Source organism: Pseudomonas sp. P1.8 (assembly GCF_001269805.1).
Lineage (GTDB): Bacteria > Pseudomonadota > Gammaproteobacteria > Pseudomonadales > Pseudomonadaceae > Aquipseudomonas.
Genome location: NZ_LHVM01000018.1, coordinates 1 through 56,856, shown reverse-complemented (window position 1 = coordinate 56,856; position 56,856 = coordinate 1). Strand labels below are relative to the sequence as shown.

50 protein-coding genes, 4 tRNA genes and 1 pseudogene (1 of these 55 only partly in view) are annotated in these 56,856 nt (G+C 60.0%); 39 read left to right on the top strand and 16 right to left on the bottom strand.

Annotated features, from left to right (window positions below):
• Positions 1 to 43, bottom strand: a pseudogene (gene yegQ, locus AD668_RS20195) (tRNA 5-hydroxyuridine modification protein YegQ) (it extends 1,273 nt beyond the left edge of the window).
• 162 nt (positions 44 to 205) lie between these two features.
• On the opposite strand from yegQ, the gene AD668_RS20190 reads away from it, so the two are divergent.
• Positions 206 to 1,267, top strand: coding sequence for an AI-2E family transporter (locus AD668_RS20190; RefSeq protein ID WP_053161549.1), 1,062 nt, complete (start codon positions 206 to 208; stop codon positions 1,265 to 1,267).
• Here the strand turns inward: AD668_RS20190 and AD668_RS20185 are convergent.
• The 3 genes from AD668_RS20185 to AD668_RS20175 all read right to left on the bottom strand — a co-directional run bounded on the left by AD668_RS20185 (position 1,264) and on the right by AD668_RS20175 (position 2,315).
• Entirely contained in the window at positions 1,264 to 1,455 is a 192-nt protein-coding gene (locus AD668_RS20185; RefSeq protein WP_053161658.1) for a hypothetical protein, read from the bottom strand. The two genes, AD668_RS20190 and AD668_RS20185, sit on opposite strands and share 4 nt — an antisense overlap.
• Positions 1,456 to 1,570: 115 nt before the next feature.
• Positions 1,571 to 1,765 (bottom strand): hypothetical protein, encoded by a 195-nt coding sequence (locus AD668_RS20180; protein ID WP_053161548.1) that lies wholly within the window; start codon positions 1,763 to 1,765, stop codon positions 1,571 to 1,573.
• A gap of 187 nt (positions 1,766 to 1,952) precedes the next feature.
• Complete coding sequence (locus tag AD668_RS20175; RefSeq protein WP_053161547.1) at positions 1,953 to 2,315, bottom strand: hypothetical protein; 363 nt, start codon at positions 2,313 to 2,315, stop codon at positions 1,953 to 1,955.
• A gap of 244 nt (positions 2,316 to 2,559) precedes the next feature.
• On the opposite strand from AD668_RS20175, the gene AD668_RS20170 reads away from it, so the two are divergent.
• Positions 2,560 to 3,378 carry a shikimate 5-dehydrogenase gene (locus AD668_RS20170; RefSeq protein WP_053161546.1) on the top strand — a complete coding sequence of 273 codons (819 nt, stop codon included), beginning with the start codon at positions 2,560 to 2,562 and terminating at the stop codon, positions 3,376 to 3,378.
• A 128-nt stretch (positions 3,379 to 3,506) separates the two neighbouring features.
• On the opposite strand, the gene AD668_RS20165 is transcribed toward AD668_RS20170, so the two are convergent.
• On the bottom strand, positions 3,507 to 4,154 hold the full coding sequence (locus AD668_RS20165) for a YceH family protein (RefSeq protein WP_053161545.1): 648 nt from the start codon (positions 4,152 to 4,154) through the stop codon (positions 3,507 to 3,509).
• A gap of 125 nt (positions 4,155 to 4,279) precedes the next feature.
• On the opposite strand from AD668_RS20165, the gene AD668_RS20160 reads away from it, so the two are divergent.
• Entirely contained in the window at positions 4,280 to 4,789 is a 510-nt protein-coding gene (locus AD668_RS20160; RefSeq protein ID WP_053161544.1) for a DUF1993 family protein, read from the top strand.
• Positions 4,790 to 4,976: 187 nt separating this feature from the next.
• Here the strand turns inward: AD668_RS20160 and sstT are convergent, their stop codons facing one another.
• Positions 4,977 to 6,209, bottom strand: coding sequence for a serine/threonine transporter SstT (gene sstT / locus AD668_RS20155; protein WP_053161543.1), 1,233 nt, complete (start codon positions 6,207 to 6,209; stop codon positions 4,977 to 4,979).
• A 317-nt stretch (positions 6,210 to 6,526) separates the two neighbouring features.
• Here sstT and AD668_RS20150 point away from each other — a divergent pair, with 317 nt between their 5' ends.
• On the top strand, positions 6,527 to 7,687 hold the full coding sequence (locus AD668_RS20150; RefSeq protein WP_053161542.1) for an MFS transporter: 1,161 nt from the start codon (positions 6,527 to 6,529) through the stop codon (positions 7,685 to 7,687).
• Here AD668_RS20150 and nhaR read toward each other — a convergent pair.
• A complete protein-coding gene (nhaR, locus tag AD668_RS20145) occupies positions 7,674 to 8,573 on the bottom strand; it encodes a transcriptional activator NhaR (protein WP_053161541.1) in 900 nt (299 codons plus the stop codon). The genes AD668_RS20150 and nhaR overlap by 14 nt on opposite strands.
• A 233-nt stretch (positions 8,574 to 8,806) precedes the next feature.
• Between nhaR and AD668_RS20140 the strand changes: the two genes are divergently transcribed.
• Positions 8,807 to 9,049, top strand: a complete 243-nt coding sequence (locus AD668_RS20140) for a hypothetical protein (protein WP_053161540.1) — start codon at positions 8,807 to 8,809, stop codon at positions 9,047 to 9,049.
• Positions 9,050 to 9,078: 29 nt separating this feature from the next.
• On the top strand, positions 9,079 to 9,825 hold the full coding sequence (locus AD668_RS20135) for a TerC family protein (RefSeq protein ID WP_053161539.1): 747 nt from the start codon (positions 9,079 to 9,081) through the stop codon (positions 9,823 to 9,825).
• A gap of 77 nt (positions 9,826 to 9,902) precedes the next feature.
• On the opposite strand, the gene AD668_RS29690 is transcribed toward AD668_RS20135, so the two are convergent.
• On the bottom strand, positions 9,903 to 10,070 hold the full coding sequence (locus AD668_RS29690) for a hypothetical protein (RefSeq protein WP_172681846.1): 168 nt from the start codon (positions 10,068 to 10,070) through the stop codon (positions 9,903 to 9,905).
• A gap of 229 nt (positions 10,071 to 10,299) precedes the next feature.
• On the opposite strand from AD668_RS29690, the gene AD668_RS20130 reads away from it, so the two are divergent.
• The 3 genes from AD668_RS20130 (at position 10,300) to AD668_RS20120 (ending at position 11,496) form a co-directional block, all read left to right on the top strand.
• Positions 10,300 to 10,965 (top strand): peptidase C39 family protein, encoded by a 666-nt coding sequence (locus AD668_RS20130; RefSeq protein ID WP_371259826.1) that lies wholly within the window; start codon positions 10,300 to 10,302, stop codon positions 10,963 to 10,965.
• A 91-nt stretch (positions 10,966 to 11,056) separates the two neighbouring features.
• Complete coding sequence (locus tag AD668_RS20125) at positions 11,057 to 11,269, top strand: DUF6021 family protein (RefSeq protein WP_053161537.1); 213 nt, start codon at positions 11,057 to 11,059, stop codon at positions 11,267 to 11,269.
• Positions 11,270 to 11,280: 11 nt separating this feature from the next.
• Positions 11,281 to 11,496, top strand: coding sequence for a hypothetical protein (locus AD668_RS20120; protein WP_053161536.1), 216 nt, complete (start codon positions 11,281 to 11,283; stop codon positions 11,494 to 11,496).
• A 117-nt stretch (positions 11,497 to 11,613) separates the two neighbouring features.
• Here AD668_RS20120 and pbpG read toward each other — a convergent pair whose 3' ends face one another.
• The gene (gene pbpG / locus AD668_RS20115; RefSeq protein WP_053161535.1) at positions 11,614 to 12,552 is read right to left on the bottom strand and encodes a D-alanyl-D-alanine endopeptidase; all 939 of its coding nucleotides are present in this window, start codon (positions 12,550 to 12,552) and stop codon (positions 11,614 to 11,616) included.
• Between the two features lie 226 nt (positions 12,553 to 12,778).
• Positions 12,779 to 13,633: a bifunctional methylenetetrahydrofolate dehydrogenase/methenyltetrahydrofolate cyclohydrolase FolD gene (gene folD, locus AD668_RS20110; protein ID WP_053161534.1), complete on the bottom strand. Its 855-nt coding sequence runs from the start codon at positions 13,631 to 13,633 to the stop codon at positions 12,779 to 12,781.
• A gap of 274 nt (positions 13,634 to 13,907) precedes the next feature.
• Here folD and AD668_RS20105 point away from each other — a divergent pair.
• The 11 genes from AD668_RS20105 (at position 13,908) to AD668_RS20055 (ending at position 24,444) form a co-directional block, all read left to right on the top strand.
• Positions 13,908 to 13,984, top strand: a tRNA-Arg gene (locus AD668_RS20105).
• A gap of 32 nt (positions 13,985 to 14,016) precedes the next feature.
• A tRNA-His gene (locus tag AD668_RS20100) sits at positions 14,017 to 14,092 on the top strand.
• Positions 14,093 to 14,148: 56 nt separating this feature from the next.
• A tRNA-Leu gene (locus AD668_RS20095) sits at positions 14,149 to 14,233 on the top strand.
• A gap of 76 nt (positions 14,234 to 14,309) precedes the next feature.
• Positions 14,310 to 14,385: transfer RNA gene (locus tag AD668_RS20090), tRNA-His, on the top strand.
• Between the two features lie 387 nt (positions 14,386 to 14,772).
• The gene (gene tig / locus AD668_RS20085) at positions 14,773 to 16,083 is read left to right on the top strand and encodes a trigger factor (protein ID WP_053161533.1); all 1,311 of its coding nucleotides are present in this window, start codon (positions 14,773 to 14,775) and stop codon (positions 16,081 to 16,083) included.
• A 93-nt stretch (positions 16,084 to 16,176) separates the two neighbouring features.
• Positions 16,177 to 16,812, top strand: a complete 636-nt coding sequence (gene clpP, locus AD668_RS20080; RefSeq protein ID WP_053161532.1) for an ATP-dependent Clp endopeptidase proteolytic subunit ClpP — start codon at positions 16,177 to 16,179, stop codon at positions 16,810 to 16,812.
• Positions 16,813 to 16,923: 111 nt separating this feature from the next.
• On the top strand, positions 16,924 to 18,207 hold the full coding sequence (gene clpX, locus AD668_RS20075; RefSeq protein ID WP_007982210.1) for an ATP-dependent Clp protease ATP-binding subunit ClpX: 1,284 nt from the start codon (positions 16,924 to 16,926) through the stop codon (positions 18,205 to 18,207).
• A gap of 251 nt (positions 18,208 to 18,458) precedes the next feature.
• Complete coding sequence (gene lon / locus AD668_RS20070) at positions 18,459 to 20,855, top strand: endopeptidase La (RefSeq protein ID WP_053161531.1); 2,397 nt, start codon at positions 18,459 to 18,461, stop codon at positions 20,853 to 20,855.
• Positions 20,856 to 21,003: 148 nt separating this feature from the next.
• Entirely contained in the window at positions 21,004 to 21,276 is a 273-nt protein-coding gene (locus AD668_RS20065; RefSeq protein WP_002552737.1) for an HU family DNA-binding protein, read from the top strand.
• Between the two features lie 233 nt (positions 21,277 to 21,509).
• A complete protein-coding gene (locus AD668_RS20060; RefSeq protein WP_053161530.1) occupies positions 21,510 to 23,381 on the top strand; it encodes a SurA N-terminal domain-containing protein in 1,872 nt (623 codons plus the stop codon).
• 202 nt (positions 23,382 to 23,583) lie between these two features.
• On the top strand, positions 23,584 to 24,444 hold the full coding sequence (locus AD668_RS20055; RefSeq protein ID WP_053161529.1) for a DUF2242 domain-containing protein: 861 nt from the start codon (positions 23,584 to 23,586) through the stop codon (positions 24,442 to 24,444).
• Between the two features lie 341 nt (positions 24,445 to 24,785).
• Here AD668_RS20055 and AD668_RS20050 read toward each other — a convergent pair whose 3' ends face one another.
• From AD668_RS20050 to AD668_RS20030, 5 genes are all read right to left on the bottom strand, one after another.
• Positions 24,786 to 25,826: an AraC family transcriptional regulator gene (locus AD668_RS20050; protein ID WP_053161528.1), complete on the bottom strand. Its 1,041-nt coding sequence runs from the start codon at positions 25,824 to 25,826 to the stop codon at positions 24,786 to 24,788.
• Between the two features lie 3 nt (positions 25,827 to 25,829).
• The gene (locus tag AD668_RS20045) at positions 25,830 to 26,960 is read right to left on the bottom strand and encodes a nitrilase-related carbon-nitrogen hydrolase (protein WP_053161527.1); all 1,131 of its coding nucleotides are present in this window, start codon (positions 26,958 to 26,960) and stop codon (positions 25,830 to 25,832) included.
• A gap of 112 nt (positions 26,961 to 27,072) precedes the next feature.
• The gene (locus tag AD668_RS20040; protein ID WP_053161526.1) at positions 27,073 to 27,708 is read right to left on the bottom strand and encodes a TetR/AcrR family transcriptional regulator; all 636 of its coding nucleotides are present in this window, start codon (positions 27,706 to 27,708) and stop codon (positions 27,073 to 27,075) included.
• Positions 27,709 to 27,711: 3 nt separating this feature from the next.
• Positions 27,712 to 29,019 (bottom strand): MFS transporter, encoded by a 1,308-nt coding sequence (locus tag AD668_RS20035; protein ID WP_053161656.1) that lies wholly within the window; start codon positions 29,017 to 29,019, stop codon positions 27,712 to 27,714.
• 17 nt (positions 29,020 to 29,036) lie between these two features.
• Positions 29,037 to 30,020, bottom strand: coding sequence for a flavin reductase family protein (locus AD668_RS20030; protein ID WP_053161525.1), 984 nt, complete (start codon positions 30,018 to 30,020; stop codon positions 29,037 to 29,039).
• A gap of 196 nt (positions 30,021 to 30,216) precedes the next feature.
• On the opposite strand from AD668_RS20030, the gene AD668_RS20025 reads away from it, so the two are divergent.
• The 6 genes from AD668_RS20025 (at position 30,217) to AD668_RS20000 (ending at position 39,584) form a co-directional block, all read left to right on the top strand.
• Entirely contained in the window at positions 30,217 to 31,641 is a 1,425-nt protein-coding gene (locus AD668_RS20025) for a coniferyl aldehyde dehydrogenase (RefSeq protein WP_053161524.1), read from the top strand.
• A 55-nt stretch (positions 31,642 to 31,696) separates the two neighbouring features.
• Positions 31,697 to 33,349, top strand: coding sequence for a methyl-accepting chemotaxis protein (locus tag AD668_RS20020; RefSeq protein WP_053161523.1), 1,653 nt, complete (start codon positions 31,697 to 31,699; stop codon positions 33,347 to 33,349).
• Positions 33,350 to 33,510: 161 nt separating this feature from the next.
• Positions 33,511 to 35,079 carry an amidase gene (locus tag AD668_RS20015; protein ID WP_053161522.1) on the top strand — a complete coding sequence of 523 codons (1,569 nt, stop codon included), beginning with the start codon at positions 33,511 to 33,513 and terminating at the stop codon, positions 35,077 to 35,079.
• 307 nt (positions 35,080 to 35,386) lie between these two features.
• The gene (locus AD668_RS20010) at positions 35,387 to 37,102 is read left to right on the top strand and encodes an FAD-dependent oxidoreductase (RefSeq protein WP_053161521.1); all 1,716 of its coding nucleotides are present in this window, start codon (positions 35,387 to 35,389) and stop codon (positions 37,100 to 37,102) included.
• A gap of 2 nt (positions 37,103 to 37,104) precedes the next feature.
• Positions 37,105 to 38,805: an FAD-binding protein gene (locus AD668_RS20005; protein WP_053161520.1), complete on the top strand. Its 1,701-nt coding sequence runs from the start codon at positions 37,105 to 37,107 to the stop codon at positions 38,803 to 38,805.
• Complete coding sequence (locus tag AD668_RS20000) at positions 38,802 to 39,584, top strand: SDR family oxidoreductase (protein ID WP_053161519.1); 783 nt, start codon at positions 38,802 to 38,804, stop codon at positions 39,582 to 39,584. Before AD668_RS20005 ends, AD668_RS20000 begins: the two co-directional genes overlap by 4 nt.
• Before the next feature lie 477 nt (positions 39,585 to 40,061).
• On the opposite strand, the gene AD668_RS19995 is transcribed toward AD668_RS20000, so the two are convergent.
• Positions 40,062 to 40,847 carry an enoyl-CoA hydratase gene (locus AD668_RS19995; RefSeq protein ID WP_053161518.1) on the bottom strand — a complete coding sequence of 262 codons (786 nt, stop codon included), beginning with the start codon at positions 40,845 to 40,847 and terminating at the stop codon, positions 40,062 to 40,064.
• Between the two features lie 142 nt (positions 40,848 to 40,989).
• On the opposite strand from AD668_RS19995, the gene AD668_RS19990 reads away from it, so the two are divergent.
• The 13 genes from AD668_RS19990 to AD668_RS19930 all read left to right on the top strand — a co-directional run.
• Positions 40,990 to 41,775: an SDR family oxidoreductase gene (locus AD668_RS19990; protein WP_053161517.1), complete on the top strand. Its 786-nt coding sequence runs from the start codon at positions 40,990 to 40,992 to the stop codon at positions 41,773 to 41,775.
• A gap of 56 nt (positions 41,776 to 41,831) precedes the next feature.
• Complete coding sequence (locus tag AD668_RS19985) at positions 41,832 to 42,800, top strand: OB-fold domain-containing protein (RefSeq protein WP_082344534.1); 969 nt, start codon at positions 41,832 to 41,834, stop codon at positions 42,798 to 42,800.
• A gap of 8 nt (positions 42,801 to 42,808) precedes the next feature.
• Positions 42,809 to 43,942 (top strand): acyl-CoA dehydrogenase family protein, encoded by a 1,134-nt coding sequence (locus tag AD668_RS19980; RefSeq protein ID WP_053161515.1) that lies wholly within the window; start codon positions 42,809 to 42,811, stop codon positions 43,940 to 43,942.
• On the top strand, positions 43,914 to 44,333 hold the full coding sequence (locus AD668_RS19975; protein ID WP_053161514.1) for a MaoC family dehydratase: 420 nt from the start codon (positions 43,914 to 43,916) through the stop codon (positions 44,331 to 44,333). Before AD668_RS19980 ends, AD668_RS19975 begins: the two co-directional genes overlap by 29 nt.
• 17 nt (positions 44,334 to 44,350) lie before the next feature.
• Positions 44,351 to 45,529 (top strand): lipid-transfer protein, encoded by a 1,179-nt coding sequence (locus tag AD668_RS19970; protein WP_053161513.1) that lies wholly within the window; start codon positions 44,351 to 44,353, stop codon positions 45,527 to 45,529.
• Positions 45,530 to 45,539: 10 nt separating this feature from the next.
• Positions 45,540 to 46,709 (top strand): acyl-CoA dehydrogenase family protein, encoded by a 1,170-nt coding sequence (locus tag AD668_RS19965; RefSeq protein WP_053161512.1) that lies wholly within the window; start codon positions 45,540 to 45,542, stop codon positions 46,707 to 46,709.
• Positions 46,710 to 46,774: 65 nt separating this feature from the next.
• Positions 46,775 to 47,980 carry an acyl-CoA dehydrogenase family protein gene (locus tag AD668_RS19960; protein WP_053161511.1) on the top strand — a complete coding sequence of 402 codons (1,206 nt, stop codon included), beginning with the start codon at positions 46,775 to 46,777 and terminating at the stop codon, positions 47,978 to 47,980.
• Positions 47,977 to 49,119 carry an acyl-CoA dehydrogenase family protein gene (locus AD668_RS19955; RefSeq protein WP_053161510.1) on the top strand — a complete coding sequence of 381 codons (1,143 nt, stop codon included), beginning with the start codon at positions 47,977 to 47,979 and terminating at the stop codon, positions 49,117 to 49,119. Before AD668_RS19960 ends, AD668_RS19955 begins: the two co-directional genes overlap by 4 nt.
• A gap of 192 nt (positions 49,120 to 49,311) precedes the next feature.
• Positions 49,312 to 50,994, top strand: a complete 1,683-nt coding sequence (locus AD668_RS19950; protein ID WP_053161509.1) for a class I adenylate-forming enzyme family protein — start codon at positions 49,312 to 49,314, stop codon at positions 50,992 to 50,994.
• Between the two features lie 92 nt (positions 50,995 to 51,086).
• On the top strand, positions 51,087 to 52,469 hold the full coding sequence (locus tag AD668_RS19945) for a DUF1329 domain-containing protein (protein ID WP_172681845.1): 1,383 nt from the start codon (positions 51,087 to 51,089) through the stop codon (positions 52,467 to 52,469).
• A gap of 232 nt (positions 52,470 to 52,701) precedes the next feature.
• A complete protein-coding gene (locus tag AD668_RS19940) occupies positions 52,702 to 54,726 on the top strand; it encodes a type VI secretion system tip protein VgrG (protein ID WP_053161507.1) in 2,025 nt (674 codons plus the stop codon).
• Positions 54,723 to 55,574 carry a DUF4123 domain-containing protein gene (locus AD668_RS19935; protein WP_053161506.1) on the top strand — a complete coding sequence of 284 codons (852 nt, stop codon included), beginning with the start codon at positions 54,723 to 54,725 and terminating at the stop codon, positions 55,572 to 55,574. The genes AD668_RS19940 and AD668_RS19935 overlap by 4 nt, the downstream gene beginning before the upstream one ends.
• Positions 55,571 to 56,856, top strand: a 1,286-nt coding sequence (locus AD668_RS19930) for a toxin VasX (RefSeq protein WP_371259825.1), incomplete at its 3' end; no start/stop codon positions are given. The genes AD668_RS19935 and AD668_RS19930, both read left to right, overlap by 4 nt.

Genomic DNA, 56,856 nt, shown 5'->3' with positions numbered 1-56,856 from the left:
GGGTGCCGGCGGGGGCAAGCAGTTCCGGAGCAATGAGATTCATGGTGAGTCGATCGCAAAAGCCGCGCAGGGTAACCCCCTTGGTCCGAGGACTTATTGATCTGGATCTATGCTTTATTCACCAACGGATGGCACTCGTGCGCGCTGCAGTGGCCTAAGCATCAGGGCGTACCTTCGCGTCCCGGCGCACTGGCATGGATCGGACATGAACAAAGAGACGCTCAAAGACAAATCGTTGGCCATCTTGCTGTTGCTGGTGAGTGTTGCGTTCATCTGGATACTGCTGCCGTTCTACGGTGCGGTGTTCTGGGCGGTGATCCTCGGTATTCTCTTCGCGCCCTTGCAACGTCAGCTGCAGCTGAAATTCGGCTGGCAGCGCAATCTCACCTCGTTGCTCACACTGAGCATCTGTCTGCTGATTGCGATTCTGCCGGTGATTATCCTGAGTATCTTCCTGGTCCAGGAGGGAACGGCGCTCTACAAGAACATCGAAAGCGGCGAGTTGGACATCGCCGGCTATGTAGCGCAGTTCAAGCACAGCCTGCCGCCGTACTTCCAGCATCTGCTCGACCGCTTCGGCATGGGTGAGCTCAATGGGCTGCGCGAGAAAATCATCAAGAGCGCCATGACCGGTAACGAGTTCGTCGCCACCCAGGCCTTCAGTTTTGGTCAGGGAACATTCGAGTTCATCGTCAGTTTTTTCATCATGTTGTACCTGCTGTTTTTCTTCCTGCGCGACGGTGCGGAACTCGCACGCAAGGTGCGCATGGCCGTGCCACTGGAGGAAAGCCAGAAGCGTCGGTTGCAGCTCAAGTTCAATCGGGTGGTGCGGGCGACGGTAAAAGGCAACCTGGTGGTCGCCATTACCCAAGGCGCCCTGGGCGGTTTGATTTTCTGGTTTCTGGACATTCCCAGTGCATTGATCTGGGCGGTGTTGATGGCGTTTCTGTCATTGTTGCCAGCGGTGGGGGCGGGGATTATCTGGGCGCCGGTTGCTGCGTTCTTCCTGTTCACAGGAGCGATCTGGCAAGGGGTGACGCTGGTGTTGTTCGGTGTGTTGGTGATCGGGCTGGTGGATAACGTATTACGTCCGATCCTGGTGGGCAAGGACACCAAGATGCCGGACTACATGATCCTGATCTCGACCCTCGGCGGCCTGGCGATTTTTGGCCTGAACGGCTTCGTCATCGGCCCGTTGATCGCGGCCCTTTTCATGTCGAGCTGGGCCATTTTCATCGAGACCAAACCGCGTGTTCAGCTGCCTTAGGCGCTGAGTTGCCCGGGCCGACCGGTGCCGATTTGTTGCGACATCGCCCTGGCGGCGGGCAGCGAAGTGAGTGGGCCGCTGATTGGCTCGCCGTCCTGCACCAGATACCAGCAGGCAAGCATGCCCAGTTCTCTGAGTGAGGCGGGAACGGCGCTGCCGATAACGGACATGATCTGAATCTGAGACATCATAAGTACCTCCATTAATCTATGGAGCTACCTTACGGTTCTGGAGCGGCAACGAAAAATCAACGCGTTCGATAGTGGACATTGATGCCGCAGTGGGCAATCGACCGGCTGTCGGTCAGTCGACCACCTGATCGAGCATATGAACCACTTCCTGCTCGCTGAGCAGGCCTTTGCGCACCAGGTTCCTGGTCAGCAGCGAAAGAAACTTGGCGCTGCGGTGGCCTTCCAGTTGCTTGAGTTCGGTCAGTACGTTGTACACCTTGGCGCAGGTGCACAAACCGACAATGCGGTGCGGGTTTTGTGTGGGCATGAGGTCGTCCTTGTTCTTATCAACTGTTTGACGGACAGTTTTTCCAATCGGTGTCGATCGGGCTGTTCCCAGAGCGACCTTGACGAGATTTATCCAGACCTGCGACGACGAATGGCGGTGTGTGGGAGACAGATTTTTACGCTCGCAATAAAAAGCCCCGCACAGAAAGCGGGGCTTGATGAACCTGTTACCAGCGGCCGTAACCGTGGGGTGGGCCATAGTAGCCGCGAGGTGGGCCGTAATAACCACGAGGCGGACCGTAATAAACCGGGGCCGGGCGATAGTAGATCGGTTGTTGCACGTAGACCGGCGCCGGCTGGTAGTAAACCGGAGGTGGCGGTGCGTAATAGACCGGCGCGGGCTGGGCGTAGACCGGTTGGGGTGCGACATACACCGGTCGATTGGCGTTGATCAGGGCCGAGCCGACGATGGCAGTACCGACAATCGCTCCGTATACCGCCGCATCATTACCACCACCATGGGCTTGCGCCTGACCTGTGATAGCGAGTGCGCTGATCAGCAAGGCAACTGTGGGGATTTTACGGATCATGATAGTTCCTCGTTTCTTCGACCCGGCGCTTGTGTCTGCGATAGATACAAGGATTGTCGCGGGGATACATCTAAGACAGCTTTTTTCCGAAAAACAGCACAGCCGGTGGGTAAATTTTGTGTAAGGTCTGTACCGGTTTGCTGACGGTCGTGACAGGCCGCGAACAGCTGCACAAATATGATCGATCAGAACCGGTGGGCTGGCTAATCCCGTCCATCCGAAAGTGCGTTTGAAGGAGATTTTCATGCAGATGAACCCCAACAAAGACACCCAGTTGTGCATGTCGCTTTCCGGGCGGCCAGGGAACTTTGGCCTCAGATTTCACAATCATCTGTATGAACAACTGGGCCTGAATTTCTATTACAAGGCCTTCGCCAGTCAGGATCTGCCTGGCGCAGTCGCCGGAATTCGAGCACTACGGATCCGTGGGTGCGGTGTGTCGATGCCGTTCAAGGAAGCCTGTATTGCTTTGGTCGATGAGCTGGATGCATCGGCGGCCGCCATTCAATCGATCAATACAATCGTCAACTCCGATGGCCATCTGAAAGCCTACAACACCGATTACATCGCTATCGCTCAACTGCTGCGAACCCACGAAGTGCCCAAGGATTCGACCTTTGCCCTGCGTGGCAGCGGCGGCATGGCCAAAGCGGTTGCTAGCGCCTTGCGCGATGGCGGCTATAAAAACGGCGTGATTGTGGCCCGCAACGAGCACGCTGGGCAGGCATTGGCGCGATCATTGGGGTACGAATGGCAAGCGGAGCTGGGTGGCCGACGTCCGCAGATGCTGATCAACGTCACGCCGATCGGTATGACCGGTGGTCTGGAGGCCGATCAATTGGCCTTCGAGGCGGATGCCATCGCCCAGGCGGAAACGGTCTTCGACGTGGTGGCAGTTCCCTCGGAAACACCGCTGATTGTGCGCGGCCGGGCTGAAGGCAAGCGGTTGATCACCGGGCTCGAAGTCATCGCGATTCAGGCGCTGGAGCAGTTTGTGCTGTACACCGGGGTGCGACCGACCGAGGAGCAGTTTGGCAAAGCTGTGGAATTCGCCCGCAGCTGACCTGTATTGATTGTACGGACGCCATCGCGAGCAAGCTTGCTCCTACAGGCGCGCACCGCAAGCCTATTGTGGGAGCGTGCTCGCGATGGCGGCGGTGCATCCAGCATCAAAGTGACTGGAAACTCACTCTACTCCAGTCGCTCCAACCGCTCTTCCAGCGCCGCAATCCGCGCTTCAAGCTCTTCGATCCGCTCGATTGAAACACCGCTGCCGGTACTGCGCTCCGACGGATTTTGCCGCGCCGCGAGAATCGCTTCGATATCCGCCGGATCACCCAGTGCATGGGTATAACGATCCTCACGTTGGCCAGCCTGGCGCGGGATCAGCACTGCCAGGCCTCGGGCAATCAACCGCTCCAGTTGATGCACCACCTGTTCGGTGTCTTCGAATTCATGCATGCGACCACTGCGGGTCAGCAGTTCGTTGACCGTCTGCGGGCCGCGCAGGAACATCAGCCCCGTCAGAATCACCTGCGCCGGCACCAGTTCCAGCGCCTTGTCGACCTTATGCTCCCAGCGATCGGCGCGGCTACCCATCACCAATTTGGCAAAGCCGCGCCCTTCAAGTGCACGCAGACTCTGGCCGACCTGGCCAGGGGTGAGGTTCATCACCGGCTCACGGCTGGTCTTCTGGTTGCAGGCAATCACCAGGGCATTGAGGGTCAGCGGATAGGTTTCCGGGCTGGTGGCCTGTTTTTCGATCAACGAGCCCAAAATGCGGATTTCCGTGCCGTTCAGGCGTGGTTCGTCAAAGGTCTGTTCTTGATCAGTGCTCATCGCGCTTTTCCCTGTGCCGTCGAAGCAGCCTAGCCTAATCCTTGCAGGATAAAAGACAAGCCGCAGGACGGTCGGGGGTGGCTATAATCGGCCCACGTTCTTTCCTGTCATCACACGAGACTGCCATGACCATTTCCCTGTACGACGCTTCTGTGCCTGTTTTCCAGCAAATGCTCAACGCCCTGAGCGATGTGCTGAAGAAAGCGGAAGCCCACGCGAGCGCCAAGAACATCGACCCGAACGCCTTCCTGCAGGCTCGCCTGTACCCGGACATGTTCCCGCTGGTGCGTCAGGTGCAGATTGCAGTTGATTTCGCCAAGGGTGTTTCCGCGCGCCTGGCTGAAGTCGAACTACCGAAGTACGACGACACCGAAACCACCTTCGCCGAGCTGCAAGCGTTGATCGCCAAGGTCCTGGCCTTCATTGGCGAGTTCAAGCCGGACCAGATCAATGGCAAGGAAGGGATCGAGATCGTCACCCGTCCGGGCACACCCAAGGAGAAACGCTTCACGGGTCAGTCTTACCTGCTGACCTATGGCCTGCCGCAGTTTTTCTTCCACGTCACCACGACTTATGCGCTGCTGCGTCATAACGGTGTGGAAGTGGGCAAGCGCGATTACATGGGCGCGTTCTAAAACCGTCCAGATACAAAAAAGCCCCCGGAGCCTTAGGCTTCGGGGGCTTTTTCATGGGTATGCATTTATTCGCTGCACCACGAACCCTGTGGGAGCTAGCCTGCTAGCGATGGCGTACTGTCAGCCAACATCAATGTTGAATGTTGCGCCATCATCGCTAGCAGGCTAGCTCCCACAGAGATTTTTGTCAGGCCAGGCGTTCTGCTTTTGCCTCTTCACCCAGGCAAGCCGCTGCGGTGAACAGCACGTCGGTGGAGGAATTCAGCGCCGTCTCCGCCGAGTCCTGCAACACGCCGATGATGAAACCAACCGCCACCACCTGCATGGCGATTTCGCTGGGAATGCCGAACAGGCTGCATGCCAGCGGAATCAGCAACAGCGAACCGCCCGCCACGCCCGAAGCGCCGCAAGCGCAGATTGCCGCAACGACGCTCAGCAGAATCGCGGTCGGGATGTCCACGGCGATACCCAATGTATGCACGGCGGCCAGGGTGAGCACGGTGATGGTGATCGCGGCGCCCGCCATGTTGATGGTCGCGCCCAATGGGATCGACACCGAGTACGTGTCCTCGTGCAGGCCCAGACGCTTGCTCAACTCCAGGTTGACCGGGATGTTCGCCGCCGAACTGCGGGTGAAGAACGCGGTGATGCCGCTCTCGCGCAGGCAGGTCAGTACCAGCGGATAAGGGTTGCGGCGCAGCTTCCAGAACACGATCAGCGGGTTCATTACCAGCGCCACGAACAGCATGCAACCGAGCAGCACGGCCAGCAGGTGTGCGTAACCAATCAGCGCGCCAAAACCGGAAGTGGCCAGGGTCGAGGCCACCAGGCCGAAGATACCCAGCGGTGCGAAGCTGATCACCAGGCGCACGATCACCGTCACCCCGTTCGACAGGTCGCCCAGTACTTCACGAGTGGTGTCGCCTGCGTGGCGAATGGCGATACCCATACCGATGGCCCAGGCGAGAATACCGATGAAGTTGGCGTTCATCAGTGCACTGACCGGGTTGTCCACCACGCTCAGCAGCAGGCTTTGCAGGACTTCGCCGATCCCGCCCGGTGCCGACACCGCAACGTCCTGGGTCGACAGCACCAGGCTCGAGGGGAACATCATGCTGGCCACTACCGCGACCACCGCGGCGGCGAATGTGCCCAGCAGATACAGGAACAGAATCGGCCGGATATGGGTTTCCTGACCGTGCTTGTGGTTGGCGATCGACGCCATGACCAGCACGAACACCAGAATCGGCGCGACCGCTTTCAGTGCGCTGACAAACACTTTGCCGATAAACGCAGTGGACTTCGCCGCTTCAGGTGCAAACAGGGCCAAGGCAATGCCGGCGATAAGGCCGATGACGATTTGCGTGACCAGGCTCAGGCGTTTGAGGCGGTGCAATAAAGGAGGGGATGAAGCAGTCATAAAACGGCGTCTCTGAATTTTTTATAAGTGCATGATTTCGCCGCGCGTTCGGCGGGCAGGAAACCGAAGTGTGTCGCGACATCGACGCAAAAATGGCCGATGAACACTGGGTGTACGTTTTTCAGGGCGCGGACTTTATCACAGCGTAGGCACGATCTTTCAGCCTGTGACGAACTGCCGCCACGGCCTTCAACGCGAAATGCAGGTTCGTGCAACCGCGTCCGGAAACACTCTGTTAAGATTCGCCATCCTCATTTTCATCTTGCCAGTGGGCCTTCGGGTCTTCGCTGGTGTCGTCGTTTTTTCTGGAGTTTTGCATGCTGTTGCCCATTCTTCTGTTGTCCGCCGCCGGTTTCACGGTGCTGACCACGGAATTCATCATCATTGGCCTGTTACCGGCAATTGCCCGGGATCTGGAGGTCAGCATCCCGCAAGCCGGGTTGCTGGTGACCTTGTTCGCGTTCACCGTCGCCGCGTTCGGGCCGTTTCTCACGGCGTACTTCGCCCGTTTCGAGCGGCGCAAGCTGTTTATCTCGGTGTTGATCATGTTTGGCCTGGCCAACACGCTCGCGGCCCTGGCGCCGAATATCTGGGTGATGGCGTTTGCCCGGTTGGTTCCGGCGCTGGGTCTTCCGGTATTCTGGGCTTTGGCCAGCGAGACGGCGGTGGACATCGTCGGGCCGGACTACGCCGGACGTGCCATTGCCAAGATCGGCTTCGGTATTGTCTGCGCCACGGTGTTCGGCATTCCGGTGGGCACGCTGATTTCCGACGCGTTCGGCTGGCGCAGTGCTTTCGCGATTCTGGCGGTCATCGCCTTTGCCAAAGCCTTGCTGCTGTTTATCTATCTGCCGAAAACCAACTTGCATCAACATCAAGTGAGCTTCAGGTCGCAGTTCAAGATCCTGCGCAGCCCGCTGATGCTCGGTCACGTGCTGCTGTCAGTGATTGTGTTCAGCGGCATGTTCACCGCCTACACCTATCTGGCGGACATTCTCGAACGACTTGCCGGTTTCAACGGCACGGTGGTGGGCTGGTGCCTGATGGGCTTCGGTGCGGTCGGACTGATCGGCAACTCGCTGGGCGGTCGCGCCGTGGATCGCCATCCACTGATGGCTTCAATGATGTTCTGTGCCTTCATGATTGCCGGGCTGGTGGCGCTGGTGCCGAATATTCATTCACCTGTGGGGCTGGCGGCGGCGATGGGCGTCTGGGGCGTGACCCAGGCCGCGCTTTTCCTGGTCAGCCATGTGCGCTTGATGAAAGCAGCCCCGCAAGCACCGGCGTTCGCCGCATCGTTGAACATTGCCGGGGCCAATCTCGGCATCGGTCTGGGTGCGATGATCGGCGGACGGGTGATCGACAGCGTTGGCCTGCAAGGCCTTGGTTTCGCCGCGGCCGGTTTTATCCTTGCCTCGATCCTGCTGGCCATTGCACTGATGACCTTCAAGCCGCGGGAAGTCGTCACAGCGCTGTAAACAACTCGCGTCGGGCACCTTCGGTAATGGCGACAATGCCGGGGTGCTTGACCTTGCGTTCCACTGAGATGGCGTAGAACGACTCGCTCACCGCGTCGGTCTGGCCGATCACCTCCACGCCGCATTGGCGTTTCACTTCATCGGCAATTACGCTCGGGCCGATGAAAATCCCGCTGCCCGATTGGCCGAAGGCCTGCATCAATGCACTGTCATCGAACTCGCCGACAATCTGCGGCTGGATCTGCTGCTCGGCGAACCAGCGTTGCAAACGGCTGCGCACCACGGTTTCCGGGCCGGGGATCAACAACGGCGCACCGTGCAGGTTGCGCGGAAAGTCGTTTCCATAACGAGCCGCCAGTTCTGGGGTGGCAAAGAAGCTGATCCCGCACTCACCCAGTTTCTGGCTGTAACCCTTGATGTCCAGGTGCGACGGCATCGGGCTGTCGGAAATCACCAGGTCCAAGCGTTGGATCGCCAGGTCGGCGAGCAGACGCTCAAGTTTGTCTTCGCGGCAGGTGATGCGCAGTGGTTCGTTCAGCTCCATGGTCGGTGCGATCAGGCGGTAGACGATGGATTTGGGCACAACGTCAGCGACGCCGACGCGAAACAGAATCTGCTGTTCGTTGGGCTGGGCGCGTAACATCAACTCCAGTTCGCCACCCAGTTGAAACATTTGTTCGGCGTAGGGCAGGGTCTGCCGACCGGCCTCGGTAAGTTCCAGTTGCCGGCCTACCCGGCGAAATAACTCGATGCCATAGGTCTGTTCAAGCAATGAAATCTGCCCGCTGATGGTTTGCGGCGTGAGGTTCAGCTGTTCACAGGCGCGCACGATGCTGCCGGTTTTGGCCACCACCCAAAAATAATGCAATTGGCGATAGTTGAGCACTACTGATATCCCCGTAGGAGCTGCCGAAGGCCGCGATCTTTAAAAGCAACGTCAAAAGATCGCAGTCTGCGGCAGCACCTACATAAAGCGATTGTGTGATGAATGCTGGATTCGTAAAAACCGAAGTATAGCTGCTAAAAATACGAATTTTCCTGAAGTGTTTGTCTCCCTAGAATGCGTCGCTATTAGCGGGCCATCGTTTCGGTCTCGTTCGTTCTATCGAGGAAAACATCATGAAGGTTAAAGCCACGGCCCTGCTGATCACGTCTTTACTGGTATTGGCCGGTTGCGACCAGGCCGAGAAAAGCGCTCAGCAATTGATGGGCAAGGCAGCCGAAAGCGCCAAACAAGCGATTGACGATACCCACAAAGCCGCCGAGCAAGCGCTCAGCGATGCCACGGGTAGCTTGATCAGCAAAAAAGAATCATCGGAAAAAGAGGCGGAAAAAACCGAATCTTCTTCCCAGGAAATCTAAACGTCTTATAACGAGTCAGGACTGACCCAATGGAATACCTTTTACAGCTTGCCGCCAGCCCCGCAGCCTGGGTCGCCTTGTCGACGCTGATCGTGATGGAAATCGTGCTGGGCATCGATAACCTGATCTTCATCTCGATCCTGACCAACAAACTGCCCTTGCAGAATCGGCAGAAGGCACGCCGAATCGGTATCGGCATGGCATTGATACTGCGTCTGGGCTTGCTCAGCACCATCGCGTTCATCGTCCAGTTGACTGCGCCGGTGTTCGAGGTACTTGGCCATGCGCTTTCCTGGAAAGACATGATCCTGATCGCTGGCGGTCTGTTCCTGTTGTGGAAGGCAACCTCCGAGATCCATCACAGCATGGATCCGGCACCGGAAGATCCGAAGTCGGCGACATCGACCGTGACCTTGGGTTTTGCCGCGGCGATCGGTCAGATCCTGATGCTGGACATGGTGTTCTCCATCGACAGCATCATTACCGCTGTTGGCATGACCGAGCATTTGCCGATCATGGTCATCGCAGTAGTGGTCTCGGTGCTGGTGATGTTGTTCGCGGCTGATCCGCTGGCCAAGTTCATCAACGACAACCCGACAGTAGTGATGCTCGCCCTGGGCTTCTTGATCATGATTGGCATGACGCTGATCGCCGAAGGCTTCGGTGCCCACGTACCGAAAGGCTATGTGTATGCGGCGATGGCATTCTCGGCGGCAGTCGAGGTGCTGAACATCCTGCGTCGCAACCGGCATAAGCGCCTGGCTGCTGAAGCCTGATAGTCGCCAAATGAAACGGCCGCCTGAAACTTCTGGAAGAAGTCAGGCGGCCGTTTTTGTTTGTGCCCCGTTGTAAATCAGTGGGCGCTGGCGTGAGAGGCGGGTGATTCTTCTTTTGCCAGTGGTGCCGGCTGAACCGGATGGTGATGGTGGCGTCGGGTAATCCGCAGCACGCCCCACAACATGGCCGCGGCGACGGCCAGCCAGCCGAAAATCAACATCACGATGGTCATTGTCAGGCTCATCTGTGCCTCCTCTTTGCCCTGCTGCGGGCGCACTCACTGTGCTTGTGCTCTTTAGAACACAGTCTAGCCGTTGCCGTATTTCAGGCTATTGACCAAAGGTCGGCTATCACCAACCAGTTCGCTCTATCCAACCCATTCAACTACGGTTTAAGGCTATACCGGCGCTGCGCGGCGACCTATCATCGACGGCCTAGCCGACGCGATTGCCTGGCAACTGAACAAGAGAGTGATGATAGTGCGAGTGATTCCTCGAGCGCTTTGCATGGCGTTGATTATTGCCAGCCTGACGGGCTGTGCGGGGAGTGTCGACCCGCAGGTCAAGCGTCTGCCTGAGCGGGTGGAGCTTAGTGGTCGGTTCTACAAAGGCGTCGCGTACCAGAGCGGGCCGCAAGTGTTGGCGAGCATGTTGTCGCAGCAGGGCGTCGTGATCACGCCGGGCCTGCTCGATGAACCCTTGCACCTGCCGGGTGCGGAAGGGCAATTGCAACAAAACATGCAAAGCCTTGCCCGTGAGTACGGCATGGTCGTCTATCCCCTCGACAGTAATTTGCCCGCGTTGCTGAGCCAGGTAGCCGCCGGCTTTCCAGTGATGGTGCGCTTCACTGAGGGTTCTGCGATGTGGGCCGAGCCTCGTTACGCGATTCTTTCCGGATATAACCGCCAGAAGCAAACAGTCTTGCTGCGGGCCGGCATGAATCGCAATACGCTGATGAGCTTCAGCTCGTTTGAATCGGCCTTCAAGGACGCTGGCGGTTGGGCAGTGTTGATCCAGAGTCCGACGCAAATCCCGGCCCAGGTCGATCATCCGCGCTGGCTCAAGGCGGCGAGTGACTTGGCCCACGCCGGTCAGGAGCAGGCGGCCGCCAAAGCCAGGAAAGCCTTGGCCGCACAGTAGTCCCGTTCGTCACCTGCCGGGCACCTGCGCCCGCCGCCAGCCTCTGATCTGTAAGGGCCCGAACGTTTCGGGCCCTGATCAGGAGGCGACCATGGTTCATTCCTCTACGCCCGACGGCCCACATTCATCTGAGCACTCCTCCGGTGATGAGCTCGACTTTGACCCCGATTCCCCCGATCTCGCTGATCCCCAGGTCGACCCCACAGGGCCGGCCAAGGCTCCTCGGGACGTAAAACCGGGTGATAACCCCAAGGCTCCGGCGAAGCCCTACGATCCCCTTGGCGATCTGAAACCGCAGACTTGATGGAGGTGCGTATGTCTACTGATTCGAGTTTGGATGACAAGCGTCCGGAGACTGTTCCTACGACGCCGGAGAAAGACACGGACCCGGTGATGGACCCTGACAGCCCGCTGCGTGATCCGCTGGCCCGTCCAGCGGTTGCACCCGGGGAACATCCGAAAGGTTGGCGGGATCCGAGCGCTGGAGACGGTATTCCGGATGATGACCAGATGCCGCTGCCTAATGATTAATGGCTAAAAAAACTGTGGCGAGGGAGCTTGCTCCCGCTGGACAGCGTAGCTGTCCCATGGGGCCGCTTCCCAGCCCAGCGGGAGCAAGCTCCCTCGCCACAGGTTCGTGTCGCGTTGCTACTTCGAGGCTTCAACCACGCCGCTCTGGCGTTGCTTGAGGTTTTTGTCCGATTTGTATTGCAACGCTACGGACGGCACCGTCGCGCTGTTGCCGGTTTCGACCCATTTGCGAATGCGCGTGGCATCGGCGAAGTGGGTGTACTTGCCGTACGCGTCAAGAATGACCAGCGCAACCGGGCGATTAGCCATATGGGTCACCAGCACCAGGCAGTGACCAGCAGCGTTGGTAAAACCGGTCTTGGTCAGTTCGATGTTCCAGTTCGGTTTGTTGACCAGATGGTCGGTGTTGCGGAAACCCAGGCTGTAATTGGGTTTGCGGAACGACACGGTTTTTTGCTTGGTCGTGCTCAGCTCAGTCAGCAAAGGGTACTTGTGCGCGGCGACCAATAGCTTGCTCAGGTCGCGCGCGGTGGACACGTTGCGCGGTGACAGGCCGGTCGGTTCGACAAAGTGCGTACTGTTCATGCCCAGTGCCCTTGCCTTGGCGTTCATTGCGGCAATAAATGCCGCATAACCGCCAGGGTAGTGATGGGCGAGGCTCGCGGCGGCGCGGTTCTCCGAGGACATCAGCGCGATCAGAAGCATTTCCCGGCGTGGCATCTCGCTGTTGAGTTTGACCCGGGAAAACACGCCCTTCATTTCCGGGGTGTCACTGATGTTGATGTTGATGTACTCGTCCATGTTCTGACGGGCTTCGACCACGACCAGGCCGGTCATCAACTTGCTGACGGAAGCGATGGGTACCACCACGTCCGGGTTATTGGCATAGATGACTTTGTTGGTCTGCAAATCAACCAGCAAAGTGCTGCCGGACGCGAGCTTGAGTCGTGTGTTGTCCCGCGGCGCCGCGGTCGTTTCGCCAGCGCTGGCGATTGGCGTGATGAGAATCCCTGTAACGGCAAACAATAGGCTCAGGATAGAAAGACGGATTTTCACGCTGGCAGACTCATAAGGTGTTGATAAGCCGTTTTGTAACGGGCTATTTCTCAAAAAGCGCGACATTTTGGAGTATGGCTGAATAACTGTCGATGGTTGTTCAAGTAACAGGTGAAAGTCCTTGGAAACATGAAAAAAACGTCATTTTCCGGCGGATGGTCGATCTTTTTTTACAGACAAAAAAAACCCCGCGATGGGCGGGGTTCTTCTTATGCCAATCTGCAACTTAGCTGTGCAGTGTTTCAGCTGCATACAGCGTGTTTTCCAGCAGGCAGGCACGAGTCATCGGGCCTACACCGCCGGGCACTGGTGTGATCCAGCCTGCACGGGGCAGGGCGGTTTCGTAGATCACATCACCGACCAGCTTGCCGTCTGCCTGGCGGTTGATTCCGACGTCAATCACGATGGCGCCTTCCTTGATCCACTCGCCCTTGACCAGGCCCGGCTTGCCGGCGGCGACCACGACCAGATCGGCGCGGCCGACGTGGCCAGCCAGGTCCTTGGTGAAGCGGTGGGTGACGGTCACGGTGCAACCGGCCAGCAACAACTCCATCGCCATCGGGCGACCAACAATGTTGGAGGCACCGACAATGACGGCATTCATCCCGTACAGATCGGCGCCGGTGCTTTCCAGCAAGGTCATAATGCCTTTGGGGGTGCAGGGGCGCAGCAGGGGAATGCGCTGGGCCAGGCGACCGACGTTATAAGGATGGAAGCCGTCGACGTCTTTGTCCGGACGAATGCGCTCCAGCAGTTTGGAGGCATCCAGGTGCTCTGGAAGTGGAAGCTGCAGGAGAACGCCATCAATCGCCGGGTCGTCGTTCAGGCGATCGATCAGATCGGTCAGCGTTTCTTGAGTGGTTTCGGAAGGCAGGTCATAGGCCTGGGAAAGGAAGCCGACTTCTTCACAGTCTTTACGCTTGTGCGAGACATAAACCTGAGAGGCAGGATCGCTGCCGACCAGGATCACCGCGAGGCCCGGCGTGCGCAGACCTTGCTGGCGACGCTCGGTGACGCGTTGGGCGATCTGCTGGCGCAGGCTGGCGGCGATCGATTTGCCGTCGATAAGTTGTGCAGTCATTGCGCGTGATTAACCATCGAGAGGGGAAAAAAAGAGAACGCATTCTCGCATGTCATGCGGTGAGGGCAAAGGCGCTTGGTCTGCAAATTCCTCTAAGCCCTTTAATTAAATGAATTTTTTTTAAAAAAGATTTGACGGCCTTCAGGTCGCTCTATACTATTCGTCGCACTTGTCGGGCACAGCCTAGCACTGGTTGAGAAGGTCGAGCGGAACCACGGTTCTGCAAAACTGGAAAGCACTTAGTTTGTAGTCCTTCAAGGTTACAGCTAACAAGGCGCCCGTAGCTCAGCTGGATAGAGCATCCGCCTTCTAAGCGGATGGTCGCAGGTTCGAGTCCTGCCGGGTGCGCCATTAGGCAACTTTGGCACAAGTAACGCGATATGGTGGGCGTAGCTCAGTTGGTAGAGCACGGGATTGTGACTCCCGTTGTCGTGGGTTCGATCCCCATCGTCCACCCCATATTTCGAAAGGCGCCAGATTAACAATCTGGCGCCTTTGCTTTAAAAGCTTCAACCGCGGATGTGGTGGAATTGGTAGACACACTGGATTTAGGTTCCAGCGCCGCGAGGCGTAAGAGTTCGAGTCTCTTCATCCGCACCAAATAAAGCTTTGCTCATGTCGCTTGGCGTGGTCGAGGTTCAACAGAGAAGTTGTTCATTCTTTGTACTGCAATATGGTGGGCGTAGCTCAGTTGGTAGAGCACGGGATTGTGACTCCCGTTGTCGTGGGTTCGATCCCCATCGTCCACCCCATATTTCGAAAAGGCGCCAGATTTAACAGTCTGGCGCCTTTTTTGCTTTAGCGGCTGCAAGTTCTGAGCTGCAGGGGCGGGGCGTTTCGTCGTATTTATGTTTCTCGATGATGCCGCGCTGCCCGCCGGTCTTGCTTGCAAGATCGGCTGTCAGGGAGATGATTGGCAGTCTCTTCTATATATAGAAGGGTTGGCGCAGAGCCCTGGCGTGACTGGCTGTATTTGCCTTCGGGGCGAGGTGCATTCGTGCATTCGCACCTATAAATTGCCTGCTGCGTTTTTACCCGTTTTCAGTAGGGTGACTTCTTGAGTTTGACCCACTAGAATGCATGCCCTTGATTCTGGGGTCGGAAACGGCCGGCTAACGTCTGTGCAACGAGGAATATCCATGCAAGTTTCTGTTGAAAATACTACTGCTCTTGAGCGCCGCATGAGCGTCACCGTGCCGGCTGAGCGCATCGAGACTCAGGTCAACAAGCGTCTGCAGCAGACTGCCCAAAAGGCCAAGATTGCTGGCTTCCGTCCAGGCAAAGTGCCAATGAGCGAAATCAAGCGCCGTTTCGGTGCTGATGCTCGCCAGGAAGCTGTAGGCGACGTGATCCAGTCCTCCTTCTACGAAGCGGTGGTTGAGCAGAAGCTGAACCCGGCTGGTTCGCCGTCGATCGAGCCAAAATCCCTGGAAGCTGGCAAGGACCTGGAATACGTAGCCGTATTCGAAGTGTTCCCTGAGTTCACCGTTGCCGGTTTCGACGGTATCACCGTAGAGCGCCTGAGCGCCGACGTGACTGATGCCGATCTGGACAAGATGCTGGACATCCTGCGCAAGCAGAACACCCGTTTCGAAGTGGCCGATCGCGCTGCCCAGAACGAAGACCAGCTGAACATCGATTTCGTTGGCAAGGTCGACGGTGAAGTGTTCGCTGGCGGTTCCGCCAAGGGCACTCAGCTGGTGCTGGGTTCCGGCCGTATGATTCCTGGTTTTGAAGAAGGCCTGGTGGGTGCCAAAGCCGGTGAAGAACGCGTTCTGAACCTGACTTTCCCAGAGGACTACCAGAACCTCGACCTGGCTGGCAAAACTGCCGAGTTCACCGTGACCGTGAACACCGTTTCCGAGCCAAAGCTGCCTGAGCTGACCGAAGAATTCTTCGCTCAATTCGGCATCAAGGAAACCGGTCTGGAAGGCTTCCGCACCGAAGTTCGCAAGAACATGGAGCGTGAACTGCGTCAGGCGATCAAATCCAAGGTCAAGAATCAGGTAATGGATGGTCTGCTGGCCACCAACCCGATCGAAGTGCCTAAGGCGCTGCTGTCCAACGAAGTTGACCGTCTGCGCGTGCAGGCCGTTCAGCAGTTCGGCGGCAACATCAAGCCTGACCAGCTGCCGGCCGAGCTGTTCGAAGAACAAGCCAAGCGCCGTGTAGTGCTGGGTCTGATCGTGGCTGAAGTGGTCAAGCAATTCGACCTCAAGCCTGACGAAGCCCGCGTTCGCGAAATGATTCAGGAAATGGCTTCGGCCTACCAGGAGCCTGAGCAAGTTGTGTCCTGGTACTACAAGAACGACCAGCAGCTGAACGAAGTTCGTTCGGTTGTGCTGGAAGAGCAAGTTGTGGATACTGTTCTGCAGAAAGCTAGCGTGACCGACAAGTCGGTCTCTTACGAAGAAGCGGTCAAGCCGGTAGAAGCACCAAAAGCCGACTGATCACTTTTGCGGTAAGAAGCAATCACCATAAGCCAGCCTTCGTGCTGGCTTATGCGTATTCAAGACATAACTATTTGGGAGTGACTGCAGAGCATGTTCCGAAATTCGTATATTCAGCAGAACTCTGATATCCAGGCCGCAGGCGGCCTGGTCCCGATGGTTGTCGAGCAGTCCGCTCGTGGCGAGCGTGCCTACGACATCTACTCGCGCCTCCTCAAGGAGCGGGTGATCTTTCTGGTTGGTCCGGTAGAGGACTACATGGCCAACCTGATCTGTGCGCAACTGCTGTTCCTTGAAGCGGAAAACCCGGACAAGGACATCCATCTCTATATCAACTCCCCGGGCGGTTCGGTGACGGCGGGCATGTCGATCTACGACACCATGCAGTTCATCAAGCCTAACGTGTCGACCACCTGTATCGGTCAGGCGTGCAGCATGGGCGCGTTCCTGCTGACGGCCGGTGCTCCTGGCAAGCGTTACTGCCTGCCGAACTCGCGTGTGATGATTCACCAGCCACTGGGCGGTTTCCAGGGCCAGGCGTCGGATATCGAAATCCATGCCAAGGAAATCCTCTTTATTCGTGAGCGTCTCAACACGCTGATGGCCAAGCATAGCGGCCGTACGCTTGAGGAAATCGAGCGCGATACCAACCGCGACAACTTCATGAGTGCAGAAGCTGCGAAGGAATACGGCTTGATCGATGAAGTGATCAACCAGCGCCCTGCTTAACTAAGCAGCTCAAAATAGGGTTGGTCGGCGGGTCCGATCACCAGCGGGCTTGAAAAAGCCCGCAATAGCCTTCATCTTGTGTTGCAAGCCTATCGGATTTGGATCGAACGAATGACTGACACCCGCAACGGCGAGGACAACGGCAAGCTGCTCTATTGCTCCTTCTGTGGCAAAAGCCAGCATGAAGTGCGCAAATTGATTGCCGGCCCCTCGGTCTTTATCTGCGACGAGTGCGTCGACCTGTGCAATGACATCATCCGTGAGGAGGTGCAGGAAGCCCAGGCCGAAAGCAGCGCGCATAAATTGCCTTCGCCCAAAGAAATCAGCGGCATCCTTGATCAATACGTGATTGGTCAGGAGCGTGCGAAAAAGGTTCTGGCCGTAGCGGTGTACAACCACTACAAGCGTCTGAACCAGCGTGACAAAAAGAATGACGACGTCGAACTCGGCAAAAGCAACATCTTGCTGATCGGCCCGACAGGCTCGGGTAAGACCCTGCTTGCCGAAACCCTGGCACGCTTGCTGAACGTTCCGTTCACCATTGCCGACGCAACCACCCTCACCGAGGCGGGTTACGTGGGTGAAGATGTCGAGAACATCATTCAGAAACTGCTGCAGAAGTGCGATTACGACGTAGAGAAAGCCCAGATGGGTATTGTCTACATCGACGAAATCGACAAGATTTCCCGCAAGTCCGACAACCCGTCGATCACCCGGGACGTTTCCGGTGAAGGCGTGCAGCAGGCCTTGCTCAAGTTGATCGAAGGCACGGTCGCTTCCGTTCCGCCTCAAGGTGGTCGCAAGCATCCGCAGCAGGAATTCCTGCAGGTCGACACCCGTAACATCCTGTTCATCTGCGGTGGTGCGTTCTCCGGTCTGGAAAAGGTTATTCAAAACCGTTCCACCAAGGGCGGCATCGGTTTCAACGCAGAAGTGCGCAGCAAGGAAGAAGGCAAGAAAGTCGGTGAATCCCTGCGTGAAGTCGAGCCTGACGATCTGGTCAAGTTCGGTCTGATCCCGGAATTCGTTGGTCGTCTGCCAGTTCTTGCAACGCTGGACGAGCTTGACGAGGCTGCGCTGATGCAGATTCTCACCGAGCCGAAGAATGCCCTGACCAAGCAGTATGCCAAGCTGTTCGAGATGGAAGGCGTTGATCTGGAATTCCGTTCCGACGCCCTCAAATCGGTCGCCAAGCGTGCCCTGGAACGTAAAACCGGTGCCCGTGGCCTGCGTTCGATCCTCGAAGGCGTATTGCTCGACACTATGTACGAGATCCCCTCGCAGTCCGAGGTGAGTAAAGTAGTGATCGATGAAAGCGTGATTGAAGGCAAATCCAAGCCACTGTATATCTACGAAAACAGTGAGCCGACTGCCAAGGCCGCGCCAGACGCTTAAGCGTCACGCAGCTGAAATAAAGAAGGGGCCTTCGGGCCCCTTTGCTATTGTGGGTGCTGCACCGGTGCTGCTCGCAAGCGTCACCTTGGCGATGAAGGCCACCCCATTTTTGGCCGTGTCCCGGCCATCGCAAGCAGCAATCTTTTAACTGGTATTTTTATCAGCTTGTTTTTTTCCAAAGCAGCCCCCATCTTGGTTTCAAGCTTACTTCCATCTGTTTACGGCCTTATGGCCGCCGTAGAGGCGAAATCATGAAGACAACCATCGAATTGCCTCTCCTGCCATTGCGTGATGTCGTGGTTTATCCGCACATGGTTATCCCGCTGTTCGTGGGGCGCGAGAAATCCATCGAAGCCCTCGAGGCTGCGATGACGGGCGACAAGCAGATTCTTCTGCTGGCCCAGAGAAACCCGGCTGATGATGATCCCGGTGAAGACGCCCTTTATCGCGTCGGTACAATTGCCACCGTTCTGCAGCTGCTGAAGCTGCCTGACGGTACGGTCAAGGTTCTGGTCGAGGGTGAGCAGCGTGGCGCGGTAGAGCGTTTCATCGAAGTGGATGGCCACTGCCGTGCCGAAGTCTCCCTGATCGACGAAGTAGACGCGCCTGAACGCGAGTCGGAAGTGTTCGTTCGCAGCCTGCTGTCTCAATTCGAACAATATGTGCAACTGGGCAAGAAAGTCCCGGCTGAAGTCCTGTCGTCGCTCAACAGCATCGACGAACCAGGCCGCCTGGTGGACACGATGGCCGCTCACATGGCCCTGAAAATCGAGCAGAAGCAGGAAATCCTCGAAATTATCGACCTGTCGGCCCGTGTCGAGCACGTTCTGGCGTTGCTGGATGCCGAGATCGACCTGCTACAAGTCGAAAAACGCATTCGCGGTCGCGTCAAAAAGCAAATGGAGCGCAGTCAGCGCGAGTACTACCTGAACGAGCAGATGAAGGCTATTCAGAAAGAACTCGGCGACAGCGAGGAAGGCCACAACGAAGTCGAAGAGCTGAAAAAGCGTATCGATGCCGCCGGCCTGCCCAAAGACGCACTGGCCAAGGCAACGGCCGAGCTGAACAAGCTCAAGCAAATGTCGCCAATGTCTGCAGAAGCCACTGTGGTGCGCTCGTACATCGACTGGCTGGTTCAGGTGCCGTGGAAGGCTCAGAGCAAAGTACGTCTGGATCTGGCGCGCGCAGAGGACATCCTCGACGCCGACCACTATGGTCTGGAAGAGGTCAAAGAACGCATCCTCGAATACCTCGCCGTGCAAAAACGTGTGAAGAAGATTCGTGGTCCGGTGTTGTGCCTGGTCGGTCCTCCGGGGGTGGGTAAAACCTCTCTGGCGGAATCGATTGCCCACGCCACCAACCGCAAATTCGTGCGCATGGCCCTCGGCGGTGTGCGTGATGAAGCTGAAATCCGTGGTCATCGCCGTACTTACATCGGTTCGATGCCAGGAAGATTGATTCAAAAGATGACAAAGGTGGGCGTCCGCAACCCGCTGTTCCTGCTCGATGAAATCGACAAGATGGGCAGCGACATGCGTGGCGATCCGGCGTCGGCGTTGCTGGAAGTGCTTGATCCGGAGCAGAACCACAACTTCAACGATCACTATCTGGAAGTCGATTACGACCTGTCCGATGTGATGTTCCTTTGCACCTCGAACTCCATGAATATTCCGCCGGCGCTGCTGGACCGGATGGAAGTGATTCGTCTGCCCGGTTACACCGAAGACGAGAAGATCAACATCGCCGTCAAATACCTTTCGCCCAAGCAGATCACTGCCAACGGCTTGAAGAAAGGCGAGTTGGAATTCGACGCCGACGCGATCCGCGACATCATCCGCTACTACACCCGTGAAGCCGGTGTACGGGGGCTGGAGCGTCAGATTGCCAAGGTTTGCCGCAAAACCGTCAAAGAGCACGCGCTGGAAAAACGCTTCTCGGTGAAGGTCACGGCCGACATGCTGGAACACTTCCTGGGCGTGCGTAAATTCCGCTACGGGCTGGCTGAGCAACAGGATCAGATCGGTCAAGTGACCGGCCTGGCATGGACGCAAGTGGGTGGCGAACTGCTGACCATCGAAGCCGCAGTCGTTCCCGGCAAGGGCCAGTTGATCAAGACCGGTTCCCTGGGTGACGTGATGGTCGAGTCGATCACTGCCGCCTTGACCGTTGTGCGCAGCCGGGCGAAGAGCCTGGGGATCCCCCTGGACTTCCACGAGAAGCGCGACACCCATATCCACATGCCGGAAGGGGCGACCCCGAAGGACGGCCCTAGTGCCGGTGTGGGCATGTGCACGGCCCTGGTGTCGGCATTGACCGGCATTCCGGTTCGCGCCGATGTCGCCATGACAGGTGAAATCACCCTGCGTGGTCAGGTACTGGCGATTGGCGGTTTGAAGGAAAAACTGCTGGCCGCTCACCGTGGCGGAATCAAGACTGTGATCATTCCTGAAGAGAACGTGCGTGATCTCAAAGAGATTCCGGACAATATCAAGCAGGATCTACAGATTAAACCGGTTAAATGGATTGACGAGGTCCTGCAAATTGCGTTGCAATACGCGCCGGAGCCCTTGCCGGACGTGGCTCCGGAGATAGTCGCAAAGGATGAGAAACGCGACGCAGATTCTAAGGAAAGAATTAGCACGCATTAGTACGTATTTGCCTGGGGGGCTTCCTTGACAGTTTTTTAGAGCCCTTGTTATAAAGCGGCTCATAAGTGTCTGTAGGCCATTCAGCACTCGTTTATGCTTTCACCAAAAAACTTAGAATCATACTCAAATAGATATAAGGGGACTTAGAGTGAACAAGTCGGAACTGATTGATGCTATCGCTGCATCCGCTGATATCCCGAAAGCTGCTGCCGGCCGTGCGCTGGATGCGGTAATCGAATCCGTCACTGGCGCTCTCAAGGCTGGCGACTCTGTTGTTCTGGTTGGTTTCGGTACTTTCTCCGTGACTGATCGTCCAGCTCGCATCGGTCGTAACCCACAGACCGGTAAGACACTGGAAATTGCAGCCGCCAAAAAACCAGGTTTCAAAGCCGGTAAAGCACTGAAAGAAGCTGTCAACTAAGTTCGATTCAGGTTTTTACCCATCCGGGTCGGGGTCATGCCTGACTTGGCAGCGGAGCGGCAGTCCACACGGCAAGTCGCCGGTTATAGATGCCGAGGGTCATGAGTTCAAGCCCTCGATCCGCTCCGCCAGTTACGAGAAGGCGCATCCTCGGATGCGCCTTTCTTCTATCCGGATTCTACCCACGCTCCACGGTTGCCTAATTTTGAAGTTCAACCGTTTCTGGGGGACGCATGCTGCAGAATATCAGGGACAATTCACAAGGCTGGATTGCCAAGACCATTATCGGGGTCATCGTTGCTTTGATGGCTTTGACCGGTTTCGATGCCATTTTTCAGGCCACGACGAGCAAGAATGACGCGGCGAAGGTCAATGGTGAAGAAATCAGCCAGAACGAGCTGAGCCAGGCGGTCGATATGCAACGCCGTCAGCTCATGCAACAGCTGGGCAAGGATTTCGACGCTTCCTTGCTGGATGAAAAAATGCTGCGCGAATCGGCCCTCAAGGGCCTGATCGATCGCAAACTGCTGCTGCAAGGCGCAGAAAACTCGAAATTCGCTTTTTCCGAAGCGGCTCTGGATCAGGTCATCCTGCAAACCCCTGAGTTTCAGGTGGATGGCAAGTTCAGCCCCGAGCGTTTCGACCAGGTGATTCGTCAACTTGGCTACAGTCGCATGCAATTCCGCCAGATGCTGGCTCAGGAAATGCTGATCGGCCAGCTGCGTGCAGGCCTGGCCGGCAGCGGTTTCGTGACCGATGCACAGGTGCTGGCTTTCGCCCGTCTGGAAAAACAGACTCGCGACTTCGCCTCCCTGAACATCAAGGCTGACCCGGCGGCTGTGAAGCTGACCGACGATGAGGTCAAGGCGTACTACGACGAGCACGCCAAGGAATTCATGACGCAGGACCAGGTTGTCATCGATTACCTCGAATTGAAGAAGGCATCCTTCTTTGATCAGGTCAGCGTCAGCGACGAAGACCTTCAAGCGGCTTATCAGAAAGAAATCGCAAACCTGTCCGAACAACGTCAGGCTGCGCACATCCTGATCGAAGTGAACGACAAGACGACCGAGGCACAAGCCAAGGCCAAGATCGAAGATATCCAGGCGCGACTGGCCAAGGGTGAGAAGTTCGAGGCGCTGGCCAAGGAATTCTCCCAGGATCCCGGTTCTGCCAACAATGGCGGTGACCTGGGTTATGCCGGTCCTGGCGTCTACGATCCGGCCTTTGAAAAAGCCTTGTACTCGCTGACCAAGGATCAGGTGTCCGGGCCGGTTCGCACCGACTATGGTTTCCACCTGATCAAGCTGTTGGGCGTAGAAGCGCCTGAAGTGCCTACGTTTGCCAGCCTGAAAGACAAGCTGACACGAGCGCTGAAAACCCAGCAGGTCGAGCAGCGTTTCGTTGAGGCGAGCAAGCAGCTGGAAGACGCCTCCTTTGAAGCGTCAGACCTGGCTCAGCCTGCACAGGACCTGAAGCTGACCGTGCACACTTCCGCGCCGTTCGGTCGTGAAGGCGGCGAAGGCATTGCGGCCAACCGTGCTGTGATCACCGCAGCTTTCAGCCAGGAAGTACTGGATGAGGGCGCCAACAGCACCGCTATCGAGCTCGATCCGGAAACCGTGATCGTGCTGCGTGCCAAGGAGCACTTGAAGCCTTCGCAACTGCCGCTGGAAAACGTTGCTGGCGCCATCCGGACCCAGTTGACCAAGGAGCACGCGAGTGCTGCTGCCAAGACCAAGGCTGATGAGCTGATTGCCAGCCTGCGTGATGGCAAGACGCCGCTGAACCAGGCGATCGACGGCCAGAACTGGAAAGTCACGGAAGCGGCGACCCGCGCTCAGGAAGGGGTTGACCCTGCTGTGTTGCAAGCGCTGTTCCGTATGCCGAAGCCTGCCGCCAAGGACAAGCCGACCTTCACCAGCGTAACGCTGGCCGACGGTAGTTTGATGATCGTTCGCCTCAACGGCGTGAACGAAGCGGCAACGCCGACCGAGGAAGAGAAGGCGCAGTATCGTCGCTACCTCGCTTCTCGCATCGGCCAGCAAGACTTCGCGGCCTATCGCAAGCAACTCGAGAGCGAGGCGGACATCAAGCGGTTCTGATGCCTGACTGAGTTTTACGTTGCACAAAAGACCCCGGCCCAATGGCCGGGGTCTTTTGTTTGGTCGTGTGTCATTTACCCGGGGGACTTTTCCTTGAAAATGCGGTCAACCCACCTGTAACTTCTTTAAGACACAATCGATGCTCCGCTAAGCATCGATCTGTTGCACAATACGCCCCGAACCGTTTTCCTCAGGATGTTCAATGTTTAAATCATTTCCGATGCGTGTTGCCGGGCTGGTGGCGATGCTGGCCGCAGTGGCCGGTTGTTCCTCGGACAAGGCCGCCATCTATGAGCATGAGAACTTTGACGATTCCGGAACGTTTTCCCGCAACTATCCGGTGACCGATGTGCAGAGCTGCGAAGCCGCCCGTCGCGCTTTGCTCAGTCAGGGTTACATCATCACCAGCAACGATCCGAAGGTGATCAGTGGGCACAAGAGTTTCCAGCAGACCGGCGAGAATCACATGGAGATCAGCTTCAGTGTGGTCTGCACGGATGACGGCAGCAAAGGGCATCACGCCACCATGTTCGCCAACGCCTTGCAGGATCGTTATGCGCTGAAGAAGACCAACAACTCCGCGAGCCTGGGCGTGGGTGTGCTGGGTTCGGTGTCGATGCCAATCGGTTCGTCGGACGACTCGATGGTCAAGGTCGCCAGCGAAACCGTATCCTCTGCCAAGTTCTACGAGCGTTTCTTCGCGTTGGTCGAGTTGTTCCTGCCGCCGGAAGCGAAGAAGGCCGCGCACATCACCGAAAAACCGAAAACCGATCCCTTGGGCATGCCTGAGGCCAAGGCAACCCCGGCACCGCTGGCACCCGCACCGGCCCCCACACCGGCAACGGAACCTGTTGCAGAGCCGGCTCCGGTCGCACCCGCGCCCCTCGAAGCGACGCCTGCGGCTTCCGAACCATTTGCCCCGCCTGTGGAAGCGGCGCCGATAACGCCGATCGAAAGCGTCGAACCTGCACCCTCCACCGAAACCATCACGCCACCTTCGAATCCGACTGATTTGCCGCCGCCGAGTGAACCCATCCCGGCGATACCTGCCTCTGGTCAATGAGTAAGAAGTCGCCGGATCGGTTCAGACGACTGATCCGGTGATAGCCTCAAAGATTGATCCGCATCAAACCAGGCCACTGTTCTGAGGCTTGCTACGAAAAAACCAATGATAAATTCCGAACCAGCTGCTACGTTTTATTCAGTAGCAACAGAGTGTCGTGTCCGCGTCATTTTTCTTTCACGCGGGCACTTTATGCTTGAGGGGCTGGTCATTTATTCAGACGTTTTCAATACGCGGTGGGGGATTCAGGAATGGACGATTATCAAGAAGAGCTGCTCGAGTATCAGGCGTTTGAATTGGACCCGCTGGAGCCAGCGGAAGACGCGACTGAGCTGTAAGCGTCAGGCGGATTGGCGATGACTGCGGCGAAACTCGCCGGGCGTCTGGCCGTTCCAGCGTTTGAATGCACGTTGAAACGCTTCGGCTGACGCAAAGCCCAGCAGGTAGGCGATTTCTCCGAACGCCAGTTCGGTGTCGCGTATGTACGTCATGGCCAGATCGCGACGGGTGTCGTTGAGAATCGCACGAAACTGCGTGCCTTCCTCGGCCAGTTTGCGGCGCAAGGTCCAGGTGGGCAGCTTCAGGCGTGCCGCCACTTCTTCCAGGTCGGGTTCCCGGCCGCCACTGAGCAAAGGCCCGAGCAGCGCGATGATCCGTTCACGCAGGCTGCGGGTGCGCGTCAGTTGTTCCAGTTCCCGTTCGCACAATAGCAACAGATGCCGCCAGGTACTTGGGCAGTGTTCGGGATTGCGCTGGGCGAGGCTTGCCAGGCTCAGCCGCAGTTGATTGTGCTCGCCGCCAAACTGGATCGGACTCTCTCCCAAGGTCTCATAGGCGGCGCGGTAATCAGGTTCATCGAACTCTATTTCGATGCGTTCGGCGCTTAGCGGGGCAGGGCTGATGCTGGATAAATGCTGCAACCAGCCGGCAATGATCGAGTCCACCACAAAACGGTTGTAGGCGTTATAGGGGCTGATGGAATAGAAACGCAGCCAGGCGCCCCGAGCGTCTTCGTGAAAGCTGGATTGGCCGCGATAATTGGAACCGTACAAGGCCTCGAATCGAATCAGGCATCGCGCCGCCTCTCGGACCGTAGGCGCCTGGGCGGCGGTGACCCCGGCAAGGCCTAGCTGGCTCAAGCGGCTGAGCTGACCCATGAGCAAGCCCAGTGCCGGGTTGTGGGTCAATTGAATGGCTGCGTGTCCCAAGCGCATGTAGCGCGGGATCGACAGGCGCGCTCCCGCTTCGCTCAGGCGCGCCGTATCCAGGCCATATTGTTCAAGCAGCGGCTGTGGGTCCACGCCATGGCTACGTACAGCATCGGCCAGGCTGTGAACAAAGCCTACGGTAAGATCGCCAAGACGCATCGGCTGCGGTTTCATGGATTACAACCAGAGGTTCAGCAAGCGTGCACCATGGGCGTTGCCGTCGGCGAACTGTTGCCCATTGCTACTGAGAAAGCTTTGCCCGGCGCTGCCCTGATCCCAGAACTGACCGCGCAGAAACACACTCACGCCGGCAATGGCCTGACTTTGCGGTGCCTGGGTGGTGAGGGTGAGGCGATGCCAGGCTTGCCCTTCGCTCAGATCACCGGGTATGGGGCTGATTGACCCGGATGAGGGGTCGCCGCGCTCATTTCGCCACGGCCGATCCCAGGCGCCACGGCCCGCGACAAACGCCGGTACGGCAACCAGTTGCACACTCTGATCGTCGAGCTTGCGGTAGTTTTTTGCATACCAGCTGTCGCGCCCGATCAGTATGCCCAGACGACCGGCCGGGGTATCGAAGACATTCGGTGCGCGCTCGTCATGGGTACGGTCAGTAGCGTTTTCGGTAAAAAACGGCCGCAATTGGCGCTGGGGCTGACCGATTGGCACACCCTCGGGGTCAAACACCACGCTGCTGTTGTACAGTGCTCCGCGCCCGATTTTCAGCGTGCCGTCGATAATGCCGGGTTCGGGCAGCACGATGGAGCCCGCCACCAGGGTCACGTGGAATTCTTTGGCCAGTCCGCCGAACAGTGCCTGGTAATCTCTGGCCATGCCCTTGGCTTTCATGCGCAAGTGGGCGTCATCCAGACGATTGCCGCCGTCCGCCGTGATCAAGGCGCGAACGAATTTCAGCGGATTACTCACCGCCAGCCAGTTCATGGCCTCTTTCAGGGAAGAGGCCTGGTACAACTCATCCTTCTCCCCGCTGACCATCAGCCAGGTGCCGACATGTTCCGGCAGCACCACGATGGTCTTGGCGTTCAACAAGCCCTGGTCCCGGGCAGCGTGCAAGTAGGCTGCGAGTTTACGGCGCAGACGCTCGGGGCTTTGATAGTCAGTGGGAAACAGCTCGGGCTGGATGCCCAGCAGATTGCCGCGATCAGAGGGTGTGCCTTGATCGACGGCGAGACTGATCCGCAGGTCCGAGAGGTAGTGGCCCACCGGTCGATCCGCGGCCCACATGGCGTAGGTCGTCACAGTGGCGAGCAACGCCATGGAGAATGTCAGGTACAGAAGTTTGCGCATTGGGAAACAATTGACAGCCGTGTGCGAGATTTCATGTTTTGCCTTCGGATCAGTATCGAGCCTACGGCAAAACCATGGGGTATGGATAGGATTCTCCCACGTTTGAGGGTTTTTACCTTGCTCTGGAGCAGGGAAGGCCAGCATGCAGCATTGTAGTGACTTCAGTCTTCCTGCTGCTGGCAATAATGCTGGAAGCAAGCGCTGTGAGTGTTTCTGTCAGTCGCACTTCGGTTGTTTCAGTGCCGTACCATTGTGACTGGCCGAACAGAAGGACAATGAGCGCATTCGTGGTCGGGCAGGGGGCTGCCGAATGTTTGCCTTCTGCGCCGCCTACATCGCGAATGATGGTGCAAAGAGCAGACGAGTATCTGTCTTTGAGCTGGAGGATCTGCTGCTTTTGTTCTTGATTGAGATTGAAGAACTCCCGGGTAATCAGCGTCAACCTGTGTTTTTCGTTGCAGCTGAAGGCAGCGAAGGCCTGAATAAACAGCAGCAGACGCTTTTGGGGGCTTCGTGCTCCTTTCATTCGACGCGTAGTGTCCAGCAACAAGTCCGACAAGGCGGACTCAATCAGTTCGAACAACAAGGATTGTTTGCTTTCGATGTGATGGTACAGCGATCCGGCGTGCAGCCCCACGTAACTCGCCAGGTCGCGCAAGCCGATCGACTGGAAACCCTGTGTGGCAAAGAGCTCAATGGCCGCGTCAAGCACTCGATCGCGGGCGCTGTGTTGCGATTTGATCAGCATGAGTTATTCCGAGTGGCGATAATCCGTTCTGGACGCATGGTGGGCAGTGCGGATCAGCAACAGCACCGCGCAAACCACCGGCAAATTGACCAACAGCAGTGCATAGCGCAGAGACTCACGGCCGAACACGGGTAGCAACATATCGCTGAACAAGCCGGTTATCAGTGGCCCGACACCGACCCCGAGCAGCGTGCTGACGATGGTTTGCAACGCCATGGCGGTCCCGCGTCGACCGGCTGGTACCAATTGGGTGACGAGGTTGTAGGACGGGGCGACCCACCAGACGGAAAAAAACGAATAGAGCGCGCACCAGAGCATGGCGCGTGGAATCGGTACATCGCCCAGGCGCACCAGCAGGGAATCGGACCAGAGCAGGTAGGGGATCAGCGCGCTGATTGCTGCCAGGTGGCCCAGCACCGGAATCGAAATTTGCCAGTGTGGATGGCGGCGGCACAGCCGGTCGCTCAACCAGCCACTGAACAGGCCTCCGATCCCGGCCGAAATACCGCAGATTACCCCCGCAAGCAGTCCGGCGTGTTGCAGTGACAAGCCGTGGGAGCGCACCAGAAAACTGGTGTTCCACATGCCAATGGCGTAGGCGCTGAGCGTGGTCAGGCCACCGGCGAGGATCAGGCATCGGTAGGCCGGAAGAGCCCAGAGTTTGCGTGCTTCGGCGTACATGCCGAGCAGCGCGGGTTGCGTGTGGGGCTGTGGCGTGAGGTCCCAGCGGCCGCGCTGCGGGTCACGCACGGCGAACGCCAGGATGGCGCTGAACACCAGGGCCGGCACGCCAAGGGCAACGAACGCAGTACGCCAGCCATAGTGTTCCACCACCCAGGCGCCGATACTCAAACCGATGATCGAAGAAAAGGTCGGTGCCGCGGTAAAACAACTGATGGCAAATGAGCGGCGTTGGGGTGGATACAGGTCAGCGATCAACGACAGCGAGGCCGACGTCGTCGGCGATTCGCTGACGGCCACCAGCATTCGCGCAATGGCCAGTGCCAGAAAGCTGCCGGCCAACCCGCAAGCCATGGTCGCCACCGCCCACAACAGGCAAGACATTGCCAGCAGACGAATACGCGGCATGCGGTCCACCAGTCGTCCCGCCGGCAGGCCCATCAACGCATAGACTGCGGCGAACGCCAGGCCCGAGATCAGGCCGATGGCGGTGTCGCCGACCGCGAATTCGGCTTTGATCGGTTCGACCATGACCGCGAGTATTTGTCGCCCGACGAAGTTGTCGGCAAACACCATGGCCAGCAGCATTAACAAACCATGGCTGCCCCAGCCGACGCTGACCGGTGACAATAAACCTGCGCGGGCGGTCACCGCGGTGCCCACAGATCAGGCAAGCCCGGGTCACTGACGACAATCAGGCGCTTGAGCAAGACCTTCAAGGCCTGGGCGTCGGCGGCGCCGAGCTTGACCGAGAGGTCTTCTTCCACGGCCTTGGCCAGCGCCAGTTGGTGCAGTGAAACTTCGCGACCCTGGGCTGTGAGGACAAACCGCAGCGAATCTGCCGGTCCCTCGAATGCGACAAGACGCTGGCGTTCGAGAAAACGCATGCTCGCCAGCGTGACTTCGCGGCCGGTGTAATTTACGAAGGTGTTGATTTCCTCGAGGGTCAGGTTGTCGCGGATACACAAAATCGACAGAACAAAAAATGTCTGTTCGTCCAACTGCTGACTGTTCAGCAAGTGGCGCAAGGCGTTGAGTACCTGGTAATGCGCGCGTCCCAACAGGTAACCGAGCAAGTCCTCGGTGTAGCTGCATTCCGGTGGTGGCGGTGTGGTCGCCAGGCGCAACTCGCTGCGTGGCTTGCGCGTGGCCAGGGCGTATTGGCCACTCTGGAACGCCAGTGGCGCCCGGTCGCTGTGATCGAAGGCGAGTACCTCGCCGACAAAGATCACGTGGTCGCCGCCTTCGTACTGGAAGGCCGTGCGGCACTGGAAGCGTGCCGTGCAATCCTGCAGCAGCGGTGCCTCGCTGACGCCATGATCCAGTTCGATCTCGGCGAACTTGTCCTCGCCCTGGGTGGCGAAACGTCCCGACAGGGTCTCTTGCTCCGTGGACAGTACGTGCACGTTCCAATGCTTGCCGTTGCTGAACACCGGCAGGCTGCGCGCTTGCTTGGACAGGCTCCAGAGCACCAGCGGCGGGTTGAGTGAAACCGAGTTGAAGCTATTGGCGGTGATGCCCACGGGCGAGCCGTCTTCGGTTTGGGTGGTGATGATCGTGACCCCGGTGGTGAACGTGCCGAGCGCGGCACGAAATGCCTGGGGATCGAAGCTGATGTTTTGGATTGCCATGACTGGCCTCATGGAGTGGAATTTTCGTATGGCCAGTATTGGGCGTTTGCAGGCCCTGAACATCGTCTCAACGGACTAACGCTAATGCAGGGCCTCGTCCGATTGGACGAGGCGGTGCAGCGGGCGGCGAGGCTAGGGTGGCGTCAGGCGCATCGGGCGCTCAGCGGCCATCGAGCCAACCTGCAAGGGGATAACAATGAGTTCAGCCAAAGACCTTTCCAACCTGCTGGCGCAACAGAAAAGCGCCTTTGCCAGCGCCGGCAGTGTCAGCGCCGACACCCGCCGCCAGCGCCTGCAGCAAGTGATCGACCTGTTGGTCCAGAACCACGAAGCATTGACTGCGGCGATCGACCAGGACTTTGGCGGGCGGCCTGTCGGTTTCTCTCTGATGAATGACGTACTGGGCACCCTGGCTTCGCTCAAGCATGCCCGTGACCATCTACAGGAATGGATGCAGGACGAGCCGCGCGAGATGTTTTCCCCCTATGACCAGCTCGGCGCACGGGCTTGGGTCATGCACCAGCCAAAAGGCACGGTGGGCATTCTCGGGACCTGGAACGCCCCGCTGTATACCTTGTTCAGCCCGTTGGCTTCGGCCCTGGCGGCCGGTAACCGGGCCATCCTCAAGCCTTCCGAAGTGGTGCCGCGCACCGCTGAATTGGTCGCGCGTCTGTGTGCCGAACACCTTGATCCGCAGGTTGTGGCGGTGGTCAACGGCGGGCCGGATCTGGGCGAAGCCTTCAGCAGTCAACCCTTCGATCACCTGGTGTTCACCGGCAGCACGGCGATTGGTCGGCTAGTGATGGGCAATGCCGCAAAAAACCTGGTGCCGGTGACCCTGGAACTCGGCGGCAAGTCGCCGGTGATCATTTCGCACACTGCCGACCTGAACAAAACAGCCTTCAACCTCGCGGCGGGCAAGATTTGCAATGGTGGGCAGGTTTGTATCAATCCGGATCTGGTCTACGTACCCAAGGCTCAGCTGGAATCGTTTCTCGATGCGCTGCGCAGTGCCTATCGCGATCTCAACCCGACAGTGGCCGGCAACCCGGATGTGGTGGCGGTGGTCAACCAGCGTCATCTGGAGCGGGTCGAAGGTTTGGTGCAGGACGCCGAATCCCGCGGCACGCGCATCGAGTGCCTTCCCGAACCCCTGGCCGTAGATGCCCAAGACCGTCGTCGTCCGCTGCGAGTGGTGATCGATCCGGCCCCGGACAGCCTGATCATGCACGAGGAAATCTTCGGCCCGGCGATGGTCGTGCTCAGCTATGACGAACTCGATCAGGTCATCGCCGACATCAACGGCAGGCCACGTCCGCTGGCGTTGTACTACTTCGGCGAGGATGCTCAAGAGCAACGTTACGTGCTCGAGCACACCCTGTCCGGCGGGGTCACCCTTAACGATGTGATGATGCACCCCGCGCTGCACGATGCGCCATTCGGTGGCGTCGGTGCTTCAGGCATGGGGCATTATCACGGCCGCGAAGGCTTCCTCGAATTCAGTCACATGCGCACGGTGTTCAAGGCATCAGTCCACGACCCACGCCGTGAATGGGGCCTGCTGCCGCCTTACGGCGAACACTATCTGGCGGCCATGCTGGCCGGGGTCACCTCCGACTGATTCCAGCGCAGGGGTGCCTTCGCCCCTGTCCGCTGCTTGAGACAGGCCATTGAAAATGTTCAAGGCAATTACTATCGCCCAGCGCCTGTGGCTCTGGGCGCTGTTGGCCACGTTGCTGTTTGTCCTGGCGGTGCTGTTGGGCGCCTATGGATTGCAACAGGCGCGCGACAGTCTGCGCGCGATCAACGAGGACAACCTGGCGACATTGTTGATGTTCGGTGAGATCGAACATCGCCTCGGTGAAAGTCGGCGCCAGGTTTTGCTGGCGATCCAGCAAGACCCTGAGGGCCCGCTGGTAGCGGCGTTCGACCGACCGGTGGAAGCTACCCTGAGTGCCATCGAAAGCAATAACCGGGCACTGGCCGAGATCTGGGCAAGCTATCGCCAGCGCTCATTGAGCGGTGAAGAGCAGCAGGCGGCGGATGCGTTCGACCAGCATTATCAGGCGTGGCAGGATGAGTTGGGCATCCTTCTGGAATCCTTTCGTGCCGGTGATTTTCGCCTGCCGGGCATTTTGTCCTTTCTGCGCATGGCCGAGCCTCAGGGCAATGCCGCCGTGGCTGAACTGAGCAGGTTGCAGGCACTGCAGAAAATCAGCGCAGCGCAGGCCTACGAGTCGGCGCAGCACCGCTATCGTTCGACGTTACTGGCGTACCTGGCACTGGCGCTGGTGGGCGGGTTGGCGGGGAGCCTTACTGCGTTTTCCACGTTACGTCGACTCAAGCGCGCCTTTGCCCAGGCGGGTGCCAGTGTGCGTGCAATCGCCAGTGGCGATCTGTTGCAACCGATCGATATCAGGGGCAGCGATGAGTTCGCACGGATGCTGCGCGACATTGCGCTGATGCGTGACAGCCTGCACGGGCTGATCTCTCAAATGCGCGAGCTGGTACAACGGGTCAGTCGCGAAGCGGCACACATGGCCGAGTCGGCAGAGCTGGCCTCCACGGCCACCCGGCAACAGGCGGACGCGGTGCGCGGAATTTCCCGTGCGGTGGAAGATTTGTCGGGGTCGATCAGTGAAGTGGAAAACCATGTCGATGTGTCACGTGACATCACCCAGCATTCGGCGGGGCGCTCGGGCAAGAGTGAAGGCTTTATCCGCGACATGGCCCAAGAGATGAACCGCATCAGTGACGTGATCAGCGACACGGCTGTGCACATTCGTGAGCTCGAAGGGTTCTCCGCAGAAATCAGCCAGGTGCTCAATGTGATTCGCAGCATTGCCGAGCAAACCAACCTCCTGGCGCTGAATGCCGCCATCGAGGCTGCTCGGGCGGGTGAGGCGGGTCGCGGGTTTGCCGTGGTCGCCGACGAAGTGCGTCTGCTGGCCCAACGCACCGCCAGTTCGATTGGCGAAATCGACCTGACTGTGCAACGTATTCAAGTGGGTACGTTGGCGGTGGTCGACGGCATCGGTCGGGTCGTCAGCCGGGTACGCGACGGCGTCAGTCTGGCCCATGAGGCCGGTGATTCGGTGGCGCAAATTCGCAGTGGCACTGATGATGTGATCCGCAGTGTGGACACCATCGCCACGGTAATCACCGAGCAGGTCAGGGTTACCCGGGAAATGGTTGTTCGGGTCGAGAGTGTCTCCAGCGGCACCGGTGCGCTGTCGGCCAACGCCGGGCGCAGTGCGGCGGCCGCCGCGGACCTGGAACAACTGGCGCGGGCACTGGATCAGTTGTCGGCACGTTTTAATGTCGCTTGAACAGCGGCCTTGTTCCATTTGAATACCGTAACCCCTGTGGGAGTGAGCCTGTTCGCGATAGGGTCAACCCATTGACCCACCGTTTTCGCCAGCAGACTCGCTCTCGCAAGGAGCAAGAACTCAATCATTCAGTCACTCACAACCAGGGCGCGATCACAACAATGGACAACCTTGAAAACGCACCACTCAACTCCACCACTGGCTGGCCGCGCCGCAGCGTGCTCAAGGCCGGTGCCGTAGCGGTCGGCGTCGGCCTCCTGGGGCGATTTGCCGATGCGCGCGCACAAGGGCTTTCGGCCAGTGACTACCAGGCCATGGATGCCTGGGCCATGAGCCAGGCGATACGCAGCGGCGAACTGAGCGCCGAGGACCTGCTGACAGCCGCGCTCGCCCGTTACAACGAGGTCAACGCCAAGGTCAATGCAGTGAACATATTGCATGAAACCTACGCTCGCACATTGCTCGCCCAGCGACGCGCTGCCGGTACCTCCAACCAGGGCATCCTGGCGGGTGTGCCATTGCTGTTCAAGGACCTGAACACCACGCTACAAGGAACGATCACCAGCAACGGTAGCCGGATGTTCAAGGACTCACCGCCCGCCGCCCGCACCAGTACCCTGATCGCCCGCTACGAGCAAGCCGGTGCAGTGCCGTTCGGCAAGACCACGTCCCCCGAGTTCGGCTTGACCACCACCACCGAATCCCTGGCCTGGGGCCAGACCCATAATCCGTGGAACCTGGCCATGAGCGCGGGCGGTTCTTCCGGTGGCTCGGCAGCCGCAGTGGCGGCAGGGATCGTTCCTGTGGCGCATGCCACCGATGGCGGCGGATCGATCCGCATCCCTGCCTCATATTGCGGCGTCGTCGGGCTCAAGCCCAGCCGCTATCGCACCCCCAGCGGGCCACTGCATTTCGAAGGCTCGTTTGGTGCCAGCGCTGCCAACGTGGTGTCGCGCACGGTGCGCGATACGGCGTTGTTCCTTGATGCCGGTCAAGGTCATGAGGCGGGCAGTGCTTATTGGTGCGCACCGTTGATTCGGCCTTATGTGGAAGAGTTGCAGCGTGATCCCGGCAAGCTGCGCGTAGCCGTGGTGCGTCAATCGCTGACCGGTGCCCCTCTGGAACCGGCGATTGCCGCCGCTCTGGAGCAGACCATCAAGCAACTGTCGGCCCTTGGGCATCAACTCGACGAATTGACGCTGAACATCGATCCACGCCAGTTGTTCGGTGCCCATGGCACTGCGCTCGGCACGGCATTGCGTGTGCAGATTCATGATCGCGAGCAGGTACTCGGACGGGCTGCCACGGCTCAGGATCTGGAGAAGATCACCTTGGTCAACCTCGAGCGCTCGAAGGCGACCAGCGGCGAAGACCTGTACCGAGCGCGGCAAGCGTTCGAGAGTATTGGCGCGACGATGGAACAGCACTTCGAACGCTACGACGTGATCCTGTCGCCAGTCACTGGCAGCCTGACCCCGAAGCTGGGTCTGTTGTCGCTAGACCAGCCTTGGGACAGCTACGCCCATCAGGCCATGGGCAGCGCCGGTTTCACCGTGATCGCCAATGTCAGCGGCCAGCCGGCCATCTCACTACCCCTGGGCCAGAGCGATGACGGCCTGCCGGTGGGCATGATGTTTACTGCCCGTCTGGGTGGCGAAGATGTGCTATTGCGTCTGGCCAGCCAACTGGAACAGGCCCACCCGTGGGCTGCCAGACGTGCCACTCTTTAACCCGCCCCCATCACCCTGTAGGAGCCGGCTTGCCGGCGAGCCAGCTCCTGCAGGTTTATTGGGCGTTGCCGGGATTTGCGCCTGACAGTGATCCCCTGTAGGAGCCGGCTTGCCGGCGAAGGCGGTGTGTCAGGCGAGTGAGATGTTGGATGTGCCGGCCGTATCGCTGGTAAGCCAGCTGGGCACCCCCTAGTCCACTTTGACGATGAGCCCATCCCCCCGCAGCCCCGATCATGGGCTGCACTCCGCCAGCGCACCCTGCGTGGTCGGCGGTTTCTTTCTGACCTCAGCTAATGGCATAACAACAATGACGGCTCAAGTTCAGTCTCAGACCCACTACGACGTGATTGTCGTCGGTTCGGGCGCAGGTGCGATGACTTCGGCAGTGTTCCTCGCCGACCAGGGATTAAGCGTGTTGGTCGTGGAAAAAAGCGACCAGTACGGCGGCACCTCGGCGATCTCCGGGGGCGGTATCTGGATCCCCAACAACCACTACTTCGCTCGCATGAGCGGCAACGACAGCTACGCCACGGCGCTGACCTACCTGAAGGCGGCAGCGGGCGAACATGTCGATGAAGTGCGCTTGCGTGCCTACCTGGACAACGCGCCGAAGATGATCGAGCAGCTCACCCGCAACAGCCGGGTGCGTTATGCAGTAGCGGCCAAATACCCTGATTACTATCCGCATCTGCCGGGAGCGCTTGCCGGTGGGAGAACCCTGGACCCTGAATTTTTCGACACCAGCCTGTTGGGTGACGAACTGACAAACCTGCGCAAACCATCGCCTTCGACGCTGCTGATGGGGTGCATCGCCTGGACAGCGCGTGATGCGCACAAGGTGATGGCTCGCAGTTTCGGCTGGCGTCTGCTGATCATGAAACTGATGTTGCGCTACAAGCTGGACTTCAAGTGGCGACGCAAAAGCAAGATTGATCGTCGCGCGTCCCTGGGTAGTTCGCTGGTAGCCTCGTTGCGTCGCTCGCTGATGGACCGCAACGTGCCGCTTTGGCTCAACACCGATTTTTCCGGCCTGATCACCGACAACGGACGGGTCACCGGCATCACCGTGCAGCGTGACGGAGCCGAGCGGCAACTGCATGCGCGCCACGGGGTGATACTGGCCTCGGGCGGCTTCGAACAAAATCAGGTCCTGCGCGACCAGTACCTGCCCAAGCCAAGCCGCAGGTCCTGGAGCGCGACACCACCGGGCAACAACACCGGCGCAGCGCTGGAAGCCGGCATGGCTCAGGGCGCGGCCACCGCATTGATGGATTGGGCCTGGTGGGCGCCGACCATTGCCGTACCAGGAGAAGAAAAGCCTCGGGGGATTTTCGCCGAGCGTGCATTCCCTGGCGCCATCGTGGTCAACGGTGAGGGCAAGCGCTTTGTCAACGAAGCGGCGCCGTACCTGGAGTTCGTCGATGCCATGCATCAGGACAACCAGAAAACCGGCGGAAAAACAGTGCCGGCCTGGGTGATTTTCGACGCGCATTTCCGTTTCAACTACGCCATGGGTCCGTTGATGCCCGGCCAGATCATGCCCGACAGCCGCCTGCGCAAGGAGTGGCTCAACACGCTGTACTGGAAGGCGGACACCCTGGCCGGTCTGGCCCGGCAGATTGGCGTCGACAGTGCCGGCCTGGAAGCCACCGTCAGCAAGGTCAACGGCTACGCGGACTCTGGCGTAGACCTGGACTTCGCCCGTGGCGGTAACGTCTTCGATCGTTATTACGGCGACTGCAACGTCAAGCCCAACCCTTGCCTGGCGCCGCTGCGCAAAGGCCCGTATTACGCCATGCGTCTGGATGCCGGGGACATCGGCACCAAGGGCGGCCTGCTGACCAACGAGCATGCGCAGGTGGTGCGCGATGATGGCACGACCATCGCCGGCTTGTATGCCATCGGCAACTGCTCGGCATCGGTGATGGGCACCAGCTATCCGGGAGCGGGAGGCACTCTGGGACCGGCGATGACCTTCGGCTATGTCGCCGCCAACCATTTGGCCAGCCAGCGCAAGGAGTGATCATGTCCATGTCCGATAACATCCCCAGCACTGAAGTACTGCCGCCGTTGCAGGTGGCCGATAGCAACAGCCTGACCTGGGATGAACAATGCGATGTGCTGGTCGTTGGCTGGGGGGCGGCCGGAGCCTGTTCCGCACTGGAAGCTCGCGCCCAGGGCGCCGATGTGCTGATCGCCGACCGCTTCACCGGCGGTGGTGCCAGCGCCAAGAGTGGCGGGGTGGTCTACGCCGGTGGCGGCACTCGCCATCAGCAGGCGGCGGGTTTCAACGACAGTCCCCAAGCCATGTTCGATTACCTCAAGCACGAAACCCAAGGCGTGGTCAGTGACGACACATTGCGGCGTTTTTGTGACGACAGCGTGAGCAACCTGCAGTGGCTGGAAAGTCACGGCGCCCCCTACGCCCACCAGATGCCGCCGGGAGGGGGAAAGACCTCGTACCCGCCTGACGGCTATTTCCTCTATTACTCGGGCAACGAGCTGGTACCTGATCACGGCGGTCCCTTGCCTCCTGCACCACGCGGGCATCGTACGGTGGGCAAGGGGCAGGGCGGCGCGGTGCTTTTCGCTCACCTCAAGGCTGCGTGCCTGAAGGCCGGAGCGAGGACGCTGCTGCAGGCGGCGGCGCGTCGACTGGTGATCGATCCCCTGGGACGGGTGCTCGGTGCCGAGTTTTGGTGTATTCCCGCCGGTACCAAGGAGGCGCAGATGCATGCGCGACTCGCTGCCCGCGCCGAACGATTGCAGAATTTCGCGCCTGGATATTGCAACAAACTGCGCAAGAAAGTCTGCCAGCTCGAGCAGGATTTCGCCCGGCCACGACGCGTGAGGGCGCGCAACGGAGTGATCCTGAGCACCGGCGGATTCATCTTCAATCGCCAGTTGCTCGAACAACACGCGCCGAAGTTTCGTCGCAACTTCAAGGTCGGCGCCACCGGCTGCGATGGCAGCGGCTTGCGCCTGGGCGCCAGTGTCGGCGGTCAGGGTTCGGGGCTGGAGCGGGTATCGGCGTGGCGTTTCATCAACCCGCCGTACAGTTGGCACAAGGGCATCGTGGTCAATCGCGAAGGACGGCGCTTCTGCAATGAAGAAGTCTACGGTGCCACCCTCGGTCAACCCTTGATGGAAGAGCAGGGCGGCAAAGCCTGGCTGGTACTGGATGGGCCGTTGCGCAAAAAATCCATTCGCGAGGCGCTGTTTGGCGGCTACTGGTGGTTCCAGAGTTTTCCCGCTCTGGCGCTGATGTTGTTCAAGGTGCGCAAGGGCAAGAGCCTGAGCGAACTGGCCGACGCGACATCCATGGACCCCGCCGTGCTGCGTGCCTCGGTGCTGGCCGCCAACGCCGCCGCCCGTGGCGAGGCGCCAGAGCCTTTCGGCAAGTCCGAGGGTGGGCGCCAGGTGCTGGAGCAAGGGCCTTTTTACGCCTGCGATATTTCGGTGACCAATCCGGTATTCCCCCTGGGTGCCCTGACCCTGGGCGGCTTGCGCGTGGATGAACGCAGCGGCGCGGTGCTGGACGAACAAGGCCAGGCGATCGATGGCCTGTACGCGGCCGGGCGCAGTGCCTTGGGAATACCTTCGCACCTGTACATCAGCGGCCTGTCCCTGGCCGACTGCGTGTTTTCCGGTCGGCGTGCCGGTGCCGCTGTCGCCCACTCGCAAGACCTGCATCGTCAATCGACCCACGCACACGAGATGACATGATGACCCTCAATCTCACCAACAAGAACGGCCGGGTTCACGGCAAGGTTGCGCTGGTCACCGGCGGCGCCAAGGGGATCGGTGCTGCCAGCGTCAGGCTGCTGGCGGCCGAAGGCGCCCAAGTGCTGATCAGCGACCTGGACGTCGAGGCGGGCCAGGCGCTTGCGGCGCAAATCGGACCGGCTGCAGCCTTCATTCACCACGACGTCAGCAGCGAAGCGCAGTGGCGCCAGGTCATCGACCATGTTCGCGAGCACTATGGTCGCCTGGATATCCTGGTCAACAACGCCGGCATCCTGATCTGCGGCTCGATTGAAGAGACCAGTCTGGAACAGTGGCAGAAGGTCATGCGGGTGAATGCCGACAGCGTGTTTCTAGGCTGTCGCGAAGGCATCGCGCTGATGAAGGATACGGGTGGTTCGATCATCAACCTGTCGTCCATCGCGGCCCTGGCCGGGCGTGACGATTACCTGGCCTACAGTGCCTCCAAGGGCGCGGTGGCGGCGTTGTCGCGTTCGGTGGCGGTGCTTTGTCGACGGCGCAAATACCGTATTCGCTGCAATACCCTGCACCCGGATGGCGTACTCACCGACATGACCCGCGGCGGCTTTCCCGAGGGAGTCGATCCGAATCGCCTGACCATCGACAGCGACCCGATGAATCGCATGTGTCGTCCCGAAGATGTGGCGGCCAGCGTGTTGTTCCTGGCCAGTGACGAGGCTCGTGCGATCAATGGGGTGGAGTTGCGCATTGACAGTGGGCAGATGGTGATGAGTATCTAACCCTTGCTCGCGATGGCGGCCTGACAGCCAACCAGAATATTGCGGATGTACACGATCCTGTGTGCGGGCTTGCCCCGCGAAGGCGGCTTTCCGGTCGACACTGATTTTGCGGGTGTCCCCGATCCCCTGTAGGAGGGAGCCTGCTCGCGATGGCTTTGTGTTGGGCGACTTGTTTTTTGATGGTGTACATATCCATCGCTGCGGTAACGGCGGCTTATGGTTTCGCCCTTACGGCGAGTCACTTTTGACAACGCCTCAAAAGTAACCAAAAAGTCTTGCCCCACCATTCGGCCCCTCGCTTAGGCTCGGGATGCCCACTACGCAACGCCTGCGTTCGGCCTCTGGAAACGGGGCGGGTGGATCAAGATCAAAAGCCAAGCAAGATCAAAAGATCGCAGCCTTCGGCAGCTCCTACGGGGAAATGTGCACGAGCTACCGACCAGGCCGCCCGGGTTTTGCGCCTCGGTTGACGAGCGCTTAATACCCTTCGAACTGCGCCGGGCGTTTGTCGATGAACGCCTGCATGCCTTCCTTCTGGTCCCGTGAGGCGAACAGCAGGGCGTTGGCCTTGCGTTCCAGGGCCAGGCCGGTTTCCAGCGGCGCGTCCATGCCGGCCAGGATCACTTCCTTGATCTGCTCGGCGGCCAGGGCCGGCATCGCCGCGATGACGCGGGCCAGTTCCAGGGCGTGGGACTGCACCTGGTCATCGTCCACCAGATCGCTGACCAACCCGGCGACCCAGGCGTCTTCGGCGCTGATCGGTTGCCCGGTGAGTGCCATGCGCATCGCCTTGACCTTGCCCACCGCGCGCACCAACCGTTGGGTACCGCCGATACCGGGCATGATGCCGATGCGAATTTCCGGTTGGCAGAAGCGCGCACTGCGCCCGGCGACGATCAGGTCGGCGTGCATCGCCAGCTCGCAACCACCGCCATAGGCGTAACCGCAAACCGCCGCGATCACCGGCTTCGGGCAATGCTGGATCGGCCCCCAGACCCGCTCGGTGTGGCGCTTGTAGATATCGATGGCGCCGACCCCGGCCATGCTGTTGATGTCGCCACCGGCCGCGAACACCTTGTCACCGCCCGTCAGCACGATGCAGCGCACCTCGGGATCGATCGCCAACTCACTGAAATACCGCGACAGCAGCGCCTGCAGCTCCAGGCTCAGGGCATTGGTCGCCTGCGGGCGATTGAGGCGCAGCAGGGCCACACCGGGCAGTGGACGTTCGAGCAGAACCGGTGCAGCGAATGAGTCGGACATGGGCAGCCTCAAAGAGCAGTCAAGGTGTGAATGGCCGCCAGTGTCCTGTTCGCGAGGTTGAATTTTCATCGTCCGTTCAGACGTAGTTTGCCCCGCAGTTCGTCCCTAGAGTGACCCTTGTCAGTAGAGAAAGGAGCACATGATGGAGCTGCATTCGGGTCTTGATTACAGCGGCAAAGTGGTGCTGGTCACCGGTGGCACCAAGGGCATCGGCGCCGGTATCGCACGGGGGTTCCTCGCTGCCAACGCACGGGTGATCGTCTGTGCCCGGCGCGAACCTGAGCAGGTGCCGACACTGGGTGGCAAGAGCGCAAGTTTCATTGCCGCCGATGTGCGTGACCACGATTCCCTGCAACGCCTGTTCACCAGCATCGAGCGCGACTTCGGGCGTCTCGACGTGGTGATCAACAACGCCGGCGGCAGCCCGTCTGCCGACGCGGCTACGGCTTCGCCGAGGTTTCACGAAAGCATCATCGGGCTGAATCTGATCGCACCGCTCAACGTCGCCCAGCACGCCAACCGGCTGATGCAGGCGCAGGCCCAGGGCGGTTGCATCGTCTTTATCGGCAGCATCAGTGCGTTGCGCTCCTCGCCAGGTACCGCAGCCTACGGCGCGGCCAAGGCCGGGGTGCTGGCGCTGGTGCAATCGCTGGCGGTGGAGTGGGGGCCGAAGGTACGGGTGGTCACGGTCAGCCCAGGGTTGGTGCTGACCGAACAGGCGCATCTGCACTATGGCTCCGAGGCCGGTATCGCGGCCGTCGCTGCGGGTATTCCGGCCGCGCGCATGGCGGTGGCCGAAGACATCGCCAATGCCTGCCTCTACATCGCATCACCACTGGCCAGTTACGCCAGCGGTTGCAACCTGTTGCTCCATGGCGGTGGTGAACGCCCGGCATTTCTCGGTGCCGCGCAGGTTCTGCCCACCTGATCGACCTATTGCGGCGACCGGGTTCGGTGGCCGCCTTCAATCTGAAGGAGACGACTTTGGCTGATCCACAATTGCTATCCAATGTGCGCGCCCTGGTGGGGCGCCAGTACGGCCGCGTGTATGCCTGGGACGAAGTCAACGCACCGATGATTCGCCAATGGTGCGAAGTCATGGGCGTGGACAACCCGCTGTACACCGACGCTGATTTTGCCCTGGGCACGCTACATGAGGGCCTGATCGCGCCGCCGGCAATGTTGCAGGTGTGGACCATGGAAGGCCTGCACGCCAATAACTATCCGCCTGGCTCCACCGACGAGAACCCGTACGAGGTGCTCAAGGAAATGGAAGCCTACGGCTATGCCTCCACCGTAGCAGTGAACTCCGAGCTGAGCTTCACCCGCCCGGTGCGCCTGGGCGAAAAGCTCTACTACACCACTCGCCTGGATTCGGTGGGCGATGAGAAAACCACCGCCCTGGGCACGGGTTTTTTCGTCACCCTGGTGATGAGCCACTTCGTCGAAAAAGCTGGCGGCGACGAGCCGGTGGGCCAGCTGCTGTTTCGCGTCTTCAAGTTCCGCGCGGCCAATGCCCAGGCGCCGGCCAAGGTTGAGGCGGCACCGGTCAAGGCCAAGCGCCCTTTGCCGGGCATCAGCGACGACACGCGGTTCTTCTGGGAAGGCTGCGACAAGGGCCAGTTGTTGATCCAGCGTTGCAGCGCCTGCCAGACCCTGCGTCATCCACCGGCACCGGTGTGCATTGAATGCCACAGCTTCGACTGGGACACCCTGCAAGCCAGCGGCCGCGCCACCTTGTATTCGTTTGTGGTGATGCACTACCCCGAAGTACCACCGTTCGATTACCCCAACCCGATCGGCCTGATCGAACTGGAAGAGGGCGTGCGCCTGATCGCAGGCCTGGTCGGTATCGAGCGTGAGCAATTGCAGATCGGCCAGCGTTTGCAGGTCGAGTTCCAGACCTTCGATGACCAGCTGACCCTGCCGTTGTTCCGGCCGGTAGAGGCATAGGAGCCACCATGGATTTCGAATTGAGCGAAGACCAGCGCGCCATTGCGCAAATGGCTGACGGCTTGTTTGTCGACCATTGCCATGACGACTACATGCGCCAGTGGGATACCAGTGGCGAGCCGATGATGGCGCCGCTCTGGGCGCTGTGCATCGAGACCGGCCTGCATGCCCTGGCGATTCCCGAAGAACACGGCGGCAGCGGCCTGGGCATGACCGAACTGATGCTGGTGCTGCAAGCCCAGGGCAAGGCCCTGGCCCAGGTGCCGTTGTGGCGTCATCAATTGGCGGCCGCGACCCTGGCGCGTTTCGGCGCTGACGACAGCGCGGAGTGGGTGGCCAAGGCGGCATCCGGCGAGGTGTTGCTGAGCCTGTCCATCGACGGCTTGAGCAGTGCGCGGGGCATTGAGTTGCAGGCACAGGCGAATGTCGGGGGCTGGTCGATCAATGGTCGGGTCGCAGCCTTGTCACTGGGTGACCAGGCCCGCGCCGCACTGGTGCTGGTGCAGGCCGAGGGCCAGCCGCGCTTGCTGCTGCTCGACCTGGCGGCGCCTGAAATTCAACGGGTGTCGGCGGTGCTGACCCACGGCGAAGCGGTGGCCGACCTGCACATCGAAGGCTTGACCGTGGACGCCTCGGCGCTGTTGCCGACCGAGGCTGTCGCCTGGCTGGAACTGCGCAGTGTGGCGGCATTGGCGGCCCTGCAATTGGGGGTCAGCGAAGAGCAGATCCGTCGCACCGTGGAGTACGTCAGCGAGCGCCGACAGTTCGAGCGCAGCATCGGCAGCTTCCAGGCGGTGCAGATGAGCATGGCCGACAACCACATTGCCGTTGAAGCCTTGCGCACGGTGCTGTGGCAACTGGCCTACCGCATCGATGCGGATCTGCAGGCACCCTCCGAAGCCCTGGCTACCGCGTGGATGGCCTGTGAAGCCGGACATCGCATCGGGCATGTCGCACAGCATGTGCATGGCGGCATCGGCGTCGACCTGACGTACCCGATCCACCGTTTTCTCTACTGGAGCCGCGGTCTGTGCCTTGCCCTCGGTGGCTCGGCAGCAAGCCTGGAACGCCTGGGCGACTGGCTCAACGATAACGACAAGCTGGGATGGAAATATGACCTCGAAGAACACCAAGCGCTTTGAAGACGTGCGCCCCGGCGAAGCACTGCCGGAGCTTGCCGTGCCGATCACGGTGACGCTGATCAACGGCGGCGCGATTGCCACCCGTGACTACTTCCCCGGTCACCACGATGCGGAGGCGGCCCGTGCCCTGGGTTCACCCCATGTGTTCATGAACATCCTCACCACCAACGGGCTGGTGCAGCGGTTCATCGAGCAGTGGGCCGGGCCATTGGCGCAATTCACCGCACTGAAAATCAAGCTCGGCGTGCCGAACTATCCCGGCGACTGCATGACCTTCAATGGCAGCGTCACCGATGTTGATGCGCACACTCGTTCGGTGGAAATCACTTTGAGCGGCAAAAATTCCATGGGCAACCACGTGACCGGCACGGTCGCGCTGGTCCTGCCCTGACAGCCGGAGAGACACAGATGACTGATTCATCGATTTCCGGGCGCGCCGCGATCGTTGGCCTGGGCGCGACCGAATTTTCCAAGAACTCCGGACGCACCGAATTGCGCCTGGCCCTGGAGGCCACCTTGAGTGCGCTCAAGGATGCCGGTATCGATCCGTCCGAGGTCGAGGGCTTCAGCTCTTACTCGGTGGACAAGGTCCCGGAGTACGAAATTGCCCGGTTGCTGGGCTGCAAGGATGTGAAGTTCTTCTCCCAAGTGCCCCATGGCGGTGGCGCAGCCTGCGGGCCGGTGATGCACGCAGCGATGGCGGTGGCCACCGGGATGGCGAAAGTGGTGGTGGTCTATCGCGCCATGAATGAACGTTCGTGGTATCGCTTCGGCACCGGTGCCTACGGTTTTGCCAACACACCGACCTTCGACAACGTCAACTACGGCTGGTACATGCCCCACGGCTTCCATACACCGGCCGCCTGGGTCGGGATGTTCGCCCAGCGCTACATGCACACCTATGGTGCCACCAGCGAAGACTTCGGTCGGGTGGCGGTGGCCGCACGGGATTTCGCCGCGACCAACCCGCAGGCGTTTTTCCACGGCAAGCCGATCACCCTGGAAGAACACCAGGCTTCGCGCTGGATCTGCGAACCGCTGCATCTGCTCGATTGCTGCCAGGAGTCCGATGGCGCTGTGGCGATGGTCATCACTTCGGCCGAACGCGCCCGTGACCTGCGGCAGAAACCGGTGACCATCAAGGCCGGTTCCCAAGGCATCAGCCACGGTCAGCAGAGCATGACCTCGTTCTACCGCGAAGACATCACCGGCCTGCCGGAAATGGGCGTGGTTGCCCGCGAGCTGTATCGCCAGTCGGGCCTGGGGCCTGATGCGTTCCAGACCGCGATTATCTATGACCACTTCACCCCGTTCGTGTTGCCGCAATTGGAAGAGTTCGGTTTCGTCAAACGCGGCGAAGCCAAGGAATTCATCCGCGCCGGGCACCACGCCCGTGGCGGCAAACTGCCGATCAACACCCATGGCGGGCAACTGGGCGAAGCCTATATCCACGGCATGAACGGCATCGCAGAAGCGGTGCGTCAGGTGCGCGGTACGGCAGTCAACCAGGTGGCGGATGTACAGAACGTGCTGGTCACCGCCGGTACCGGCGTACCCACCAGCGGCCTGATTCTCGGCGCAGTGTAAGGAGCAGCAGATGTTCGTCGACCTCACCCCCGAACAACATGCCCTGCGCCTCAAGGTGCGGGACTATTTCCAGGCCCTGATGACCCCGCACATGCGCGAGCAATTGCGCGGCAAGGAAGGCGGCGAGCTGTATCGCCAGACCATCCGCCAGATGGGGCGCGACGGCTGGCTCGCGGTTGGCTGGCCCAAGGCCCATGGCGGCCAGGGTTACGCCGCCACCGAACAGTTGATCTTCTTCGAAGAAGCCAACATCGCCGGGGCGCCACTACCGTTCGTGACCATCAGTACCGTAGGTCCGGCGTTGATGGCACACGGCAGCGAGCTGCAGAAAGAACGCTTCCTGCCCGGCATCGCCGCCGGCGAGATCATGTTTGCCATCGGCTACTCGGAGCCGGATGCCGGCAGTGACCTGGCCGTGCTCAAAACCAGCGCTCGCCAGGACGATGAAGGCTTCGTGGTCAATGGCAACAAACTGTGGACCTCGGGTGCCGAATCGGCCGACTTCGTCTGGCTGGCGGCTCGTACCGATCCGACCCAGGCGCGGCACAAAGGCATTTCGCTGCTGATCGTCGACACCACGACCCCGGGCTTCTCTCACACCCTGATTCGCACCGTCGGCAATCCGACGGCAGCCACCTACTACGACAACGTGCGGGTGCCCAACGAGATGCTGGTGGGTGAGTTGCACGGAGGCTGGAAGCTGATCACCTCGCAGCTGAACCACGAACGTCTCGGCCTGGGCACCTGGTCGGACAAGGTCGTCGCGCTGTTTCGCCGGGTTTACCTGTGGGCGCGGGCCCGCGATGAACAGGGCCGTCGGGCGATGGACAAGGCCTGGGTGCGCAGCTCGCTGGCCGAGTGCTATGCGCGTCTTGAGGCCATGCGCCTGATCAACATGCGCATTGCCGCCGACCTCGAGCTCGACCGTATGAGCGTTGCGCTGAGTTCGACCACCAAGGTTTACGGCTCCGAGTCGGCTATCGAAATTCTGCGCCGGCTGGCCGCAATCGTCGGTGCCAATGGTTCGATGCGCAGCGGTTCGGCGGCGACGTTGTTGGAGGGGGCTCTGGAGTATGAATTGCGCTCTGCCACGACCCTGACCTTTGGCGGTGGCACCAATGAAATCCAGCGCGAGCTGATCGCCCAGTTTGGCCTCGGCATGCCGCGCACCCAACGCTGACACCGGTCCATCAAAAACAAAAAGCGTACTCGCTCCGGATCCGGGGCGGGTCGAAGGGGACTTTCATGAGCACTATCGAGCAATTTCGGCACGACACCCGTGCCTGGCTGGAGGCCAATTGCCCGCTGTCGATGCGCACGGGCATGGCTGAAGGCGATGTGGTGTGGGGCAGCCAGAACCCGCAGTTTCCCTGTGAAGACGCGCGCCTGTGGTTCGAACGCATGCGCGACAAGCGCTGGTTCTGTCCCGAGTGGCCTGAGGAATATGGCGGTGCGGGCCTGAGTGACGAACAACTGGCGGTGCTGGAAAGCGAGATGCGTCGCATCAAATGCCGGCCGCCGCAGATCAACCTCGGCATCTGGATGCTCGGGCCGGTGTTGCTGGCTTACGGCAGCGAGCAACAGAAACGTGATCTGCTGCCGCCGATTGCCCGCGGTGAAGTGCGCTGGTGCCAGGGCTTCTCCGAGCCGAACGCCGGTTCCGACCTGGCCAGCCTGAAAATGGCCGCTCGCGATGCTGGTGATCACTTCGTGGTGGACGGCAGCAAGATCTGGACGTCCTACGGCGACAAATCCGACTGGATGTATGCCCTGGTGCGCACCGACTTCAGCGCGCCGAAACACGAAGGCATCAGCTTGATCGTGCTGGACATGCGCAGTCCCGGCGTGAAGCCGCAGCCGATCGATTTGATCAGCGGAAAGTCGGCGTTCTGCCAGGTGTTCTTCGACAGCGTGAAAGTGCCCAAGAGCCAGTTGATCGGGCCGTTGAACGGCGGCTGGAACCTGGCCAAGTATCTGCTGCAGCACGAACGCAAGGCGATGTCGAAATTCGGCGAGTTCAGTCTGCCGTCGCACGTCGATCTGCTGGCCCTGATGCGCGAATACGTACCGGCGCCACAGAGTCAGAGTGAACACGCATTGCACGCTCGCGCCACCGCTTGTGCGATGAACGAGCAGGCCTACAACCTCACCGTGCAGCGCATGGGCGAAGAGGCGCGGGCCGGCGACGACATCGGTGGCCTGATGTCGATCATGAAACTGGTGCACACCGAACAGGAACGCGACAAGTTCGAAGTGCTGCTCGATGCCATGGCCGGGCATGCCTTCGGCTGGGAGAGCGCGGCATTCAGCGAGCAGCAACTGGCGGTGACCCGCTCCTGGTTGAACAGCTATGCGCTGACCATTTCCGGCGGATCTTCGGAGGTCCAGTTGAACGTCATCGCCAAGCGCGTGCTGGGCTTGCCCGACGCCAAAAAAGGAGTCACCCCATGAGCCTGCGTTATAGCGATGAACAGCGTTTGCTGGCCGACAGCGCCCGGGACTTTCTCGCCGCCCGCAGCCCGGTCAGTGCCCAGCGTCGACTGCGCGATGACGCAGTGCGGTCGGGTTTCGATGCGCAACTGTGGCGGGACGCCGTCGACCTGGGATGGAGTGCGATTGCGTTTCCGGAAGCCTTTGGCGGCCTGGATTTCGGTTGCAAGGGCCTTGGGCCGATCTTCGAATCCATGGGTCGCAACCTGTCCGCCATGCCGCTGTTGTCCAGCGTGGTGCTTGGCGGTTCACTGGTGCTGCTGGCGGGCAGTCCGGCGCAGAAGGCGCACTGGTTGCAAGCACTGATCGGCGGCGAACAGCGCCTGGCCCTGGCGATGGACGAACACTCGCGTCACGACCCTAGCCGCATCGCCCTTGAGGCCAAGGCCGAGGGGCAGGGCTATCGCTTGCACGGCGACAAGTTCTGGGTGGTCGACGGCTTGGGTGCCGATGCCTACGTGGTCGCGGCGCGCACGTCCGGCCAGCCTGGCGAGACGCAAGGCATCAGCCTGTTCCTGGTGCCGGCCGATACACCGGGATTGACCGTCAGCGCCTTGTCGCTGATCGATTCGCGCAACAGCGCACGCCTGCAACTGGATCAGGTGCATTTGAGTAGCGATGCGTTGCTGGGCACCTTGGGCGAGGGCTGGACTGCGCTGGAAACCGCGCTGGACCGTGGCCGCACCTGTCTCGCGGCGGAGCTGCTGGGGATGGCCGAGCAGCTGTTCGAAACCACCCTGGAATACCTCAAGACCCGCGTGCAGTTCGACACCGCCATTGGCACCTTCCAGGTTCTGCAACATCGCGCCGCGCAGATGTACATCGACCTGGCGCTGAGCCGCAGCGCCCTGATGGCCGCGCTGGCGACCCTCGATGACACCGGCCTCGACCCCGGGGCACGGGCGCGGCTGGTCAGCCTGGCGAAATGGAAGGCCGGCGACACGGCGATCAAGGTGGCCAACGAAGCCGTGCAGATGCACGGCGGTATCGGCGTCACTGACGAGCTGGACGTCGGCCTGTACCTCAAGCGAGTCCGGGTTGCCCAGAGCTGCCTGGGTGACCGGGATTTCCATTGCGAACGTTATTCGACCCACGCGTAGTACCTGTAGGCAGTCAACGCCTGTGGGAGCGAGCCTGCTCGCGATAGCGGTGTAACTGTCGGCATTGATGTCGACTGACACGCCCTCATCGCGAGCAGGCTCGCTCCCACAGGGATGTCGCTTGACCGACTGACATTGGCTCAATTGCACACCTGCGGATGTGCAACCACGGCTGTCCTGGAGAAAACACAAATGAGCATTGAACGCTGGCAAACCGCGTGGCGGCAACTGATCGCCCCCGGTGCGCCGTTTGAAGTGGTGACGCCTGATGACGGCGCGCCACGCTACTTCCGTCACGCTGCACACGACCTGCTGCAGGTGATCGACGCGGGTCGGGTTCACGGTGACCGTGAATTCCTGGTCTGGCAGACGCAACGCCTGACCTTCAATCAGTTCTACGATCAGGTCGACCGCCTGGCCGGGCAGATGGTTGCCCGCTTCGACTTGCAGCCGGGCGAGCGGGTGGCGATTGCCATGCGCAACCAACCGGCGTGGCTGGTGGCCTTCGCCGCGATCGTGCGCTGTGGTGCGGTGTGTGTGCCGCTCAACAGCTGGGGGCTGCGCGACGAGCTGCAGTACGCGCTGCAGGACAGTGGTTCGCGCCTGCTGCTGTGTGATGAGGCACGCCTCGATACGCTGTATGAAGATCTGGCCCGTGAGCAGCGAGGCACGATTGTCGTCGGTGTTCACGAAGGAACGTTGCCCGACCACTGCCTGCATTTTGAAGACCTGATCAGCGCCCCGGCATTGCCGTTGCCGGTGCTGAACATCGACCCCGAGACGCCGGCACTGATCCTCTACACCTCGGGCACCACCAGTCGTGCCAAGGGCGCGGTGTCGAGTCACCGGGCCATCTGTCAGGCGATTTTCGCCCTGGATTTCCAGGGTGCGTTTTGCGCCATGAGCTCGCCCGAGCGTATCGGCGTGGTGATCAACAGCGGCTATCCACCCACCACTCTGGCGGCAGTGCCGCTGTTCCATGTCAGCGGCTTGCATGCGCAGTTCCTGTCGGCAATACGCGGCGGTCGGCGTTTGATGCTGATGTACAAGTGGGATGTCGAACGTGCCATCGACCTCATTCGCGATGAGCGCTGCACCCAGTTCAACGGGGCACCGGTGATGATGCAGCAACTGCTTGCTTCACCACGTTTCGGCGGCGAGCACACCGTCAGCCTGTTCGGTCTCGGACTGGGCGGTGCAGCTTCGTCCGCCGGCGTGCTGGACAACATGCTCAAGCTCAAGCCCGACATCATCGGCGGTGCCGGGTACGGCCTGACCGAAAGCAACGGCATCGGTGCGGCCATCGGTGGCGATCCCTTCGTCTACAAGCCTGCGGTCGCCGGTTGGGCCTTGCCGATAGTCGACATCCGCATTGGCGACGATCCGCACCAGCCACAGCCGGCCGGCACAAGCGGGGTGATCTGGCTGCGTTCGCCGACCCTGATGAGCGCCTACTGGAACCTGCCGCAAGCCACTGCGCAAAGCCTGCGCGACGGGTGGCTCGACACCGGCGATATCGGCTGTCTCGACGATGAGGGGTTCCTCAGTATCACCGGTCGGGTCAAGGAATTGATCAACCGGGGTGGCGAGAAAATTTCTGCCGCTGAAATCGAAACCTGCATCCTCGATATGCCCGGTGTGTTGGAAGCGGCCGCATTCGCCATCGCCGACCCGCTGCTGGGTGAAGTCGTGGGGCTGGCCGTGCATGGCCAGGCTTCGACGCTGCCCCAGGAGGCGCAGATCTGCGCCTTCATCGCCGAGCGCCTGGCCGCCTACAAAGTGCCGACGCAGGTCTATCGGGTACTCGAACCCTTGCCACGCAACGCCACCGGCAAGGTGCTCAAGGCACAACTGCAAGAAAAGTTGGACGCCTGACGCCGCCTTAGTCTTTCCGGACGATGTCGGGGCCGGCAGAACACGAACAATGGGTCCATTCCACAAAGCCTTATCAGCGAAGGAGGCATCACATGAAAATAACAAGAACAGGTCTCATGCTCGCGGTCGCAGTCACAGCCAATAGCGGGCTGATGGGTTATGCGCACGCCGCGGTAACACCCCAGGAAGCAGCCAGGCTGGGCAAGGAGCTGACCTGTGTCGGCGCCGAGCAAGCCGGCAACGCCGAGGGCACCATTCCGCCGTACACCGGCAAATACCTGGGTGAAGTCCCAGGCTGGAATCATGTGAAATTCTCCGGCGACCAGCCGGTGGATCCCTACGCGGCGGAGAAGCCGGTCCTGGTGATCACTGCGCAGAACATGAGCCAGTACGAGGCACACTTGACCGAAGGGCAGAAGGCGCTGCTGAAGAAGTATCCGACTACCTACAAGATGAACATTTACCCCGGCCATCGGGATTTCCGCTACCCCGATTACGTGTGCAAGCGGGCCATGAGCAATGCCCTGAATGCCAAGCTGGTCAATGACGGGGCAGGTTTTGAAGGGCTGGGCCAGGTGCCGTTTCCGATACCCAAGAACGGCATGGAACTGCTGTGGAACCACCAGTTGCCGGCGCGTGCCTACACTGAGGAAAAGACCTCTGACCTGGCCTCGGTCCTGCCCAATGGCAGCATCGGCTGGGGCCGTGCCTATGCACGCAACCTGTCGCAGGCCAACTCGCCAACCGTCGAGCCCACCACGGATGGCAAGATCCAGGCCATGAGCAACAACATGACCCTCAAACCGGCCCGCGACAACGGCACCCTGAGCATTTCCCACGAACCCTACAACTTCGCCGTCGAGTCGCGTCAGGCCTGGTCTTACAGCCCGTCCACCCGGCGTGTGCGGCAACTGCCGGGCTACGGTTACGATCAGCCGATGATCGGCACCAACGGCACCATGACCGTCGATGAGGACCGCTTGTTCAACGGCTCACCGGAGCGTTTCAACTGGAAGCTGGTCGGCAAGCGAGAGATCTACAGCCCGGCCAACGCCTACAAACCCAACGCCGGGACCGTCAAGCTCTCCGAGATGTTGACCCCCAACCACCCCAACCCCGATCTCATGCGTTATGAGTTGCGTCGCGTGTGGGTGCTGGAAGCCGACTTGAAGGAAGGCTTTCGCCATGTCTATGGCAAGCGTGTGCTGTTCATCGACGAAGACACCTGGAACGCGGTCATGGCCGACAACTACGACGCCCGTGGGCAACTGTGGAAACACGCCATGATCAACTACTACTACCACCCTGACATGAGCGGCTGGCAGGCCGGTTCACAGTTCTTCATGGACTTGAACTCTGGCCAGTACACCGGTTACGGCATGACCAACGAAGCGAAAAAGGGGCCGATCCTCAACGAAGGTAAATTCACCCCGGACCAATACACCGCGGATGCGGCGCGGGCGATCGGGCGGTAAGCCTTTACCGATCGAGACACTGCAATGACAAAAGCCCCGTCGAATTTCGATGGGGTTTTTTTTGGTTCAAACAACAACATTCTGAAAATACGGAAATTTCCGACGTGATCAGTGGATTTTTCCGGCATTCACCCTTGTGCCTTCTTGTTAGCTTGCCCGGCCGTAACCGCTTGTCCATGCCGTCCTGGTTTGGGGTTCGCGCGGTTGTCGTTCTCAGCTCAAGGATCAGCTTATGTTCGCATCGGCCCATACCGCGCATTTCGAACTGAAAATTCCCACCGTACGCAACGATTTCAAGGTCCTGGCGTTTGACGGTGTCGAAAGCATCAGCACCTTGTATGCGATCCGGGTGGAGTTGGTCAGCGAGTACCCGGATCTGGACCTGGAGAGCCTGCTCAGCCAGCCGGCCTTTCTCCGGTTTGGTCACAACGGCGAAGGCCTTCATGGGCGTATCGAAGAGGTGTCGGTCGGTGCGTCCGGCAAGCGCCTGACGCGCTACCATTTGACCCTGGTGCCGGCGCTGCACTACTTGCAGTTCAGCCACAACCAGCGGATTTTCCAGCACCAGAGCGTGCCGCAGATCGTCAAGCAAGTGCTCGAGGCGCACGGCATCCTGGCCGATGCGTTCACCTTCAACGTCAGCACCAGTCCCGTGCGTGAATACTGCACGCAATACGGGGAAAGCGACTTCGACTTCATCCAGCGGCTGTGCAGCGAAGACGGGATTGCCTGGCACCATCAACACAGCCCGGATGGGCATCACCTGGTCTTCAGCGACGATCAGACCTGGCTCCCCAAACTCGGCGAAACGCCTTGTCAGCCAGGTTCTGGCCTGGTCGCCGAGCATCCGGTGGTCAGCCAGTTCTCCCTGCGCTTGAGCACCCGAACCAGCACGGCCACGCGCCGCGGCTATGACTTGAAGCGCCCCAGCCGCTTGCTGGAAAGCCAGATCACCGCCGGGTTTACCCCGACACTCGAAGACTACCGTTACCCGGCGCTGATCGAGAATGAAAAACTCGGCCGACAACTGGCCCGTCAGGCGCTGGAGCGGCACCGTGTCGACTACCAACTGGCCGAAGGCCAAAGCGACCAGCCGAGCCTGCGCAGCGGTCATTTCTTTGGCCTGAGCGAGCACCCGCGGCAAGCCTACAACGACTTGTGGTTGCTGCTCAGTGTCCATCACCGGGGCAAACAACCCCAGGTGCTTGAAGAGTCGGTCAGCAGCGACGTCCAGCCTGAAGACGGCTTTACCCAGGGCTATCGCAACAGCTTTGGCGCAATTCCCTGGGACGTGTTTTATCGTCCGCCGCTGCTCGCGCGCGCCTCGCAGCTGGTCAGCCAGACCGCCCGGGTCACCGGTCCTGCGGGGGAGGAGATCTTTTGCGATGAACATGGGCGGGTCAAGGTCGAGTTTCATTGGGACCGCGCCGAACGCAACAGTGACAAGAGCAGCTGCTGGCTGCGGGTGTCATCCGCGTGGGCGGGTGAACAATTTGGCGCGGTGACTATCCCGCGCATCGGCATGGAAGTGCTGGTGACCTTTCTGGAGGGCAACCCCGACCAGCCTTTGATCACCGGCTGCGTGCCGAACACGGTTACCGCCGTGCCGTACCCCTTGCCGGAGCACAAGACCCGAACCGTGCTGCGCAGCCACAGCTCACCGGCCAATGGCGGCTTCAACGAGCTGTCGATCGAAGACCGCGCCGGCCAGGAGCTGATCTACCTGCGCGCCCAGCGTGACCTACAACAGCAAGTCCTCAACGACAGCCGGCTGGAGGTGGGAAACCAACGGCATGAAACCATCAAGGGCGACAGCATCACGGTGCTGGAAGCAGAAGACCGGCGCACCGTGACTGCCGACCGCAAGGTCGAGCTCAAGGCCAACGATTATTTGCAGGTGGCCCACAGCAGCCACACCCGTGTCGGCCAGACGCTGGTGGCCGAAGCCGGCCAGCAGGTGCACCTCAAGGCCGGGGCGAATCTTATCCTCGATGCCGGGGTCAGCATCACCTTGAAAGCCGGCGGCCAGCACATCGTGATCGGGCCGGGTGGCATTTTCAGCAGCACAGAGATTCAAATCGGCGGAGCACCGGTGCCGGGTCCTCCTGCGCAGTCGGCCCTTTCGGATACTCCCGTGAACATCGAAGCGCCGGTTGCTCCATCACCGGCCGCACAGGGAGCGGCTTTGGTTCAAGCCGCTGAGGTTGCTGCCCCGATCTGTGCGGTGTGCCAAAAACTGGCACAGGTGAACCCATGAATCAGGCGTATTTGCTGCTCGATGCAGCCCAGATCGCCAACCTGCCGATCCGTCTGTTTGAATTGGGATGCAATACGGTGTTTCACCCCCTGTATCAACAGACGGCTTATCACGCTCTGGACGCGGTGGGTCCGGTGCTGGTGCCGGTGCTTCCAAATAGCCCGCTGGCACGCACTTTTATACAAGAGTGGAGTGAGACGGCGGGTATCTGGCTGGAATCCGAGGCGGATGAGGCAGTGTTGTTAGTGCACCTTCGCAGCCTGATTCACGCCCGCGTCGAGGGCGATGTCACGGTCTTTTTCCGGTATTACGACCCGCGCATCACCCATTTGTGGCTCGCTGACCTGCTGCCCACGGAGCGTGATGGGCTGATGGGGCCGATTCGACTCATCATGCTGCCGGAGTCGGTTGATCGCTCCGGTTTTATTCGCCAGGAAAATCCTGAACAAGCGGCGGCGCAATACGCGGATAAACCCTGGTTATACCTTTCTGCGCAACAACTGGATCACTTGAACCAAGCCAAGCGCCAATGCCTTGCCCGGCGCTTGATCGAGCATAGCCAGCAGCATTTCCCACAGTCCCTGCAAGGGTTGGATCACGCCGCACAACAGCAGTGGGCTGCGAGCTGCCAACGCAGCGCTGAGCGACAGGGCTACGGTGCCGCCGACGAAGTCATGTGCTGGGCCAAGTTTCACGCCGTGCTGGGTGAGGACTTTCCCTGCGCCCCCGGTCATGGGGTTTACGGGCAGATTCTCGCCGAAGCAGGCGTTTTGCCAGAACAACGCCTGGAAAACCTGAATGCCGAACTGACACGGCAGTTGCTCACCGACAAGGAGTTCTCTGTATGAGCGCAGATAGACTGGCGATGGTCGATCGCCTGGCACAGGCCGATCGTGCCGCCAAGGCGATGCCGCATGAAGATATCAATAGCCCCTTGACCCCTTGCCCGGCCCACCAGCCGGTACTGTTCGTGGTGCCGGTGCGTTATGCCCTGGGGGAAGAAAGCGCCACCCAGGCCTGCTGCCAGCCCGGGGTTGGCACGCAGAGTCATCCCCTGGCGACACGGCGCCTGCGGGCCGGTTTTCTCTACCTGTGGCAAAACAACGGTCCGTTGAAACGCTATGCGGTCGCGGCAGATGGTTTGCTCAGCGAGCAAGCGCTGGAGGACGAGACGACCCTCTTGCAGAAGGGTAACGTGGCGGGGCTGGCCCTGGAAAAAATCCACGACGCCTGGATGCTCTACAGCGAGTTCCCGCTGAACGCCGAGCACTGCCAGTCGCTGAGCGACAGCCATGCCCAGCGCGCAGCGCACATGCGCCACGTGGCCTTGCGCACGGTGGCCGACGAGCTGCAAGCGCCCCATTGCCCGCCGCTGGCGAGCGCCGATCAAGTGCTGGCCGAACTCATCCCGGACACCTATGCCCGGTCGATGAAAGCGGATCAAAAACAGGGCGGTGAAGACACCGGCGCGCTGGGCGCCGCGGCGATGAAAGCCCCGACCCCGGCCAACATCAAGGCCTACACCGACGCCATGCACCGCGCTCGTGAGCGCGAACGTATCCTCGCCGAGTACCCCGACGCCAGCGATCAGCCGCCGGGTCAGTGGAGTGCCGAGCTGTGGGACGGGCAGGGCACCCGGGACTGGCTGGACCGCGCCAGATCCCAGGCCGGGCCCTTGTTCAGCGTGTTCGCCTGCCTGGACGACGATCTGGGCGTGCTGCGGGACATCAACCATGAGCAAGAGTGGCTGGAGGCGCGTCACGAACAGTGGCTGGGCGACAACAACCTGCGCCTGAGCATTGGGGGGGTCATTCGCAGCCTGATCAGCGAAGACGGCGCCGAGCTGGCCGGCACGCTCAGCTACCGATACAAGGATCGCGACATCAGCCTCACGCCCGAGCAGGGCGAGGTGATGCTCAAGGCCCAGCACCGGCTGGATGAGGAACTCAAGGCCGAAACCCGTGCCCGCCAGTACGGCGGCCAGCCCACACAGGCCGAGGCGGCCGCCCGCGATGCGCGCATCGCCGCCATCGTCGCCCCGGTGCGGGCGTTTATTCCGGCGGACTTGTACACCGAAGCGGAATTCGTCGTCCGCGAGTACCGCGCGCAAAAGCACGCCAACCTCAACAA

What these genes read in the sequence shown, in the direction of transcription:
- AD668_RS20175 (WP_053161547.1), bottom strand. Translation starts at nt 2,315, where the DNA reads ATGATCCGTAAAATCCCCACAGTTGCCTTGCTGATCAGCGCACTCGCT.
- AD668_RS19950 (WP_053161509.1), top strand. Translation starts at nt 49,312, where the DNA reads ATGAGCATTGAACGCTGGCAAACCGCGTGGCGGCAACTGATCGCCCCC.
- AD668_RS20185 (WP_053161658.1), bottom strand. Translation starts at nt 1,455, where the DNA reads ATGTCTCAGATTCAGATCATGTCCGTTATCGGCAGCGCCGTTCCCGCC.
- AD668_RS20010 (WP_053161521.1), top strand. Translation starts at nt 35,387, where the DNA reads ATGACGGCTCAAGTTCAGTCTCAGACCCACTACGACGTGATTGTCGTC.
- AD668_RS20040 (WP_053161526.1), bottom strand. Translation starts at nt 27,708, where the DNA reads ATGCTGATCAAATCGCAACACAGCGCCCGCGATCGAGTGCTTGACGCG.
- AD668_RS19960 (WP_053161511.1), top strand. Translation starts at nt 46,775, where the DNA reads ATGAGCACTATCGAGCAATTTCGGCACGACACCCGTGCCTGGCTGGAG.
- AD668_RS20165 (WP_053161545.1), bottom strand. Translation starts at nt 4,154, where the DNA reads ATGAGCACTGATCAAGAACAGACCTTTGACGAACCACGCCTGAACGGC.
- AD668_RS20130 (WP_371259826.1), top strand. Translation starts at nt 10,300, where the DNA reads ATGATAGTGCGAGTGATTCCTCGAGCGCTTTGCATGGCGTTGATTATT.
- AD668_RS20020 (WP_053161523.1), top strand. Translation starts at nt 31,697, where the DNA reads ATGTTCAAGGCAATTACTATCGCCCAGCGCCTGTGGCTCTGGGCGCTG.
- AD668_RS20030 (WP_053161525.1), bottom strand. Translation starts at nt 30,020, where the DNA reads ATGGCAATCCAAAACATCAGCTTCGATCCCCAGGCATTTCGTGCCGCG.
- sstT (WP_053161543.1), bottom strand. Translation starts at nt 6,209, where the DNA reads ATGACTGCTTCATCCCCTCCTTTATTGCACCGCCTCAAACGCCTGAGC.
- AD668_RS29690 (WP_172681846.1), bottom strand. Translation starts at nt 10,070, where the DNA reads ATGAGCCTGACAATGACCATCGTGATGTTGATTTTCGGCTGGCTGGCC.
- AD668_RS19980 (WP_053161515.1), top strand. Translation starts at nt 42,809, where the DNA reads ATGGATTTCGAATTGAGCGAAGACCAGCGCGCCATTGCGCAAATGGCT.
- AD668_RS20140 (WP_053161540.1), top strand. Translation starts at nt 8,807, where the DNA reads ATGAAGGTTAAAGCCACGGCCCTGCTGATCACGTCTTTACTGGTATTG.
- AD668_RS19970 (WP_053161513.1), top strand. Translation starts at nt 44,351, where the DNA reads ATGACTGATTCATCGATTTCCGGGCGCGCCGCGATCGTTGGCCTGGGC.
- AD668_RS20120 (WP_053161536.1), top strand. Translation starts at nt 11,281, where the DNA reads ATGTCTACTGATTCGAGTTTGGATGACAAGCGTCCGGAGACTGTTCCT.
- AD668_RS19990 (WP_053161517.1), top strand. Translation starts at nt 40,990, where the DNA reads ATGGAGCTGCATTCGGGTCTTGATTACAGCGGCAAAGTGGTGCTGGTC.
- AD668_RS20060 (WP_053161530.1), top strand. Translation starts at nt 21,510, where the DNA reads ATGCTGCAGAATATCAGGGACAATTCACAAGGCTGGATTGCCAAGACC.
- AD668_RS20050 (WP_053161528.1), bottom strand. Translation starts at nt 25,826, where the DNA reads ATGAAACCGCAGCCGATGCGTCTTGGCGATCTTACCGTAGGCTTTGTT.
- folD (WP_053161534.1), bottom strand. Translation starts at nt 13,633, where the DNA reads ATGACTGCACAACTTATCGACGGCAAATCGATCGCCGCCAGCCTGCGC.
- AD668_RS19940 (WP_053161507.1), top strand. Translation starts at nt 52,702, where the DNA reads ATGTTCGCATCGGCCCATACCGCGCATTTCGAACTGAAAATTCCCACC.
- AD668_RS19955 (WP_053161510.1), top strand. Translation starts at nt 47,977, where the DNA reads ATGAGCCTGCGTTATAGCGATGAACAGCGTTTGCTGGCCGACAGCGCC.
- clpX (WP_007982210.1), top strand. Translation starts at nt 16,924, where the DNA reads ATGACTGACACCCGCAACGGCGAGGACAACGGCAAGCTGCTCTATTGC.
- AD668_RS19975 (WP_053161514.1), top strand. Translation starts at nt 43,914, where the DNA reads ATGACCTCGAAGAACACCAAGCGCTTTGAAGACGTGCGCCCCGGCGAA.
- AD668_RS19935 (WP_053161506.1), top strand. Translation starts at nt 54,723, where the DNA reads ATGAATCAGGCGTATTTGCTGCTCGATGCAGCCCAGATCGCCAACCTG.
- AD668_RS20055 (WP_053161529.1), top strand. Translation starts at nt 23,584, where the DNA reads ATGTTTAAATCATTTCCGATGCGTGTTGCCGGGCTGGTGGCGATGCTG.
- AD668_RS20180 (WP_053161548.1), bottom strand. Translation starts at nt 1,765, where the DNA reads ATGCCCACACAAAACCCGCACCGCATTGTCGGTTTGTGCACCTGCGCC.
- AD668_RS20045 (WP_053161527.1), bottom strand. Translation starts at nt 26,960, where the DNA reads ATGCGCAAACTTCTGTACCTGACATTCTCCATGGCGTTGCTCGCCACT.
- clpP (WP_053161532.1), top strand. Translation starts at nt 16,177, where the DNA reads ATGTTCCGAAATTCGTATATTCAGCAGAACTCTGATATCCAGGCCGCA.
- AD668_RS19945 (WP_172681845.1), top strand. Translation starts at nt 51,087, where the DNA reads ATGAAAATAACAAGAACAGGTCTCATGCTCGCGGTCGCAGTCACAGCC.
- AD668_RS20135 (WP_053161539.1), top strand. Translation starts at nt 9,079, where the DNA reads ATGGAATACCTTTTACAGCTTGCCGCCAGCCCCGCAGCCTGGGTCGCC.
- AD668_RS20000 (WP_053161519.1), top strand. Translation starts at nt 38,802, where the DNA reads ATGATGACCCTCAATCTCACCAACAAGAACGGCCGGGTTCACGGCAAG.
- AD668_RS20190 (WP_053161549.1), top strand. Translation starts at nt 206, where the DNA reads ATGAACAAAGAGACGCTCAAAGACAAATCGTTGGCCATCTTGCTGTTG.
- tig (WP_053161533.1), top strand. Translation starts at nt 14,773, where the DNA reads ATGCAAGTTTCTGTTGAAAATACTACTGCTCTTGAGCGCCGCATGAGC.
- AD668_RS20025 (WP_053161524.1), top strand. Translation starts at nt 30,217, where the DNA reads ATGAGTTCAGCCAAAGACCTTTCCAACCTGCTGGCGCAACAGAAAAGC.
- AD668_RS19965 (WP_053161512.1), top strand. Translation starts at nt 45,540, where the DNA reads ATGTTCGTCGACCTCACCCCCGAACAACATGCCCTGCGCCTCAAGGTG.
- AD668_RS20005 (WP_053161520.1), top strand. Translation starts at nt 37,105, where the DNA reads ATGTCCATGTCCGATAACATCCCCAGCACTGAAGTACTGCCGCCGTTG.
- AD668_RS20160 (WP_053161544.1), top strand. Translation starts at nt 4,280, where the DNA reads ATGACCATTTCCCTGTACGACGCTTCTGTGCCTGTTTTCCAGCAAATG.
- AD668_RS20170 (WP_053161546.1), top strand. Translation starts at nt 2,560, where the DNA reads ATGCAGATGAACCCCAACAAAGACACCCAGTTGTGCATGTCGCTTTCC.
- AD668_RS20125 (WP_053161537.1), top strand. Translation starts at nt 11,057, where the DNA reads ATGGTTCATTCCTCTACGCCCGACGGCCCACATTCATCTGAGCACTCC.
- AD668_RS20150 (WP_053161542.1), top strand. Translation starts at nt 6,527, where the DNA reads ATGCTGTTGCCCATTCTTCTGTTGTCCGCCGCCGGTTTCACGGTGCTG.
- AD668_RS20015 (WP_053161522.1), top strand. Translation starts at nt 33,511, where the DNA reads ATGGACAACCTTGAAAACGCACCACTCAACTCCACCACTGGCTGGCCG.
- AD668_RS19995 (WP_053161518.1), bottom strand. Translation starts at nt 40,847, where the DNA reads ATGTCCGACTCATTCGCTGCACCGGTTCTGCTCGAACGTCCACTGCCC.
- lon (WP_053161531.1), top strand. Translation starts at nt 18,459, where the DNA reads ATGAAGACAACCATCGAATTGCCTCTCCTGCCATTGCGTGATGTCGTG.